Annotated in this window: 56 protein-coding genes (2 of these 56 cut by a window edge); 31 read left to right on the top strand and 25 right to left on the bottom strand. The window is 37.0% G+C overall.

Translation table 11 applies throughout. The annotated features are described in order from the left end of the window. A protein-coding gene (locus tag OGI71_RS19940; RefSeq protein WP_282251399.1) for a DUF4861 family protein crosses the window boundary here: on the top strand, window positions 1-287 show its 3' end. 841 nt of this gene lie to the left of the window's left edge; 287 of the gene's 1128 nt are visible here — the last part of the coding sequence; the start codon falls outside the window, past its left edge; its stop codon occupies window positions 285-287. Between the two features lie 5 nt (window positions 288-292). Further along, window positions 293-1057, top strand: coding sequence for an SDR family NAD(P)-dependent oxidoreductase (locus OGI71_RS19945; protein ID WP_282256151.1), 765 nt, complete (start codon window positions 293-295; stop codon window positions 1055-1057). Window positions 1058-1084: 27 nt separating this feature from the next. Here OGI71_RS19945 and OGI71_RS19950 read toward each other — a convergent pair whose 3' ends face one another. From OGI71_RS19950 to dnaN, 10 genes are all read right to left on the bottom strand, one after another. Continuing rightward, window positions 1085-1927 (bottom strand): SUMF1/EgtB/PvdO family nonheme iron enzyme, encoded by an 843-nt coding sequence (locus OGI71_RS19950; protein WP_282251401.1) that lies wholly within the window; start codon window positions 1925-1927, stop codon window positions 1085-1087. Then, entirely contained in the window at window positions 1924-2703 is a 780-nt protein-coding gene (locus tag OGI71_RS19955) for a hypothetical protein (protein ID WP_282251402.1), read from the bottom strand. Before OGI71_RS19955 ends, OGI71_RS19950 begins: the two co-directional genes overlap by 4 nt. After that, entirely contained in the window at window positions 2684-3439 is a 756-nt protein-coding gene (locus OGI71_RS19960; RefSeq protein ID WP_282251403.1) for a hypothetical protein, read from the bottom strand. Before OGI71_RS19960 ends, OGI71_RS19955 begins: the two co-directional genes overlap by 20 nt. Window positions 3440-3675: 236 nt before the next feature. Then, the gene (nadD, locus tag OGI71_RS19965) at window positions 3676-4251 is read right to left on the bottom strand and encodes a nicotinate (nicotinamide) nucleotide adenylyltransferase (protein WP_282251405.1); all 576 of its coding nucleotides are present in this window, start codon (window positions 4249-4251) and stop codon (window positions 3676-3678) included. A gap of 8 nt (window positions 4252-4259) precedes the next feature. Then, complete coding sequence (gene gmk / locus OGI71_RS19970; protein WP_120261277.1) at window positions 4260-4829, bottom strand: guanylate kinase; 570 nt, start codon at window positions 4827-4829, stop codon at window positions 4260-4262. Window positions 4830-4831: 2 nt separating this feature from the next. After that, on the bottom strand, window positions 4832-5707 hold the full coding sequence (locus tag OGI71_RS19975; protein ID WP_282251406.1) for a YicC/YloC family endoribonuclease: 876 nt from the start codon (window positions 5705-5707) through the stop codon (window positions 4832-4834). Window positions 5708-5800: 93 nt separating this feature from the next. Beyond that, window positions 5801-6373: a CAP domain-containing protein gene (locus tag OGI71_RS19980; RefSeq protein WP_282251408.1), complete on the bottom strand. Its 573-nt coding sequence runs from the start codon at window positions 6371-6373 to the stop codon at window positions 5801-5803. Window positions 6374-6416: 43 nt separating this feature from the next. Continuing rightward, the gene (locus OGI71_RS19985) at window positions 6417-7064 is read right to left on the bottom strand and encodes a DedA family protein (protein WP_282251409.1); all 648 of its coding nucleotides are present in this window, start codon (window positions 7062-7064) and stop codon (window positions 6417-6419) included. 111 nt (window positions 7065-7175) lie between these two features. After that, window positions 7176-7838 (bottom strand): DedA family protein, encoded by a 663-nt coding sequence (locus tag OGI71_RS19990; RefSeq protein WP_282251410.1) that lies wholly within the window; start codon window positions 7836-7838, stop codon window positions 7176-7178. Between the two features lie 14 nt (window positions 7839-7852). Beyond that, window positions 7853-8974: a DNA polymerase III subunit beta gene (gene dnaN, locus OGI71_RS19995; RefSeq protein WP_104384747.1), complete on the bottom strand. Its 1122-nt coding sequence runs from the start codon at window positions 8972-8974 to the stop codon at window positions 7853-7855. A gap of 209 nt (window positions 8975-9183) precedes the next feature. Between dnaN and OGI71_RS20000 the strand changes: the two genes are divergently transcribed. The 7 genes from OGI71_RS20000 to OGI71_RS20030 all read left to right on the top strand — a co-directional run bounded on the left by OGI71_RS20000 (window position 9184) and on the right by OGI71_RS20030 (window position 14986). Next, window positions 9184-10326: a hypothetical protein gene (locus OGI71_RS20000; RefSeq protein ID WP_282251411.1), complete on the top strand. Its 1143-nt coding sequence runs from the start codon at window positions 9184-9186 to the stop codon at window positions 10324-10326. Window positions 10327-10336: 10 nt separating this feature from the next. Then, window positions 10337-11719 (top strand): regulatory iron-sulfur-containing complex subunit RicT, encoded by a 1383-nt coding sequence (gene ricT, locus OGI71_RS20005; protein ID WP_282251412.1) that lies wholly within the window; start codon window positions 10337-10339, stop codon window positions 11717-11719. Window positions 11720-11774: 55 nt separating this feature from the next. After that, window positions 11775-12239, top strand: coding sequence for a gliding motility lipoprotein GldH (locus OGI71_RS20010; protein ID WP_282251413.1), 465 nt, complete (start codon window positions 11775-11777; stop codon window positions 12237-12239). After that, window positions 12239-13288, top strand: coding sequence for a tetraacyldisaccharide 4'-kinase (gene lpxK / locus OGI71_RS20015; protein ID WP_282251414.1), 1050 nt, complete (start codon window positions 12239-12241; stop codon window positions 13286-13288). The genes OGI71_RS20010 and lpxK overlap by 1 nt, the downstream gene beginning before the upstream one ends. 81 nt (window positions 13289-13369) lie before the next feature. After that, window positions 13370-13738 (top strand): hypothetical protein, encoded by a 369-nt coding sequence (locus OGI71_RS20020; RefSeq protein ID WP_259185188.1) that lies wholly within the window; start codon window positions 13370-13372, stop codon window positions 13736-13738. 384 nt (window positions 13739-14122) lie between these two features. Beyond that, window positions 14123-14509 (top strand): hypothetical protein, encoded by a 387-nt coding sequence (locus OGI71_RS20025; protein WP_282251421.1) that lies wholly within the window; start codon window positions 14123-14125, stop codon window positions 14507-14509. A gap of 69 nt (window positions 14510-14578) precedes the next feature. Further along, window positions 14579-14986, top strand: a complete 408-nt coding sequence (locus OGI71_RS20030; RefSeq protein ID WP_282251422.1) for a hypothetical protein — start codon at window positions 14579-14581, stop codon at window positions 14984-14986. Between the two features lie 153 nt (window positions 14987-15139). Here the strand turns inward: OGI71_RS20030 and dnaA are convergent, their stop codons facing one another. Beyond that, the gene (gene dnaA / locus OGI71_RS20035; RefSeq protein ID WP_077436883.1) at window positions 15140-16564 is read right to left on the bottom strand and encodes a chromosomal replication initiator protein DnaA; all 1425 of its coding nucleotides are present in this window, start codon (window positions 16562-16564) and stop codon (window positions 15140-15142) included. A 552-nt stretch (window positions 16565-17116) separates the two neighbouring features. After that, the gene (gene dxs / locus OGI71_RS20040) at window positions 17117-19045 is read right to left on the bottom strand and encodes a 1-deoxy-D-xylulose-5-phosphate synthase (RefSeq protein WP_282251425.1); all 1929 of its coding nucleotides are present in this window, start codon (window positions 19043-19045) and stop codon (window positions 17117-17119) included. 161 nt (window positions 19046-19206) lie between these two features. Between dxs and OGI71_RS20045 the strand changes: the two genes are divergently transcribed. Next, window positions 19207-19995, top strand: a complete 789-nt coding sequence (locus OGI71_RS20045) for a segregation/condensation protein A (RefSeq protein ID WP_282251427.1) — start codon at window positions 19207-19209, stop codon at window positions 19993-19995. 121 nt (window positions 19996-20116) lie between these two features. On the opposite strand, the gene thiL is transcribed toward OGI71_RS20045, so the two are convergent. Together thiL and nadA are read right to left on the bottom strand one after the other, a co-directional pair. Beyond that, window positions 20117-21169 carry a thiamine-phosphate kinase gene (gene thiL, locus OGI71_RS20050; RefSeq protein WP_282251428.1) on the bottom strand — a complete coding sequence of 351 codons (1053 nt, stop codon included), beginning with the start codon at window positions 21167-21169 and terminating at the stop codon, window positions 20117-20119. 159 nt (window positions 21170-21328) lie between these two features. After that, entirely contained in the window at window positions 21329-22324 is a 996-nt protein-coding gene (gene nadA, locus OGI71_RS20055) for a quinolinate synthase NadA (RefSeq protein WP_282251430.1), read from the bottom strand. Window positions 22325-25759: 3435 nt separating this feature from the next. Here nadA and nadB point away from each other — a divergent pair. Next, window positions 25760-27352 (top strand): L-aspartate oxidase, encoded by a 1593-nt coding sequence (gene nadB, locus OGI71_RS20060; RefSeq protein ID WP_282251431.1) that lies wholly within the window; start codon window positions 25760-25762, stop codon window positions 27350-27352. A gap of 5 nt (window positions 27353-27357) precedes the next feature. Further along, entirely contained in the window at window positions 27358-27864 is a 507-nt protein-coding gene (locus OGI71_RS20065; RefSeq protein WP_282251432.1) for a gamma carbonic anhydrase family protein, read from the top strand. A 55-nt stretch (window positions 27865-27919) separates the two neighbouring features. Here OGI71_RS20065 and OGI71_RS20070 read toward each other — a convergent pair whose 3' ends face one another. The 4 genes from OGI71_RS20070 to apaG form a co-directional block, all read right to left on the bottom strand. Further along, complete coding sequence (locus OGI71_RS20070; protein WP_282251435.1) at window positions 27920-29518, bottom strand: Ig-like domain-containing protein; 1599 nt, start codon at window positions 29516-29518, stop codon at window positions 27920-27922. 158 nt (window positions 29519-29676) lie between these two features. Next, window positions 29677-31536, bottom strand: a complete 1860-nt coding sequence (mnmG, locus tag OGI71_RS20075) for a tRNA uridine-5-carboxymethylaminomethyl(34) synthesis enzyme MnmG (protein WP_282251436.1) — start codon at window positions 31534-31536, stop codon at window positions 29677-29679. Window positions 31537-31629: 93 nt separating this feature from the next. Continuing rightward, the gene (locus tag OGI71_RS20080) at window positions 31630-33495 is read right to left on the bottom strand and encodes an ABC-F family ATP-binding cassette domain-containing protein (RefSeq protein WP_282251437.1); all 1866 of its coding nucleotides are present in this window, start codon (window positions 33493-33495) and stop codon (window positions 31630-31632) included. 363 nt (window positions 33496-33858) lie between these two features. After that, window positions 33859-34245, bottom strand: coding sequence for a Co2+/Mg2+ efflux protein ApaG (apaG, locus tag OGI71_RS20085; RefSeq protein WP_223584040.1), 387 nt, complete (start codon window positions 34243-34245; stop codon window positions 33859-33861). A 148-nt stretch (window positions 34246-34393) separates the two neighbouring features. Here apaG and OGI71_RS20090 point away from each other — a divergent pair, with 148 nt between their 5' ends. The 10 genes from OGI71_RS20090 to OGI71_RS20135 all read left to right on the top strand — a co-directional run bounded on the left by OGI71_RS20090 (window position 34394) and on the right by OGI71_RS20135 (window position 44695). Then, window positions 34394-35104: an SAM-dependent methyltransferase gene (locus OGI71_RS20090; protein ID WP_282251442.1), complete on the top strand. Its 711-nt coding sequence runs from the start codon at window positions 34394-34396 to the stop codon at window positions 35102-35104. 217 nt (window positions 35105-35321) lie between these two features. Beyond that, window positions 35322-36077, top strand: coding sequence for an alpha/beta hydrolase (locus OGI71_RS20095; RefSeq protein WP_282251444.1), 756 nt, complete (start codon window positions 35322-35324; stop codon window positions 36075-36077). A 19-nt stretch (window positions 36078-36096) separates the two neighbouring features. Next, complete coding sequence (locus tag OGI71_RS20100; RefSeq protein WP_282251446.1) at window positions 36097-36582, top strand: hypothetical protein; 486 nt, start codon at window positions 36097-36099, stop codon at window positions 36580-36582. Then, the gene (locus OGI71_RS20105) at window positions 36572-37672 is read left to right on the top strand and encodes a Nif3-like dinuclear metal center hexameric protein (protein ID WP_282251447.1); all 1101 of its coding nucleotides are present in this window, start codon (window positions 36572-36574) and stop codon (window positions 37670-37672) included. The genes OGI71_RS20100 and OGI71_RS20105 overlap by 11 nt, the downstream gene beginning before the upstream one ends. Continuing rightward, complete coding sequence (locus tag OGI71_RS20110; protein ID WP_282251448.1) at window positions 37672-38424, top strand: C4-type zinc ribbon domain-containing protein; 753 nt, start codon at window positions 37672-37674, stop codon at window positions 38422-38424. Before OGI71_RS20105 ends, OGI71_RS20110 begins: the two co-directional genes overlap by 1 nt. Window positions 38425-38565: 141 nt before the next feature. After that, window positions 38566-41883, top strand: coding sequence for a S41 family peptidase (locus tag OGI71_RS20115; protein WP_282251449.1), 3318 nt, complete (start codon window positions 38566-38568; stop codon window positions 41881-41883). A 223-nt stretch (window positions 41884-42106) separates the two neighbouring features. Further along, the gene (locus OGI71_RS20120; RefSeq protein ID WP_282251450.1) at window positions 42107-43030 is read left to right on the top strand and encodes a CPBP family intramembrane glutamic endopeptidase; all 924 of its coding nucleotides are present in this window, start codon (window positions 42107-42109) and stop codon (window positions 43028-43030) included. Further along, window positions 43005-43214 carry a DUF2007 domain-containing protein gene (locus OGI71_RS20125; protein ID WP_282251451.1) on the top strand — a complete coding sequence of 70 codons (210 nt, stop codon included), beginning with the start codon at window positions 43005-43007 and terminating at the stop codon, window positions 43212-43214. Before OGI71_RS20120 ends, OGI71_RS20125 begins: the two co-directional genes overlap by 26 nt. Before the next feature lies 1 nt (window position 43215). Further along, the gene (locus tag OGI71_RS20130; RefSeq protein ID WP_282251452.1) at window positions 43216-44016 is read left to right on the top strand and encodes a phosphatidate cytidylyltransferase; all 801 of its coding nucleotides are present in this window, start codon (window positions 43216-43218) and stop codon (window positions 44014-44016) included. Between the two features lie 7 nt (window positions 44017-44023). Next, a complete protein-coding gene (locus OGI71_RS20135) occupies window positions 44024-44695 on the top strand; it encodes a DUF2461 domain-containing protein (protein WP_282251455.1) in 672 nt (223 codons plus the stop codon). A gap of 1 nt (window position 44696) precedes the next feature. Here OGI71_RS20135 and OGI71_RS20140 read toward each other — a convergent pair whose 3' ends face one another. After that, the gene (locus tag OGI71_RS20140) at window positions 44697-45893 is read right to left on the bottom strand and encodes an anhydro-N-acetylmuramic acid kinase (protein WP_282251457.1); all 1197 of its coding nucleotides are present in this window, start codon (window positions 45891-45893) and stop codon (window positions 44697-44699) included. A gap of 100 nt (window positions 45894-45993) precedes the next feature. Between OGI71_RS20140 and gcvH the strand changes: the two genes are divergently transcribed. Then, window positions 45994-46374: a glycine cleavage system protein GcvH gene (gcvH, locus tag OGI71_RS20145; protein WP_120261313.1), complete on the top strand. Its 381-nt coding sequence runs from the start codon at window positions 45994-45996 to the stop codon at window positions 46372-46374. Window positions 46375-46437: 63 nt separating this feature from the next. Here the strand turns inward: gcvH and OGI71_RS20150 are convergent, their stop codons facing one another. The 3 genes from OGI71_RS20150 to mqnB all read right to left on the bottom strand — a co-directional run bounded on the left by OGI71_RS20150 (window position 46438) and on the right by mqnB (window position 49048). Next, window positions 46438-47193, bottom strand: a complete 756-nt coding sequence (locus tag OGI71_RS20150; RefSeq protein WP_282251458.1) for a DUF6263 family protein — start codon at window positions 47191-47193, stop codon at window positions 46438-46440. A 103-nt stretch (window positions 47194-47296) separates the two neighbouring features. Further along, window positions 47297-48283, bottom strand: coding sequence for a pyruvate dehydrogenase complex E1 component subunit beta (locus OGI71_RS20155; protein ID WP_120261315.1), 987 nt, complete (start codon window positions 48281-48283; stop codon window positions 47297-47299). 123 nt (window positions 48284-48406) lie between these two features. Further along, complete coding sequence (mqnB, locus tag OGI71_RS20160; RefSeq protein WP_282251460.1) at window positions 48407-49048, bottom strand: futalosine hydrolase; 642 nt, start codon at window positions 49046-49048, stop codon at window positions 48407-48409. A gap of 173 nt (window positions 49049-49221) precedes the next feature. Here mqnB and OGI71_RS20165 point away from each other — a divergent pair, with 173 nt between their 5' ends. From OGI71_RS20165 to OGI71_RS20200, 8 genes are all read left to right on the top strand, one after another. Further along, entirely contained in the window at window positions 49222-49635 is a 414-nt protein-coding gene (locus OGI71_RS20165; protein WP_282251461.1) for a 6-carboxytetrahydropterin synthase, read from the top strand. 28 nt (window positions 49636-49663) lie between these two features. Continuing rightward, the gene (gene folE / locus OGI71_RS20170; RefSeq protein ID WP_104384782.1) at window positions 49664-50293 is read left to right on the top strand and encodes a GTP cyclohydrolase I FolE; all 630 of its coding nucleotides are present in this window, start codon (window positions 49664-49666) and stop codon (window positions 50291-50293) included. A 241-nt stretch (window positions 50294-50534) separates the two neighbouring features. Further along, window positions 50535-51170 (top strand): O-methyltransferase, encoded by a 636-nt coding sequence (locus OGI71_RS20175; RefSeq protein WP_282256152.1) that lies wholly within the window; start codon window positions 50535-50537, stop codon window positions 51168-51170. A 22-nt stretch (window positions 51171-51192) separates the two neighbouring features. Next, window positions 51193-51714, top strand: coding sequence for a glucosaminidase domain-containing protein (locus tag OGI71_RS20180; RefSeq protein WP_282251463.1), 522 nt, complete (start codon window positions 51193-51195; stop codon window positions 51712-51714). 15 nt (window positions 51715-51729) lie between these two features. Next, window positions 51730-52563 (top strand): glucosaminidase domain-containing protein, encoded by an 834-nt coding sequence (locus OGI71_RS20185; protein WP_282251464.1) that lies wholly within the window; start codon window positions 51730-51732, stop codon window positions 52561-52563. Between the two features lie 61 nt (window positions 52564-52624). Then, window positions 52625-53386, top strand: a complete 762-nt coding sequence (locus tag OGI71_RS20190) for a hypothetical protein (protein WP_282251466.1) — start codon at window positions 52625-52627, stop codon at window positions 53384-53386. 22 nt (window positions 53387-53408) lie between these two features. Continuing rightward, window positions 53409-54470: a DUF3078 domain-containing protein gene (locus OGI71_RS20195; RefSeq protein ID WP_282251468.1), complete on the top strand. Its 1062-nt coding sequence runs from the start codon at window positions 53409-53411 to the stop codon at window positions 54468-54470. Next, window positions 54470-55336 carry an N-acetylmuramoyl-L-alanine amidase gene (locus OGI71_RS20200; RefSeq protein ID WP_282251471.1) on the top strand — a complete coding sequence of 289 codons (867 nt, stop codon included), beginning with the start codon at window positions 54470-54472 and terminating at the stop codon, window positions 55334-55336. The genes OGI71_RS20195 and OGI71_RS20200 overlap by 1 nt, the downstream gene beginning before the upstream one ends. Window positions 55337-55537: 201 nt before the next feature. Here OGI71_RS20200 and OGI71_RS20205 read toward each other — a convergent pair whose 3' ends face one another. The 3 genes from OGI71_RS20205 to OGI71_RS20215 all read right to left on the bottom strand — a co-directional run. Continuing rightward, on the bottom strand, window positions 55538-57253 hold the full coding sequence (locus OGI71_RS20205) for a sodium:solute symporter (protein ID WP_282251474.1): 1716 nt from the start codon (window positions 57251-57253) through the stop codon (window positions 55538-55540). 97 nt (window positions 57254-57350) lie between these two features. Next, the gene (locus tag OGI71_RS20210; protein WP_259184981.1) at window positions 57351-57560 is read right to left on the bottom strand and encodes a hypothetical protein; all 210 of its coding nucleotides are present in this window, start codon (window positions 57558-57560) and stop codon (window positions 57351-57353) included. Between the two features lie 9 nt (window positions 57561-57569). After that, on the bottom strand, window positions 57570-57671 hold the final stretch of the coding sequence (locus OGI71_RS20215) for a PIG-L family deacetylase (protein WP_282251479.1). 2373 nt of this gene lie beyond the right edge of the window; only the last 102 of its 2475 coding nucleotides appear in the window; its start codon lies beyond the right edge, outside the window — the gene reads right to left on this strand; the stop codon is at window positions 57570-57572.

The raw sequence follows: 57671 nt of genomic DNA on the forward strand, positions 1-57671 counted from the left end.
TAAACGACACCAAAAATGGTATTTTGGCTTATTGGGAGCCTGCTGAGGGAGATAAAATCACTGGGACCGCCGTGATCTTGCCTAATAAAGTAAAATATGTATTTAAGGATAATCCAAAACAGTTTTTATTGGTAACTTCGGTCAAAAACAACAGCCCTTTGATCTATTTTACCGGAGCTGCATTCAATAAAGCGGGAAAAATAACCAGTTTTGATCAATGGCAATCCTATATCAAAGAATTTAGAAATAACTTAAATCAACCATTAACGATAAAATACTCAAAATAATGTCCATACTGCAATCTTTTGATTTGACCGGGAAGGTCGCTTTGGTAACTGGCTGTAAAAGAGGAATAGGTAAAGCTATAGCCGAAGCATTAGCGGAAGCTGGGGCAGATATCATTGGTGTTTCGGCATCGCTGGAGACAACAGGGTCGGCAGTAGAAAAATCCATCCAAGCATTAGGAAGGAATTTTTATGCTTACAAATGTGATTTTTCAAAAAGAACCGCACTCTATCAGTTTATTGAAAAAGTAAAATCGGAGCATCCAACCATAGACATCCTGTTCAACAATGCTGGAAATATTCTGCGTAAACCAGCAGCTGAACATCCCGATGAGTACTGGGATGAAATTATCGAAATCAATCAAAATGCGCAATTCATCCTGACAAGGGAAATTGGAAAAGATATGATTTCACGTGGAACTGGAAAAATTGTATTCACGGCATCGTTATTGACTTTTCAAGGCGGTATCAATGTTCCTGGATATGCAGCCTCCAAAGGTGCAATAGGGTCATTGGTAAAGGCTTTTGCAAATGAATGGGCCTCCAAGGGAGTGAATGTAAATGGTTTTGCTCCAGGTTATATAGCAACGGATAATACGGAAGCATTGAGAGACGATCCAGAACGTTCTAAATCTATCTTGGATCGTATACCTGCTGGACGCTGGGGTACGCCAGAAGACTTTAAAGGACCAGCGGTATTCCTTGCTTCAAAAGCAGCAGATTACGTACATGGCACCATCCTTACTGTCGATGGTGGCTGGATGGGACGATAAAAAATCAACATTTTAAGATTTTTTGTTTTAAAAGTCTTTATCCTTCGGGGTAAAGGCTTTTTTTACGATCCTAAATCCGAGATTACTGAATGAGGCATTCGGGCTAACAGAGCCAATATAGACCGTATTGAAGGCCGAACAGCTATTTCTACTGCACCACCATGACCCTCCTCTTGCATGTGCTACATGACGCTCTCCATCTCTATTTAGCTTGCCCGAACAAAACTCAAATACATTACCGAACACATCATAAAGTCCCCATGGATTCGGTTTGAATGCCCCTACAGGGGAAGTATACATATAACCATCCGAATAGTCTGCTTTAAGGTGATCTCTGCTATGCCATATATTAGCATATTGACCTATATTTTCTTTATTCACCCCTTCAAAATAACGTCCATCATTGCCAGCTCTCGCAGCGATCTCCCACTCCTCAAAAGTGGGTAACCTGCAATCAGCCCAAGCGCAATAAACCAATACGTCTTTAAAAGATATACAGGTAACAGGATGATCCATTTTGTCTACTATACCTCCACGGCTTATCCCATTTGGAAAACGCCAATAAGCAGTGCTGTCTTGCAGCCACCTGAATTCGGCAAGTCCAGGCTCAAATACCATTGCATTATGATATCGTTCTGCCAAAGTCTGATAGCCCGTCGCCTGTACAAATTTTTCAAATTCGGCATTGGTCAGTTCGTATAGAGCAATCCAAAAAGATTCTATTTGTACTGTTCTTTTCGGATTATCCATACTCATCGTATCCCCCAATTGATAATCTCCCCTGGGAATTAAAACATACCCTTTCTCCTGCCCTATTAATGATATATAGCTCAAGAGAAACAAGATCAATATGAAAAGTGCCTGTTTCACTGGTTTTTACGTTTTTTATATAGCGCTTGAGCGGATTCAATAATATACTCTTCGTTGGCTCTTGAAAAATTCACCCAGCTATCAGAATGCGTATTTTCTCCGTATAACTTGTTGTATATTTTAGACTGTTCAAATGCTCCAAAATTTGACGTTTTCAATAATTGAAGCAAAGTAGTCAATATATCTTTGTCCTTTGGATTCTTTTGATAGAAACTGACCAAAAAGGGAATACTTTCCCAAGCATCAATTTCTATTAACGCTGTTTTATAATTTAATCCAAGTGTATTGCTACGTGTTGCTTGGTCAGTAATCAGGTCCATTACTCTTTTTCTATTTTTCTTCATAAAATGAAGTTGACGATCACTCCAAAAGACGCCATTATAAACAAAAAGCAAATGCCCGAATATTTTGCTTTGGGGGTCAAATACAAACATGCGCTCTGCGCAAGCCTGACTGTAAATTTCAGGATAGATCATTGTATAGGTAAACATCTCTTCAAAGCTCAACTTATCAAAGTCAGCTCTCGAAATTCCAGCATCATAGTCTACCAATGCTTCATCCGGAAGGTTTTTCAGTCGCTGTTCAACTAAGCCTTGGACCTTTTTGAGACCAAAAGGTGGTGTACTTGCTCTTTCCCGCATGGCATAATAAGCCGAATCTTTTGACCGAGGTTCATCCCAGGCAATATCTTTATATTCTTGGCCAAAACTCGGATTACTGATAAAGCCCAGCAAGATCAGGCAGCAAGCCCATATTTTATTTACCTTTTTTTTCATTGTAATACCCCATTGCTCTACGATATATTAGTGCTTCGTTTTCTTGATTATAATCTAAGTAGGAATAGTAATTACTTGTCTCGCCATATAACTTTTTGAAGGATGTAGACTTCATAAATTCGCTATATTCGCCACGTTTCATCAGTAACAACAGCAAAGTTAATGCATCCTTATCTTTAGGAGTTTTCTTTGCATATTCAATAACAAATGGAATCATTTGCCAGCCATTGATCTGTTCAATCGTCTCTTTGTAATTCACCCCCATTCGTTTGCTTCTCAAGACAGACTCTTGAATCAGTTTCATAACCGAATCTCTGTTTTCTTGCAAAAAATCGATCTGTCTTTCTGACCACCAAGCTTCATTAAAACCACCGAGCAACTTACCAAATATTTTCTTGTCAATAGCTTTCTGATTTTCTGGTATATCGCAATTCTGGGCATATACCTCAGCATGAATCATGGTATACGTAAATTTTTCGCGTAAACTTAAATTCTTAAAATCCGTTGCAGAAAGAGCAAGCACACCAGTATCTGTCCCATCTTTATCCGCTACAGGAGATAATTTAGCAATCAAAGCTTTCACCTTTGCCAAACCATAAGGTGGTATTGTCATCTTTGTCCTAAGTTCAATAGCAGCGGGGTCCATGATATAATTACTTCCCTCCTCATTTTCTGTCTGTGCAAAAGCCCAATTCCAACTACTTAGGCAAATAAATAATAAAATTAAACTTCTCATAAAGTATACATAATGCTATTTAAAAGTAAGGAAATTATTTCTACCAAAAACAATTCCATTTTTTAAATCTAATACCATAAATTTTATTTATTTCTGATCTATAAGGGTACCACTTTCGATATATCTACATGTTCCAAAGCTATGGGCTGCAAGATTAGCTTTCTAACTACGTAGAAAACAAAAATCCCTGGACTTCCTAAGAGATCCAGGGATTCACTTTGTATATTTTGCAGTCCTTATGAATAAAGCCCCTTTTTATCTATAAAATCAATTACTTTTTGCGGTGTAAAAAACTGAATATTCTTATTCTCTTTGATCGCTTTTCGCAGAAAAGTAGAAGAGAGTTCCATTAATGGTGTATCTGTCATGGTTATGGAAGGATGATCCTTAAGTTTTCCCCCATCATAACCTGGACGAGGGTACACATAAATATGAAAATCGCGCAAAATAATCTCCGCATTCTTCCATTTCTCCAATGACTCTAAGATATCCTCGCCCATCAAAAGCACAAATTCTCTAGTTGGATATTTTTCTTTTAGAAATGTTAAAGTATCTATTGTATAAGACGGTACCGGTAAATGAAATTCAATATCACTCACGCGCAAATGTTCACAATCTTCCACTGCAAGATTTAGCATCTCTAAACGATCGTAGGGATCCGCTAAGGTAGATTTTTTCTTAAATGGATTCTGTGGAGAGACCACAAACCAAACTTCATCCAGTCCAGTAAAATTGGCCATGTAATTTGCTATAATCAAATGCCCAACATGCACCGGATTAAAGGAGCCAAAAAACAAACCAATTTTTTTCATTTAACCCTTTATTTATTGATGAAGCCCATTACAATTTCTTCTGCGTCGGCACAAGCAGTCGCGAGGTCAAAATTTTTCAAGATCACATCAAACTTATTCGCATAGGTAAGTTCCAATTCCGCTTTGGCAAATCTTTCTTGTAGTTTTTCCTCCGAATCTGTGCCACGTCCGGTTAGACGTTCTTTAAGGACCTCTAAAGATGGTGGCTGCACAAATATAGAGATTGCCTGTTCTGGAAATTTAGATTTCAGGCGTAATCCCCCGACGACATCAATATCGAAAATAACATTTTTACCCTCTTTCCAAATACGTTCAATTTCGGAACGCAAAGTACCATAAAATGTGCCAGAATAAACCTCTTCAAATTCGATAAACTCTTGTTTGGCCACTTTATGCAAAAATTCTTCTTTGGACATAAAGTAGTAGTCTTTTCCATCGACTTCCTGTCCCCTTGGATCACGAGTGCTCGCAGAAATAGAAAATTCTATTTTATCTCCATGTTTACTTAAAAGGTCTCTTACTATAGTTGTTTTTCCCGCACCCGACGGTGCTGAGAAAATAATTAATTTACCGCTCATCCTTATAATACGTTGAGCAACTGCTCTTTTATTTTTTCTAATTCTTCTTTCATTCTAACCACAATCTGCTGTATACCGGCGTGATTAGCTTTAGATCCCAAGGTATTGATTTCACGGCCCATTTCTTGAGAGATAAAGCCTAATTTCTTACCATTTGAATCGGCCGAATCAAAGGCTTTTAGAAAGTAGTTACAGTGTGAACGGAGTCTAACTTTCTCTTCAGTGACATCTAATTTATCGATATAATAAACAAGCTCTTGTTCAAAACGATTCTGATCTACATTCTCTTTACCCACGCTATCATTGAGAAATTGCTCTATACGTTGTCTGATCAAAGGAATACGCTCAACTTCCAGTGCTTCCACTTCGCCCAAATAGATCAAAATCATTTCAGCTCTCTTTTTTAGATCTTGAGCCAATACATTTCCTTCATCTTCACGGAATGTATTGAAATGTCTTACCGCATCATAAAAAGCATCCATCAATACGCTAGATTCTTCATCATCTACGGTATCGTCATTGTTGGTGACAACTTCAGGCATATTTAACGCCAATTCAAATAGATTGACATGCGTATCATTTAGCTCATTTGCGATCTGCTGCAATTGACCATAATATTTTTTCAGTAAATCAGCATTGATAGATGAGGCCTTCGCTGTTTGATCAGCATATTCTACGGTCACGTTCAGATTAACTTTTCCGCGCTCAATAAGCTTACTGCACTCGGTGCGCAAGGTCAATTCTTTGTCCGATACTACTTTAGGTAGACGAAGATTTAATTCAAGGAATTTTGAATTTAAGGACTTTATTTCGACACTATATTTGACTTTACCGTTCTCTTTGGAAGCCGTGCCATATCCTGTCATGGATTTTATCATATGCAAAGGTATGACTTTTCGAATAAAAGTTGAAGACGCAACATAGATTAATTGCTGATACTCCTCAAATTACCTCCAAATAGGACTGTTTATTTACCAATCATGCTTTGCAATAATAACAACAAGATAGCTTTCATAAGGACTAGCTCCCTTGCACTTCACATAACCAATCCCGATATCATATAATGATCCGTTCCATTGATCCATACCCAATAAATGTGTACGATGGTGGTAACCTGGCGCTTCTCTTCCGATAATCAATGCTTTAATAGCATCGGTTGCACTAGCACGATTAGCAGCAATGGATTCAAAGTTATTGGCGCTCCTTTTTTTTAGCCAAGACTGATTTAACTCGTATCCGGCTTCTTCTATAAAATAATTGGGTCCATAGCCCTCAGGAGAGACATGATCAAAATAAGACCGTTTGGCCATATCTTTAGCGCGATATTCTGCAACTTCGGCAAGTTGCTTGTTCCAATTAAGCTTTGTTCGGGTAATCTTTTGTAGATTGAAAAGTTTTAATTCCTTTTTATATTTCTCAGGATTTGTTCGAATTTTATTCAATAGATCGTAAGCCTCTTTTGCTTGACGCCGATCGACAGAGACACGCTGCCCCAAAGCAAGCTGTGTGACAAATAAGGTAAATGCTAAAATGAAATATTTCATATCAATCCTTTAACCTTAAAAGACTGACTTTAGTATTTAACGTTTAATCTTTTTTTGACCTTTTAACAGCTAAAAACTGTATCAACATGGGTATTAGGCTAATAAATATGACAGCTAATACAACTAGGGAAAAATTCTGCTTGAAAAAAGGAATCTGCCCAAAAAAGTAACCCGCTAGAATAAATAACGATACCCATAATATACCACCTACTATATTGTATTTACCGAAAATGTGGTATGGCATCCTGCCAATACCCGCTACAAAAGGGGCAAAGGTTCGGACAATAGGTACAAAACGAGCATAAACAATGGTTCTAGTACCATATTTAGCATAGAAATCTTGTGTTTTTTGAAGATAGGATGGTTTAAAAATTTTTGAGTCTGGTTTAAAAACGCGAATTCCAAAATATTTACCTATCTCATAATTCACAAAATCGCCAGAAATAGCAGCACATATTAGAATAAATAGGAAAAGTAACAGTGAAAGATTGCTTTCTGGTCTGGCAATAATGGCACCCAATGCAAATAATACTGAATCCCCCGGAAGGAATGGTGTAACTACAAATCCTGTTTCAGCAAAGATAATCAAGAATAGAAGGAAATAAGTCCATCCAGCATAGGTATTGACAATCTGCAGCAAGTGTTGATCAATATGTAAGATAAAATCGACCAGTTGAGAAACAAACTCCATATTCGATAAATAAAACCTTCATGCTCTTTATAAGCTCCAACAGCTATGAAAATTAACTGAAGGTTCTTTCTGACTAATAGAAAACACACACTTTCAGAAAAAAAAGGAGTCCTATTGAACTCCCTTTTTAGTTTTTATTTTTTCTTTTACCAATTCAAATATAATAGGCAGTACTGAAATAAAAATGATCAGTAGTACCACTTTCGAAAAATTATCTCGAATAATTGGAATATTACCCAAAAAATAGCCAGCTAATGTTATGCCACCCACCCACAACACAGCTCCTACTATATTGTAAGTAATGAAAGTACCATAATTCATCTTGCCAATACCTCCAACAAATGGTGCTAAAGTACGGACAATAGGTACGAAACGAGCTATGACAATCGTTTTACTACCATACTTTTCATAGAAAACATGTGTTTTGGCAATCTGTTCATCCTTGACAACCTGTTTCCCAAAAAGTTTGAATTTTGTCAATCGCATCCCAAAATGCTTTCCGATGGAGTAGTTAAGAGAGTCTCCTGATATTGCAGCAATCAGCAGGATCAATATCATCAACCAAACATTCAGTTCATTCGGTTGTGCAGCAAGCATTCCGCCAGCAAACAGCAAAGAGTCTCCAGGTAAAAAAGGCATTACGACCACACCTGTTTCCACAAAAATGATAAGAAACAAAATAAGGTATGTCCATAATTGATAATCATTGACAATTTCAACCAAATGTTTATCAATATGGAGAATAAAGTCAATAAGATGTGTAATTATTTCCAAAACCGATAAGAAGATTAAGCGTTATTTAACATCACAGGCATAACCAACATCAAAATGTCCTCATGATCTTCAGACGTCGCAGGAATCAATAAACCGGCACGATTTGGTGTACTCATTTCGATAACAACCTCTTCGCTTTCAAGGTTATTTAACATTTCAACCAAAAATTTAGCGTTAAATCCGATCTCCATATCATCCCCCTCAAATTGACAAGACAAGCGTTCGTGTGCTTCGTTGGAGAAATCCAGATCTTCAGCAGAGATATTCAATTCGCTACCAGATATCTTCAAACGTACTTGATGTGTTGTTTTATTTGCGAAAATAACAACTCTTCTCAAAGTGTTTAAGAAAAGTAACCGATCAACTGTCAGCTTATTTGGATTGACTTGAGGAATTACCGCAGCATAGTCAGGGTAACGCTCATCGATCAAACGACAGATAAGATTGATATTACCAAAACTAAAAAATGCGTTGGTCTGATTATATTCGATAGATACTTTTGTATCATCTGATGGTAAGGACGATTTTAATAAAGAAAGTGCCTTCTTAGGTAGGATAAGTGAAGCAGGTTTTTCAGCACTGATATCTGATCTGGTGTAACGTACCAATTTATGTGCGTCTGTAGAAACAAAAGTCACATTTTTCTCAGCCAATTGCACTAAAACCCCAGACATAGCTGGTCTCAATTCATCATTACTTACCGCAAAGATCGTCTTACTGATAGCTTCCGAAAGAACCGGAGCTGGCATTTCTATAATAGATCCGTTATCAATAGAAGGAATTTTAGGAAAATCATCTGCATTTTCTCCGCTCAATTTATATTTACCATCACCTGCACTGATTTCAATAGCCAATGTATTCATGTCTACTGAAAAAGCAACGGGCTGATCAGGGAGAGTTTTTAATGTTTCTATCAAAATCTTAGAAGGCATTGCTACTCTTCCTTCTTCTTTTGCTTCAATCTGCAAAGAAGTAACCATACTCGTCTGCAAATCCGTAGCAGAAATAGTCAAGTTATTGTCTTTTATTTCAAAAAGAAAGTTTTCCAATATTGGTAAAACAGTACTTGTACTAGATGCTCCATTGATAGCTTGTAACTGCTTTAATAAAATTGATGTTGATACAATGAATCTCATTTCCTAATTACTAATTATTATGTGCAATAATACACAAATTAATCAATATTTTTCAGATTTGTAAATGCCTTTCTTTCCACATACGAAGATTTATTGCACTTAAATAAGCGATTGTATTTCAATTAATAAGCACGCTTTCAAAAGTATAGAAAGCAAATTCACCCTGATAAATCACAATATTTATTACATTTGTATAATAGCAATAGTGTATGCAGTTTAAAGATATCATTGGGCATAAAGACATCAAAGAACATCTTGTTCGTACGGTTCATGAAAACCGTGTGAGCCATGCGCAATTATTTCTAGGCCCGGAGGGCTCCGGAAGTCTTGCGCTAGCCTATGCATATGCTCAGTTTTTAAACTGTGAAAATAAACAAACTACGGATAGTTGTGGCGAATGTGCTTCTTGCCGAAAATATGGCAAGCTGATTCATCCAGATTTGCACATGTCCTATCCTTTTATTGCCAAACACAAAGAAGATACAGCGACAGATTATGCTGAAAACTGGCGAAAGTCCTTTTTAACCAATCCCTATATGGGTCTGGAATACTGGCGAAATCAGTTGGATGCAGATAATAAACAGGTCAATATTAATATTGCTGAAGCACATGGTATCATCAAGAAATTGAGTCTTAAAGCTTTTGAGGCTGAATATAAAGTTTTGATCATGTGGTTGCCCGAATACTTGGATACCCAAGGCAATGCCTTATTAAAATTGATTGAAGAACCGCCCGAAAAAACGTTATTTATTTTGGTTGCAGAGAATCAAGATAAAATTTTAAATACCATTATTTCTCGGACGCAGTTGGTCAAAATTAAGAAACTAGATCATACCGAAGTCTCACAGTATTTGAAGACTGCGCAACATCTTTCTGATCAGGAAGCATCTGAAATAGCTTTTATAGCTGATGGAAACTTACAGGAAGCGCTTAATCAACTCAATACACAGAGCAATAATCATTTTGGCATTTTGGTAAACTGGCTGCGATTTATCGTATCGGACGCAGGAACAAACATGATCTCTTTAGTTGAAGAGGATTTGTCCAAAATGGGTCGCGAAAATCAAAAGAGCTTTCTTTTTTATGCGATCAACATGATGCGGCAGATTATTTTGATTAAGGAAGGACTCTCCAGTCTCGTATTTTTACCTGCCAAAGAATTGGATTTTGTCCAAAAATTTGCAGTACATTATAGCATAGAACAAATTGAAGAAACAATAAATCTATTTGAGGAAACGCATTATTTTGTAGAAAGAAATGCAAACCCTAAAATATTATTTTTAGATTTATCTTTGCAATTAACATTAATATACAAATACAAAACGTTTCCGAAAGGAACTCAATATATATAAATAGAAAACTATGGGATGTGGCAGTTGCTCATCCGGCGGAGGTTGCGGTACTACCACAGCAAATGGTATACCATCAGGATGTCAGAATAATGGATCCTGCATGACTAGCGGATGTAATAAATTAGATGTATATGACTGGCTTTCCGATATGGATATGCCATCAAACTATAAACCATTCAATATCGTAGAAGTACGATTCAAAGGATCTCGAAAAGATTTCTTTATTAATGTAGACAACCTATACCTTGAAATGGGAGAAATGGTCGTTGTAGAGCCCTCAACAGGGGGATATGACGTTGGCCACGTTTCTTTGACAGGTGAGTTAGTTCGATTACAATTAAAAAAGAACAATGTTACCCCTGAATTGGTAACAAAAAAGATCTATCGGAAGCCAAATGAAGTGGATGTAGAAAAGTATAATGCAGCGAAAGATCTTGAATGGGAAACCATGCATAAAGCACGTAAACTTGCTTTAGATCTAGGCTTGTCAATGAAAATTTCTGATGTCGACTATCAGGGGGATAAAACGAAAGCAACGTTCTATTATACAGCAGAAGGTCGTGTGGATTTTCGTGAATTGATCAAGAAAATGGCTGAAGCATTCCGTATACGGATTGAAATGCGCCAGATCGGTATGCGTCAGGAAGCAAGCCGCCTTGGCGGTATTGGATCATGTGGACGCGAACTATGTTGTTCTACTTGGTTAACGGATTTTAAAACCGTTTCCACCTCTGCTGCCCGCTATCAAAACTTATCATTGAATACCTTAAAGCTAGCTGGACAATGTGGTAAGTTAAAATGCTGTCTCAATTATGAATTGGATAGTTATATGGACGCATTGAAAGACATTCCTAACAATATTGACCGTATTGAAACACTAAAAGGTGTGGCTTATCTTCAGAAAACCGATATCTTCAAAAAAATGATGTGGTTTTCTTTCCCAGGAGCAGAAAACTGGATTGCAATGCCAGTTCAACAAGTCAAAGAACTTGTCGAAATGAATAAGCAGGGTATTAAACCAGAGGCCATATCAAGTGCAATAGAAACCGAAGATATCCGAGAGGAAAAAATTATCAACTACGATTACGAAAATGTAGTTGGTCAAGATAGTTTAACACGTTTGGATGACCGCAACAAAAGAAAGAAAAAACGGAAAACCAAAAGCAATAATGCTAAACCGGAAAATAAAAGCGGTCAGAAAAATGATAAGGCTGAACAAAATCCACCAAAACAGGTAGTGGCCAAACAGCAAAGCAATCCGGATAGTACAAATCCTGCAACGGCGAGCAAAGAAAATAAAGAGGGGCAAAATAATAAACCTAAAAAACGCTTTAATCGCCATAGAAATAAAAACAAAGGCAACAATAACAATCCTGCCTCAAAAACAGAATAAAACGAATATGCCTAATTTTAAAATGTTAGGCATATTCTATTTATATAGATTTAAAATGAAACTAAAGACTTTTCTTTTTGGAGTTTTATGTATTGGTTTATGGGCATCTTGTGACCAAACTGCTATTATCAATGAAAATAAACCTATCGAAAATAAGACGTGGTTATATACCTCACATCCTAGTTTTCAATTCCATATTAGCGACAAGACAAAAAAATACGATGTACTTATAGATGTACGCCATACACCTGAATATGCTTTTTCAAATCTCTTTGTTTTGATTTACCAGCAAGGTCCCGATAAAAAAACAAATACCTTCCGTAAAGAAATTAAATTGGCAAAATCAGATGGAAAGTGGATTGGAAAATCATCAGGTAGTCTTTACAATCAGCAATCTATCATTCATCAAGATTACATATTTCCAGACACAGGATTATATACGATATCCATTGAACAGAATATGCGAGATAATCCTTTGCAGGAAATTACAGATATTGGATTGACAGTAATACCAAAATAATGTGGACTTTCTTACGATATCTGCTTCTTCCCCTCTCCATTATTTTTGGATTAATCGTATGGTTAAGAAATCGCCTATATGATTTCCATGTGCTACCAGCTCGATCTTTCCAGATTCCTACTATCGTTATTGGTAATTTAGCAGTTGGTGGTACCGGTAAGAGTCCCATGACCGAATTTGTTGTCTCATACCTTAGTCGTTACTACAAGGTAGCTATTCTCAGCAGAGGTTATGGTCGAAAAACAAAAGGATTCCGGACTGTGCAAACAGATTCTCTAGCAATAGATGTAGGTGATGAGCCATTGCAATTCAAAAACAAGCTTCCAAATGTCACAGTAGCGGTATGTGAAGATCGTTGTACTGGAATAGAAAAACTTCAGACAGATCATCAGCTTATTATCTTGGATGATGCCTATCAACATCGAAAATTATCTCCTTTATTTAATATTCTTTTATTCGATTTCCGATCCTTTTCGCAACCTATGTTTGTATTTCCCACTGGAAATTTCAGAGACCTACTCACTGAATCTAAACGAGCACAAATCATAGTCATTACAAAATGTCCGCCTAATATTTCTAGTGAGGAAAAAATACGTATAGAAGAAAAGCTCCGTCGTTATAACAGAGAGGCCTTGATCGCGTTTAGCCATATAGACTATTTTGAACCTGTTAGTAGTGATGGGAAACCTATTGATATAGAAAATAAGGATATAATATTAGTGACAGGAATTGCCAGACCACAGCCATTACTAGATCATGTCAATAAAAAAGCAAACTCTGTCAATCATATCTCTTTTGGAGATCACCATACATTTAACGACTCCGATATTGACCAAATCATAAAAGCATTCCAAACTCTAAATAGTAGCAATAAAATAGTATTAACCACTGAAAAGGATTATCAACGGCTAAAACCATATAAAGATCGTTTCGATACTATAGAACTCGTCTATTTACCGATAGGACTTAAATTTAATGATCCAGAACAAAGAGATCAATTTTGTAATATTATAAGTGATACAGTCGCATTAAGTGTTAATCAACCTTAAATTTTGTTAAGGGCTAATATTTTAGTAAACTTTTTCGTCAAATTTATATTCAAAAGGAAAGCAAACTTAAAATATAAAGCGATGAAAAAGAAAACTTTAATGGTAATAAGTGGTCTGCTTTTGGCGACAACAGTAGCTTTTGCGCAACAGCGCCAACAACGTAGTCCCGAAGAACAGGCGAAGATGCGTGTGGAACATCTAGACAAACTACTTACACTTAATCAAGTGCAAAAAGATTCCATTTATAATCTTACATTAAGCCAAGCCCAACAGCGAGCGGCAATAAAAAGTGATGGTGGAGACCGCAAAGCCAATATGGAAAAGTTTAAACAGCTCCAAGAAGCTCAGGCAACTAAAATAAAATCTTGGCTCACTCCAGATCAAGTAAAACTATTCGATGAACAGCAAGAAAAAATGAAGGATAGAATGAAAAAACGTTCTGAAAACTAATTTTAATGAAAAAGGTCGATAAATAATCGACCTTTTTTATGAATTATTCTATGGTTAGCCAAAATAGTAGAGCGTATACTTCTCTATAGCATATTAGACCTATAAAGCCTTATAATAGCATTATTAGGCCTTTTAAGGCCATTTATCCTTCCAAGCAAGCATATTCTTTCTTCTATATCAAAAGCGATTCTCCGCCCTTTATTTAAAACAATCATTATCTATTATATATTGCACCTAAAACACATATACAACTGATAATAAACAAGATACGTAAACATGTAGCGTTAAAACTTTGTTAAAGTAACATACTTGATACAATATAAATCAGCTTTATTAGTTTTTATATCAAGACATCATAGTTGTAACTTTTTAAATACAATAGATATGAAAAAGCTAATTTTAACAGGTATAGGATTGTGTTTGGCACTTAGCCTAACATTCGCCCAACAGGCTACACCTGAGGAAACCGCTGCGAAAGCTACTACCGAACTGGTACAAAAGCTGAATCTGAATGATGAACAGAAAACTGCTGTATCCTCCATTCTATTGGATCAAGCAAAAGCAGAAGAAACAATTCTAAAAGACAGCACTTCCACTGCTGCTGCGAAAGGCGAAACCCTCAATAAACTTCAAACAGAAGTAGACAGCAAAGTGAGTCAATTACTTACAGAAGATCAAAAAACTATTTATCAGAAGGTAATTGCCGAACGGCCAGCAAAAGCTGTCCCTACGCGTACAGAACCTACTAAAACAGATTCCAGTGCTAATTAACAGCTTAATGGAATAATTAAAACAGACGTTAATAAATTTATTAAATAATTTAATTTAAAATTAAACATCATGAAAAAGTTATTTTTAACCGGTATAGGTTTTTTCCTAGCGATGAGCCTAATATTTGCACAGCAAACCACCCCAGAAGAAAATGCAACTAAAGTTGTAACTGAATTGGTAACAAAGCTTACACTGAATGACGAACAAAAAACCGCGGTATCACCAATTGTATTGGATCAAGAAAAAGCGATAGCAGCTGTTATACAAGATACCACAACAACAGCAGATGTAAAAAAAGAGAGCATTACGAAGCTTCAAAGTGAATCAGATAGCAAGATCGCTCTACTATTGACAGACGAGCAGAAAGTGGCCTTTAAAAAATACATTGAGGAGCGACCTGCAGTAAGTATTCCTGCCACTCCTGCACCAACAGAACAAAAGGAAAATAACAACGAAAACAGCAATCAACAACAATAATCATTCTATTCAAATTAAGAGGAATGTATTAAACCTCTGGATATGCTTAGGCATATTCAGAGGTTTTTTTTATTCCACTACCATATAGAGTACAAAAAAAGGGTTGTCTAGATAGACAACCCTTTTTTTACTTTAACTCGATACCAATCGACATTAAGATTTCAATTTCTTCATAATGTCGCTGACATAAGTTTTAAATTTCTTGTCAGTTTCAATTAAATCCTCAACGGTTTGACATGCATAGATGACGGTTGAATGATCTCTTCCTCCGAAGAATGCGCCAATCGATTTGAGCGAAGATTTTGTGTGGCTTTTTGCTAAATACATCGAAATTTGCCTGGCCTGCACGATTTCACGTTTTCTGACCTTTGACTTTACCATATCCACAGGAACCTCAAAGTATTCGCAAACTAATTTTTGAATAAAATCCATTGAAATTTCCTTATGTGTATTCTTCACAAAATTCTTCAACATCGATTTCGCCAGCCCCAAATCAATTTCTTTTTTGTTCAATGTAGATTGAGCCAATAAAGAAACCATTGCTCCTTCTAATTCACGAACACTGTTATCGATTTGTGTTGCTACATATTCCACGACATTTTCAGGTAATTCAATGCCGTCAGAATACATCTTCTTCTTCAAAATCGCCATTCTTGTTTCAAGATCCGGAATTTGAATATCTGCAGATAATCCCCACTTGAAACGACTAAGCAAACGTTCTTCTAAACCAGCTAGATCTTTAGGTGCTTTGTCAGAAGTCAGAATGATTTGTTTTCCAGATTGGTGCAAATGATTGAATATATGGAAGAAAATATCCTGTGTTTTCTCTTTACCAGCAAAATTGTGTACATCATCCATGATGATCACGTCCATTGCCTGATAGAAATTAACAAAGTCATTGATTGTGTTATTTTTCAATGAATCCACAAACTGCTGACAGAATTTTTCACAGGACACATAAATGACCAACTTATCGGGAAGATTTCTTTTGATTTCATTACCGATAGCTTGGGCAAGGTGTGTCTTTCCCAAACCTACATCACCATAAATCATTAAAGGGTTGAATGAAGTACCTCCCGGTTTGTTTGCTACAGCATAGCCCGCAGAACGAGCAAGACGATTACATTCACCTTCAATAAAATTCTCAAATGTGTAGTTTTGATTCAATTGCGGGTCAACCTGCAATTTCTTTAATCCAGGAATAACAAATGGATTTTTGATATCTCTATTCAAAGATACCGGCACAGGAATAGATTGTCTCTTACCCTCTGCCCCATTGCCATTCGATGGAAGATTAGTCGTATAGGGATGAGAAGCTGATGACTTCTCAACTACAATATTGTATTCCAATCTACCTTGTTCTCCTAGAAATTTCTTTACGGTCTTTCGAAGAATACCCACATAGTGTTCTTCCAACCACTCGTAAAAAAATAAACTAGGTACTTGAATAGTCAAAACGTCACCCTCCAAACGGACTGCTTTCACAGGTTCAAACCAGGTCTTGAAACTTTGTGCTGGGATATTATCTTTGATAATCGAAAGACAATTATTCCAGACACTTGAATACGTTTTTTCCATTCTAAAATTGTTAATAAGTTGATTTACAATACGCGACAAAAAATATGTTGATAACTTTCTCTGAGAACGAAGATGACAAAAAAAAATCAGCTAAAAAACTAAAATATAAAATAATTAATAAAAATCTATATATCAGCTGTTTACCTTGTAAAATTGTGGAAAACTCGCGCTAAAATTGATCTCTAAAAATAATTATTAACATTCCAAATTTATTTCAAAAAAAAGAACAAAAAAAGTAGTAAACATACTACAGCTCAGTCTTAAAGGTATAGAACTAAATTAACCAAAATAAAAGCGAAATACAACCTTTAGTTCATATATTTTTAATATTAAATTTATAAGAATTTAAACTCTACTTAACAACATTACTCAACATCTTTCTACTCTATTCTGAAGCCCTTGTGAAATAAAAAAGTATAATAATTATAGGTTATTGAACAATCGTTTTTGTAACATGACAGGAAGGAAGATTCCAAAAAAACTTTTTTCAGCAAAAAAAAGGAAATCCCTTTAGAGGATTTCCTTTTTATGGTAAATTATAAGTGGCTGGATCTATCCAACCATTGTATGGGTAAATTTTCCATCACACATCTTTTTTCCCTCTTCCACAATTGCAGCAGCATCGTAATGAGAATTTCGCCATTGTGCATTCTGTTCAGCATGTTCTACAATTCGGTCAGGAATACCTAATCGTATAATCTGACTATTGTAACCATGGTCGGCCATAAATTCCAATACAGCGGAGCCTATGCCTCCCTGCAGACAGCCATCTTCAACTGTTATTATCTTCTTGAATTTTTTAAAGACTTGATGCAATAAGGCTTCATCCAAAGGCTTAGCAAATCGCAGATCATAATGCGCAGGATGTATTCCCAATTCATTCAATTGCTGTACCGCCTTGACGGCTTCATTTCCAATAGCGCCGAAGCTTAAAATAGCGAGTTCCTCGCCTTCAGTAATCACCCGTCCTTTCCCTATTTCTATTTCCGTAAATGGACGGCGCCAATCTGGCATCACCCCATTTCCTCTCGGATACCGAATGACAAAAGGTCCTTTATTAGGTAACTGTGCCGTATACATCAAGTTTCTAAGCTCTTCTTCATTCATCGGAGCAGAAACAGTCATATTCGGGACACAACGCATAAATGCAATATCATAAGCTCCATGATGTGTTGCACCATCCGCTCCCACTACCCCAGCACGATCTAAACAAAACACAACATTCAAATTTTGTAGGGCGACGTCATGGACAACCTGATCATAGGCACGTTGCATAAAGGATGAATAAATATTACAAAAGGGTAATAAACCCTGAGTCGCTAAGCCAGCACTAAATGTAACAGCATGTTGTTCGGCAATGCCAACATCAAATGCTCGGTCAGGCATTGCTTTCATCATGATATTCATCGAGGAGCCAGAAGGCATTGCAGGCGTGATACCAACAATTTTTTCATTTGCTTCAGCGAGTTCCACCATAGTATGTCCAAAAACATCCTGGTATTTTGGTGCTACAGGTTTTTCACTTGAAGATTTCTTTATCTCGCCAGTAATTTTATCAAATAAGCCTGGCGCATGCCACTTCGTCTGATCTTTTTCAGCAAGCGCAAATCCCTTTCCTTTCATTGTTACAACATGTAGCAACTTAGGACCAGGTATATGTTTAAGATCTTCAAGCGTCTTGGCCAACTTCTTTACATCATGTCCATCAACTGGACCAAAATATCTAAAGTTCAATGACTCAAAAAGATTAGCATTCTTCAATAAAGTACCTTTGATGCTTTTCTCCAGTTTTTTTACTATGCCGAGAGCATTTGGTCCCACTTCAGAGATTTTGGTCAACACAGCAGCTATATCATCCCGAAATCTATTATATCGTTTTGATGTAGTAATACTTGTTAAATATTCTTTCAGCGCTCCAACATTTGGATCTATGGACATACAATTGTCATTCAAAATCACCAATAGGTTAGATTTAGAAATACCGGCATGGTTCAAGGCTTCAAATGACATACCGCCAGTTAAAGCTCCGTCTCCAATAACCGCAATATGTTGACGATCTTTTTCTCCTTTTATTTGGGAAGCTACAGCCATGCCTAAAGCCGCTGAAATTGATGTAGAAGAATGCCCGACGCCAAAAGCGTCGTATTCGGACTCAAAACGATTGGGAAAACCCGAAATTCCGTTTTCTATGCGATTCGTATGAAATATCTCACGACGTCCGGTCAGAATTTTATGACCATAAGCCTGATGACCTACATCCCAGATCAATTGATCATAAGGTGTATTCATTACATAGTGTAACGCCACGGTTAACTCAACGACTCCCAAACTTGCTGCAAAGTGACCACCATTCACCGAAACTTGATCAATAATAAATTGACGTAATTCCTGGCTTAGTTGTTCTAATTGGTCTTCCTTTAGCTTTTTAAGATCAGAGGGATCGTTTATTTTACTTAATAGTTCTCCAGCCTCAAATTGCATAGTACTGCTATTTTACATTAAATGTTTACACAAAGTAACGACAATTTTATTTAATCTTTAAAATAAATCGCATTTCCATATTGAGCTACAACAAATAAAAGCACCAATAGTTTCTATATGAACAATTCCAAAAGATTTTATTATGTAAATTTGTATTAGATATGCAAGTAGAAGAAGGTTACGAAATCAAGCTTCCCCAATTTGAGGGACCTTTTGATTTATTACTATTTTTTATCGAGCGGGATGAATTGAACATTCATGATATCCCTATTTCGAAAATTACTGATGATTTTTTGTCTTACGTGAGTCAAATGCAGGCACTCAATATGGAGATGGCCAGCGAATTTATTTTTGTAGCCTCTACATTGATGCGTATTAAGGCGAAGATGCTACTACCTAGACCAGATCTGGATGAAAATGAAAACGAAATAGATCTTAGAGAAGACCTCGTTCAGAAACTTATCCTCTATAAGCAATTTAAAGAGGTCTGTGAAGGCTTAAAGGTAATGGAAGAAAATCGTCTCCAGTTATTTAGTAGAGGCAACATCCAATATGATATACGACAACGACTACAATTGGATGCAACAGGTGAAAACCTAGACAGCTTTGACCTCTATGGACTAATGATGATCTATGAACAAATAATGTATCAATTTCGCAATAGACCACCCGAGGTAACACATACTGTTGTGAAGTATCCCTATACGATTGAACAACAGAAAAAGGCGATAGCTGAACTTATTGAAATCAATAAGAAATTGGATTTTCAGGAGATATTGAAAAACTCAGAAAACAAGATTCAGTTTGTATATAATTTCTTGGCCATTCTAGAGATGCTCCAACAGCGTTTATTGCAGATAGAAGTAGGTCTTGGATACAATAATTTCAATGTCGAAGAGCGAGATCCGCAACAAGAAGATCTGATACTCGAAGAGGAACTAGAGCAATAAAAAATGGCTGTCAAATTAGTTTGGCAGCCATTTTTTATTGTTTCAACTAAACATTCCACTTATAACTTTTTCAAGATCTATTCGCGGAAAACTCGTTTTTTACTTTTTGGATATCTTCTTTTTAATCCTTTTTTTTGAAAGCATTCCAGCCCTGCGCTGTAATTGGATATAGATTTCCAGATTTCGAAATCATTTCACAGCCTTCTGAAGCAGCTGTCATATAGCCTATGATACTGATATCAGGCAAATTCTTAATCTTATCGTGATCTGACTGTGCTATTGTAAACAGCAGTTCATAATCCTCTCCACCATTAAGTGCTGCAACGGTTGGATCAATACCAAATTCACGTCCAGTATCATAAGTCATCTGATCCAATGGAATTTTTTCCTCATACAATCTACAACCTTTGTCAGATTGGCGACAGATATGTAGTATTTCCGAAGCCAAACCGTCCGAAATATCCATCATCGACGTAGGTATAATGCCCAATTCTGCAAATAATTCAACAATATCTTTCCGCGCTTCTGGTTTTAACTGACGTTCAACAATATAGTCTTTACCCTCCAGATCCGGCTGCACGTTAGGATTTTCTAAGTAAATATCTTTTTCTCTCTCCAGTAGCTGTAATCCCATGTATGCTGCTCCTAAATCTCCGGATACACACAATAGATCACCTTCTTTTGCTCCGCTACGATAGACGATCTTTTCTGCATCGGCATAGCCTATACTTGTTACTGATATAACGAGACCTTGTGCTGAAGCCGAGGTGTCCCCACCCACCAAATCAACATTATACTTTTTACAGGCAATCAAAGCCCCCCGATAGATCTCCTCCACCGCCTCCAATGGAAATTTGGAAGATAGACCAATAGAAAATGTAATTTGGGAGGCAATACCATTCATAGCATAAATATCACTCAAATTTACCTGTACAGCCTTATAACCTAAATGTTTTAATGGAACATATCTCAGATCAAAATGGATTCCTTCTAGGAGCAAATCAGTAGAAATTAAAGTCTTCTTTCCTTCAAAATCCAATACCGCTGCATCATCACCAATTCCTTTAATAGTAGATTTCTCGGTCAGCTCTACTGCTTTACTTATATAGTCAATTAGACCAAACTCTCCCATTTCTTCCAAATTGGTACGTTCAGTATTATCAAAATCAAACATGTTTAAAAATTTAAAAATTCAAAATATTATATTATGCATAATCAGGGCATTTCTCTCGATCCTTATCAAGATAGCTTGATTAATAGCATTATAAAATAATAATCGATATGAAAACCAATTTGTTATCATATCGATTATCATCAAAAATTATGCAAATTACTACAGTCCCAAACTTGCCGATATCTCTAACATCCGTTCAATAGGCTTTTGTGCGCGAAGTATGACATCTTCAGGAAGTAAAATTTCAGGCGATTCATATTTCAAACAATTATAAAGCTTCTCAAGCGTATTAAGCTTCATGTGAGGACAATCATTACATGCACAGGCGTTGTTCGGTGGAGCAGGAATAAAAGTCTTCTCAGGGCTTGCTTTCTGCATCTGATAAAGAATTCCAGATTCCGTGGCAACAATATAAGACTGGGCACTATCTGTCTGTGTAAACTTAAGCATTCCGGCGGTGGAACCAACATAATCTGCTTTAGCTAAAATATGGTCTTCACATTCAGGATGGGCAATAAACTTAGCTTCAGGATATTCGCTCTTGAGACGATCTATTTTATCCTGAGAAAAAATTTCATGTACCATACACGCTCCATTCCACAACACTAGATCACGTCCAGTTTTTTTCTTCACATATGCCCCAAGGTTACGATCTGGCCCAAATATGATCTTTTGGTCTATCGGAAGACTCTCGACAATTTGAACCGCATTGCTTGAGGTACATACGATATCTGAAAGCGCTTTTAATTCAGCTGTACAATTTACATAAGTAATCACCAAATGATCAGGGTATTGCTCTTTAAATTTAGCAAACAAATATGGTGGACATGAATCCGACAACGAACAACCAGCTTTAGCGTCTGGCAAAATAACTTTTTTTGTTGGTGAAAGTATCTTAGCTGTCTCAGCCATAAAATGTACTCCAGCAAACACGATCAAGTCTGCATCCGTTTTTGCTGCTTCTTGCGACAAGCCCAAACTATCCCCAATATAATCTGCAATATCTTGAATTTCAGACTCTTGATAATAGTGTGCTAAAATTACAGCATTCTTTTCTTTCTTTAATCGTTGGATTTCGGCTACCAAATCCAATGAGGGGTCAATCGGAGCATCATTATATCCTTTTGCCTGAAGCTCATAATTTACAATTTCCATGCGAGTACTTTCAACAGTTTATGAACAACAAAAATAAGCATTGTTACATATATAAAAGTCAGCAAAAAGCAAATTAATCAAATATGTAGATAGAGGAAATTAAAAATAATATAAAAATTAAAGTTAAATAATTATCGTAAAAAAACATACACCAAGAAATAACTAATTTTAAACCCTCTTAGAGTTGTATATCTAATAAATAACCAACCTATATATCCGATATCAAAAGCTCAGGGGGTTTGTTTCAGAATCTTTCCAATACAGAAAACGAATTTCTATGAATTTCTAGCCTTTTGAACGTTCTTCGGCATGTTACAAAACAAGGAAAAATATAGCAAAAACGGAAGCTTTATTTATTAACATTTTCTATTTGATCGAAATTTGCAGCCATTAGAACCCGCTATTCAAAAACGAATTTATGAAGGAAAAAAATATTGATGTCTAGGGAAATTTTGGAAGAAACTTCAAGAACCATCCCCCCTTCTAATAACTACCATATCGAGCCGCTATAGACGGTAAAAATATGTCGATTTCAAAGAGAATAGCATCCGCAAATATAAAGTCGTTTAGAATTGATTATTCCCGTGTAGGAAGTCAGCCGCGATTTTTAAAAAAATCTAAAAGACTATATTTTTAAATCAACCAGTTTTTGAGAAAATAAAAATCTAAAAAAATAGGGAAAGGATTTTCTATACACAATCCATTGTCAAATAAGGCCGCTGAGAATTGGATATTCACATACTAGCAGCTAGCGGTGAAGTTTTAAGAATACCTGAAAGACTTTATTTTAAATCAATCAGTTTTTGAAAAAATAAAAATCTAAAAAATAGGGAAAGGATTGTCTATACACAATCCATTGTCAAATAAAGCCACTGAGAATCGAATATTCACATACTAACAGCTAACGATGAAGTTTTAAGAAAACCTGAAAGACTTTATTTTTAAAAAGAGCATTTTTTAAATGCACGAATCCAAAGGGTAAAACAAGCGTAATCTAAACGCTATCCATTCTCAAATAAAGTCGCTGAGAATTGAATATCTGTCTCTATTATCAACATAATGTGCTGCAGCAAAATCTCAAAGACTTTAAATTCTCGGATAAAGTGTTTTATACCGCAGATTTCGAAAATAAAAACTTGTATTATGAATAGATCAAGACAGTCAAAAGTAGTTAATTAAATAATCCAGATCGATTTTAAAAGTTAATCGATTCCGAAAGACAAATATTGGCTATTTAGATAAAAAGTCTTTTATAATCCCGTTTTCTAATAAAATAAGAAAGTAAAAATTATATATAGAAAGCTAGGAGGTTTGTTCTATTTATAAGGTAAAAATTCAACTAAATAAAGGCCGTAGGAATAGAATATTCATAGGAAAAATCAATAAATTGGATTTTATTCAAGCCTAGCAGGCTTTGCCTATTAAACAAACCCCTTATGGATAAACTATTCGATATAATAAATAGAAAATAGGCTTATACCGGAATCTAGAACGCTCAAAAAAACTATTCCTCACATAGAAATGAATTAAGAGTTTAGAATAATGTATTCCTACTAAAGCGTCTACTAATACATTCCAATTAACTCAGAAATATATAGAAAAGATAGCCATTTCTATGCTTTCTATCAATGTAAAGGAATATCATTTAAAAAATTTCTATATAATTAAATATAAATAATATATAAAATTATATTACAATAACAATACCAATATAATTTAAAATAGTATAAAATATCATTATAATTAACTATTGTAACTTCTAAAGTCTCTTATAGGTTCTAAGAATTTAATAATCTATAGCCATCAATCCTACAATAAAAATAATCCAATCATAAAGCCTTTAGAACCCATTTTTTGGCACAAATAAACTCTTTTAGAATTGACCAAATTTAATACTTTAGAAAGTATATAACTCTATTGCATTCATAGAGACTTTATTTTAAAAATAAACTCCTTGAGATTGCCATAAAAAATATACAATATTTAATAGTGGCATTCATTAAAAGCTAAAGCACTTAAATTTTCCATTTCCAAAAATGCCCAATCGATACTGGGTCGCAAATATAGTAAGAATGTTCATTTCTCAATAAATTTTTTTAAAATAACACAATCGCACTCAATTTCATTCTTCTACTATGAAATTATGCTCGGATCATCAAATACGCGGGGTTATACAATTCGATTAGCATATTTCAAATACCATTTAGAATCTATTAGCAATTTTTAAAAAAAATCCAATGGAAAATATTCAATTCTAATCGCTTCTATTTTACAAAAATTTATAATAAAGCCGCTGAGAATAGCATAAATACCAATAAATACTCCAAAAATTTGAATATCTCAAAGAAATCGCTAGTAGATCGCCATTAAATAGGTTTTTTCAAAATTTTCAATCCTATAAAACTACTTTTTTGAAAATAGTCGATCTCAAAATAAATTCTGCTTGTCTTAAAGCCAGTAGGAATCCAATAAAACGTCAAAAGTATACTAACGAATCCTTTATTTGATTCTGAGACTGTGCAAAATTTCAAATTTCAAAATATAGAAATCTCCCAAAATTACGTTCGAAAATTCGATAAAAAGTCCTAGCCTAAACTATTTTAAACTTAGTAAACCAAGAATATTCCAGAAAAAAATAAAATATTAAAGCGAAAACGACCTAAATAAACAAATTTTTCCATTTAAAATGAATTTAAACGCATTAAGGCTCAGATGGAATACGAATAAAGTTATCGGAAGTGAAATATACAAGTCTAATAGGCTCAAAAACGAAATTCCAAAATAAAAAGCATAAAAATGCCAACACAAACTCTTTTATAATCTCATAAAATCTTGTTTTTAAAATTTTTAAAAAAATATTCAATTCTAAAGAGCTCAAAAATCCCTCAAGAATTTAATTTCCGAAAATAAAGCCGTTTAGAATTCGATATTTCAATAGGGGAGTTAATCACTTCCAAATATCGTAACCTAAAAAGGTTTGATTCGATATTGACAAAACTAAACAAAGATTTTCGAACGTATTCCACAATCTTCTTTTTCAATAAATACTAATATTTTAAATTAAAGAATCTCTTATTGTTTATTAGGGTGTGGAAAAGTGGTATAAATTGATTTGAATCTATTTTGAATTTAGGTTTTTATAGAGTTTTCAACAATTTTTCAACAGAAATTTGCTATTAAAGAGCTGATTTTTAAAATTCTAATTTTTCTTGTTTTTTATTTTCCATACTTTTTTGTTGAATAGTTAGTGTTCGTAAAATGTGGAAATCTATCAATTTTTGTGCGGAAAAATAATTGGAATTCGTAGTGAAAGTAGGGGATTTGTGGAATGTTAAATACTTTTCATTTTTATTTAACCTTTTATTTACACGTTTTCCACATTTTTCGTTAATTTGAACCATCACTTTTGGGGATAGTTTGTGAATTTTAAAATATATGGCAGATAGAAAGGTAGATTTTTTGGTCATTGGATCAGGTATTGCCGGATTGAGCTTTGCATTAAAAGCTTCTAAATTTGGTAAAGTGTTGATAGTCACTAAGTCCAATGAGGATGAGTCTAATACAAAATATGCGCAGGGGGGAGTGGCTGCCGTTGTGGATAAGTCAGACAGCTTCGAGAAGCATATCATTGATACTCAGATAGCTGGTGATGGTTTATGTGATGTGGAAATTGTGGAAAACGTAGTTAGAGAGGCGCCGGATCGGATTGCCGAACTTATTTCGTATGGCACCTCATTTGACAAGGAGGAATCTGGGGTATATGACCTAGCTAAAGAAGGGGGGCACTCAGCTCATCGTATTCTCCATTATAAAGATATAACAGGTTACGAAATAGAAAGAGCGTTGTTGGTACAAGCACACAACGATCCTAATATTGAAATGGTTACTCATTATTTTGCTATCGATTTGATTACCCAGCATCATATGGGGGAGTATGTTGATAAGAATAGGGAAGATATTACCTGTTATGGTATCTATGCATTTGATACCTCATCGCATCTTGTAGACAAGATTTTGAGTAAGGTGACTGTCATGGCATCTGGTGGTGCGGGGCACGTGTACTCAAGTACAACTAATCCGACTATCGCTACTGGGGATGGAATAGCAATGGTTTACCGAGCGAAGGGAAAGGTGCGTAACATGGAATTTTTGCAATTTCATCCTACCTCATTATATAATCCGAAAGATTCACCTGCTTTTTTGGTTTCGGAAGCCGTTCGTGGTTTCGGAGGGATCCTTAGAAGGATAAATGGTGAGTCTTTTATGGAGGAATATGACGAAAGGGCATCTTTGGCTCCAAGGGATATTGTTGCGCGTGCTATAGATGCTGAAATGAAGAGGTCAGGTATAGATTATGTGTATTTGGATATTACACATAGAGATAAGAAGGATATTATTAAACACTTTCCAAATATTTATGAGAAATGTCTTTCTATAGGATTGGACATGGCTACAGACTTTATACCGGTCACTCCGGCTGCCCATTATTTATGTGGTGGAATTTATGTGGATGATTTTGGACGAAGTAGCATACGTAATCTGTATGCCTGTGGAGAGTGTTCATCGACTGGATTGCATGGGGCAAATCGATTGGCTTCTAATTCTTTGCTTGAAGCGCTTGTATATGCTCATCGGATCTTTTTGGATGCTACAAAATCCATTGGAGCTATAAGCCATGTTTCCGATGTCCCCGAGTGGGATGACTCTAAGACCTCCCTTTCTAATGAGGATATTTTAGTTAGTCATAATCTGCGTGAATGCCAAAAAATCATGAGTGATTATGTTGGTATTGTTCGGTCAGACTTTAGATTAGAAAGGGCACTCAAACGCCTACATTTGTTATATGAGGAAACAGAGGAATTTTATCGCAATACTCGGCTTTCTGTGAAGCTTTGTGAACTACGGAATGTGATCCAGGTCGCTTATATCCTAACCAAGTCGGCTATGCTTAGAAAAGAAAGCAGGGGCTTGCATTATACAACAGATTATCCACAGCATTCAGATATATTACAGGACACGATATTTTAGTAGATATGGCTCTTATTTTACCTGTTTTAGATAAGTCTCCAATGATAGCAGAGGAGTGCTTTTTGGCCCCCAATTCGACCATTGTTGGTGATGTAGAGATTGGACACCATTGTTCGGTTTGGTTCAATGCGGTAATTCGCGGGGATGTTAATTATATTCGTATAGGTCATTATACCAATATCCAAGACGGCGCTATTATCCACTGTACTTATAAAAAATGCGGAACTACCATTGGTAATTATGTTAATATTGGCCACCAGGCTATGGTGCACGGATGTGTCGTAGAAGATCATGTTCTGATCGGGATGGGCGCTATAGTAATGGATAATGCGGTGGTAGAGTCCAATGTAATTATTGCTGCTGGCGCTGTTGTTTTAGAAAATGCCCGTTGTGAATCGGGGTATTTATATGCTGGAGTTCCTGCAAAAAAAATAAAAGCGCTGACTGATGAACAGAAAGCGCTTTTACAGCAGCTACCACATAACTATGTATTATATAGTTCTTGGTTTTAGCTTAAATGTATTAGCAATAGTTTTTTTTCTTGTTTTTTTACAATTAGTCTCAATTTTATTCCTTTTTGAGTCCAGTTAATGAAAAGCTATCTTTTTGTTCCCAGTTTGCACGTATCGTGAAAACCTTATTTAGGTAGACAACAGGCTCTGGGAAAGTCTTCTTCTCAACATCTCCGGTATCCCATATTCCATTATTATTGTCATCGCGAATGACACGTATTGTATATTTTCCTCCCGGAAACTGTTTGTAAGCTACTGATGGATTAAAACTATTGATCTTATCTATTCTATATATCTTATCTTTTTTCTCATTGATCAGTTCGACCAAGTAGGTTGTATTGCTATCCAGATCCGTAAAATCAAATATTAGATCCCCATAGTTTTCACTATCATCGTAAGTCAGATCGAATTTCTTCTCTTTATTTTGTTCCCCAAAATATCCTGTTATGGCACCTTCTGTAAATTCTATCTGATATTTTTTCTCTTTTCTCCAATTATAACGGATATGGTAAATATTGGAGTCATTTGTATCCACTGCCAATTGATAGTTTGTTCTTATAAGAGAATCTTCTTTGAACTTCAACTTCGCTTTATCTATATTTTTTATCGGGGTAAAAGCTGATACCTGAAGGTGATTGATCCTATCCACTTTACCATTATTTGGTGTAAATTGTGGGTCTATAACTTGTTCTATTTTCACATTTCCTCTTCTGACAAGAATAGTATCCAAAGGTTTCTCATCTTCTGTTAGAACGAGTTTGAGTGAGTCTATTTTTAAGTTGGGAAGAAACAACGTCGCAGAATCGGAACTCTTCGAGAATCGTACTATTTTATCCTTGTTATTGACTTCATCGTTCAGAATCTTAAGCTTTGGTTTATCCACTCTTCTATTGAAAATGAGGAGCACACTTCCATTTTTCTCAAATTTCTTTTCTTGCGTGCGGAATTTTTTTGGAACAGCTTTGAATACTTCTAGATTGACATTGGTAAGGTCCCGTTCTAATACGATGGAATCTTTTAGAAAGCCTATTTCTTCATCGGGTGCATTATAGATCCGATCATTGTTTTTTTCCTGGAGAGCATATATACGATATGTTCCCTCACGAAGGTTATTTAGTTTGTAGTTTCCAGCAGTATCTGTTATTGTGAAGATATTGGCTTTCTTTTTTCCAAAAATAGAATCCTGGCTTGTAGGTATTAGAAGAACTTTAACTTCTTTTAATACTTCTTTTGTCGTTGCACTTTTTACATTGCCCGATATACTGAGCGAGTCAATTTTGTCACCAGTTGCAAATACATAAGCATAATTTACTAAGGCATTCCCTGCATTATAATCTACAAGGCCCTTACCGAAATATATGCTATAGGTTGTATTTTTTTCCAGTGAATCTGGTAAGGTGATTTCCAGATTTTTTTTCTTGACTTTGAATTGGGGATTACTTCCCATATCCGGTGTGATACTAAATTCCTTTTGCTGATTGGCCAACTTGACATATTCATCAAAGGTTATAACGATTTTTTTTTCGGTAAAATTCTTCGAAAAGTTCGTAGGACTTTCCTGCAGAATTTTTGGAGGAATAGAGTCTTTTGGTCCTCCTGTTGGCTGCTGTATACTTGCACATTGTATTGATAAGCCAATGAGCATTATAAACATGCTTAAAATAAGTAATCTCGTTTTTAAGCTACTTTTTAGCCTTTCTGAACTACTTTTATTACTTTTTAAAGAAGTTGTCATAAAAAATAGAATATTGTCTTAAATCGCTTATTTTAAGCTTGTTTATTTTTATTTATAATCACCTGTAAATCAATTAATTAACTCATATGTACCATCAAAACGCTGATATCTGATGGTGATACACCCGAAATTCGGGAAGCTTGGCCTAATGTTCTAGGTTTTACCTTCGCCAATTTTTGTCTTGCTTCAATTGACAGTGAAGTTAGTAAACTATAATCGAAATCAGGATTAATTTCTCTATCTTCCATCTTCTTCATGCGATTTACTATTTCTATTTCTTTTTCAAAATAGCTCTCGTATTTCATGTTAATTTCCGCCTGTTCTATTGTTTCATTATCAAATTGAGAAACATATTGAGCAAAGGCTTCATCGCCTCTGACGATATCTTGTATGCTAACCTGTGGTCGGGCCAGTACATTACTTAAACGTGTTTTTTGAGCAAGTGCACTGGATCCAACTTCTGCCAATACCGTATTCATCTTTTCAAGATTCGTTGAGTTCTGTTTTAGGTATTCAATGATGTTATTGGAGTTATCTATTTTATCTTGCACTTTCTTTAGCCTCTCCTCTCCCACTAATCCTAGTTTGTAGGCTAATGGTGTAAGACGAATATCGGCGTTATCCTGACGCAGCAGTAAACGGTGCTCTGCTCTAGAGGTAAACATGCGGTACGGTTCCTCGGTTCCTTTTGTGACAAGGTCATCTACTAATACACCAATATAAGATTCGGATCTTTTTAGAATAAGTTCTTTGTCATCATTGATACGTTGATGAGCGTTTATACCAGCAAGGAATCCTTGTGCTGCAGCTTCTTCATAACCCGTGGTACCATTGATCTGCCCAGCAAAAAATAGATGTTTTACCAATTGGGTTTCTAATGTCAGATCGAGCTGCATTGGTGGAAAATAGTCATATTCTATTGCATATCCCGGACGATACATCTTTGCATTTTCAAATCCAGGTATAAGTTGTAGCGCTTTTAGCTGTACATCCTCTGGAAGTGATGTGGAAAATCCGTTTACATAAATTTCCACTGTTTTGAATCCCTCTGGTTCCACAAAAATTTGGTGTCGCTCACGCTCCGCAAAACGGTTGATCTTGTCCTCTATTGAGGGACAATAGCGGGGACCTAAACCTTTAATTCGCCCAGTAAACATTGGCGATTTTTCGAACCCCGTACGAAGCATTTCATGTACCTTATCGTTGGTATATGTAATCCAGCAACAGCGTTGTTCTGTCGGCATCTCTACATCTGTATAGGAGAATCTTCCTTTCTTTTCATCACCCCATTGTTCTTCCATGAGACCATAGTTAAGACTACGGCCATCAATTCTTGGTGGAGTGCCGGTTTTCATTCTACCTGATTCGAAGCCCAGTGAAACGAGCTGTTCGGTTAATCCTGTAGCAGCCTTCTCTCCTGTTCTACCGCCACCAAATTTTTTATCACCGATATGGATTACGCCATTTAAGAATGTCCCATTTGTTAGGACAACAGCATCCGATTCAATTTCTATTCCCATAGAAGTGATGACTCCACATGCCTTTCCGTTTTTAACAATTACCTCTTTGACTGTATCTTGCCACATATCTAGATTTGGCAGAGATTCTAATTGTAATCTCCACTCCTCTGCAAATCGCATCCGATCATTTTGTGTACGTGGACTCCACATCGCTGGACCTTTTGAAAGATTAAGCATGCGGAATTGAATCGTTGATTTATCTGCAATGATACCTGTGTATCCTCCCATTGCATCTATTTCTCTCACGATTTGTCCTTTTGCTACACCACCTATAGCGGGGTTGCAACTCATTTGAGCTATCACACCCATATTCATTGTAATAAGCAAAGTGGAAGAACCCAGATTGGCTGCTGCTGCTGCTGCTTCACATCCCGCATGTCCTGCACCTACTACAATTACATTGTATTTTTTAAACATCTCTATATACCTGTTCCACGTGAAACGTGGTTTTTTATTTGTTTACAAATTTACTCTTTTCTCTACGTTCCACGTGAAACCCGATTGAAAATTTTACATAAAATCTGCAAGATATAACCATCGTTCAGATTTTTGGTCTATGTGTTCTTGCATAGTTTTGATCTCCTCTACTAATGTTGAAAGCTTGACATGATCTGTTAATTGATTTAATTCTTCAGTCTTTGCCTTTACCTGTAGTTCGAGATTTTCTATTTCTGTTTCCAGTTTATTGTATTCAAGTTGATCTTTGTAAGAGAGCTTTTTCTTTTCCTCTTTTACCTCGGGTTTAGCTTTGTCTTGACTATTTTTCTTTTGTTTTTCCTTTTCTATTTTTTGGATTTCGTCTTGTTCTGATTTAAAGTCGGCATAGTTTCCATTATAGATACGGATCTTACCTGTTCCCTCAAATATGAAAAGTTGATCTGTCAACTTATCCAATAGATATCTATCATGGGATACCAATATAAGTACGCCTTTATAGTTGTCAAGAAAATCTTCAAGTACATTTAAAGTGTCAATATCTAGGTCATTGGAAGGCTCATCTAGTATAAGAAAATTAGGATTCTTCATTAATACCCGCATCAATTGAAGACGCTTTCTTTCCCCGCCACTAAGTTTGTTTACAAAACCAAATTGCTTCTCTGGAGGAAACAAAAAGTGTGTGAGTAATTGAGAAGCTGTAATCACTTCTCCATTTGCCATCTCAATATAATCAGCAACATTTTTTACAACATCAAGTACACGATCATTTTCATTTACTTCAAGTCCTCCTTGTTTATAGTATCCATATACAGTAGTCTCTCCTACTGCTATGATTCCGGCATCTGGAGTTTCTTCTTTTGTGATAAGATTTAAAAAGGTTGATTTACCAGTTCCGTTTTTTCCCGCTAGACCTATACGGTCACCTTTTTTGAATGTGTAAGAAAAATCTGTTATGATTTCTTTCGCTCCATAATGCTTGGATACATGTTCTAGTTCAAGAATTTTAGAGCCCTGTCTGCTTACTTTTACACTAAGCTGAACAGAATCATTTCCTTTTATTGATTTGGATTTTTCTTCTAGATCATAGAAAGCTTCGATGCGGGATTTTGATTTCGTACCTCGTGCCTGAGGTTGACGCCGCATCCATTCCAATTCTTTACGAAGTAGATTTCTGCTCTTCTCGACCATGACTGCATCGATAGTCTCTCTATCTGACTTCTTCTCCAGAAAATAGGAATAGTTCCCTTTATAAATGTAAAGATTACCCCTATCCAGTTCTCTGATTTCTGTACATATATTATCCAGAAAGTAGCGGTCGTGTGTGACTAAAAGGACTGTCTTGCTACCAGTGGTCAGCAACTTTTCTAACCATTCAATGGTTTCTATATCCAAGTGATTGGTTGGCTCGTCTAGGATATATACATCCGGCTCGTCTATCAAAAGTTTGGCCAGTGCGAGTCTTTTACGTTGTCCTCCGGAGAGACTTTTTATGTCCTGCTGAAAGTCCATAATATTTAAACGATTTAAAATCGTCTTTATATTATGCTCATATTCCCAAGCATTCAATGAACTTATTTTTTCAGTAAGATCTTCTAATTTTTTTTGATCAATATCAGTACTTTCAAGAAGTTCTTCATATTCCCTGATTAGACGTTGCTGATCGTTGTCTGCACTATATATAAAATCATTGATTGATTTTAATCCTGTGAAATCAGGATCTTGTTCGAGAAAGCCTATTTTTATACCCTTTTCTTTGACAACTTTTCCTGATGTTGGCAAGGTACGATCCGCTAAAATAGAAAGCAATGTTGATTTGCCTGTACCATTTATTCCGACCAAAGCCACCCGCTCTCCTTTTTGGAGTCCGAAGTGTAAATCTCTAAAAAGCCACCTATCATGGAAGGAATGGCTTACTTGTTCTGTAGCTAAAATACTCACGTTATATCACCCTAAAATTAATTTTAGTCATTTTAATACAATAAAATTCCATTCAAGAATTTATTACCCCTGATGGTTTTTTTAATGTGTTGAAAATCAATCAATTGTATTATTGTATTTGATTTTCAATTATTTATATATTGAATCAATAATCTTTTTTGATTGCTGACTAATTAAATCTATTGGATGGCTTTCTATGCTATGTTTAACTAGGGGCTGAGGAACAAAATTATCCTGTTCAGCATAATCTCAGTAACAAGTTGATTTAGAATGCATGCAAAAATAAAGAAATAGTTTCTTATTCGATGCGAAAAAAGCTTCGTTGTGTGATAAATCGGCAATAATGATATTACCTTGATAAACTTAATTCAATGCATAATCCGCAATCAGATTGAAACGTGGTATTTCAACCTGGAAACTGCTATTATCCAAAGAACGGATCATATTGTAATGACCTTCCATGAAACCAAATTCACTGTTGAGATTACATCCCGAAGTATATTGATGTACTTGGCCCGGTTCGATAACAGGCTGCTCGCCTACAACACCTTCTCCCGACACTTCCCTATAGTCGCCTTTTGCATCAAATATTTTCCAGTAACGACTGATCAATTGTACCGTGTAATCGCTCAAATTTTCTATGCTAATGTGATAAGCAAACATAAAATGTTCACGGTCGGGATTAGAATACTCCGATTGATAGATGGTTTCAACCGAGATTTTTACGCCTTCTGTAATTTGTGTGATCATTTGGATGATGTTTATTGTTGCAACAAATACTTATGCTAAAATACTAATAATGAGTTTAAAATTCGCAAACTTAATCAATTTTAACGGTTAAATTATGCTAAGTTTAAAATTACTATAGCCAAATGGTCGTTAATTAGTAGGTTTGTATATGGCAAAAGGTATATTATATTTAATTCCCGTTCCTTTGAGCGATGATGCTGCATTCCAATCTTTTACTCCTTATTTGGTTGAGACAATCAATACATTGGACGAATATATCGTGGAAAATGAAAAGACGGCGAGAAAGTTTCTCAAACTGGCCGGATTAAAAATTCCTCAAAGTGAATTGACGATACATGATTATGGTAAACATGCGCGGGACAAAGGAAATATCAATGATTTTTTCGAGGGATTGAAGCAAGGAAAAAATGTAGGATTGATGTCGGAGGCCGGCTGTCCGGGAGTAGCGGATCCTGGTGCTTCTGTGGTTGCTCGTGCTCATCAGCTTGGGATAAAAGTGGTACCGTTGGTTGGTCCCAGTTCCATCCTATTAGCACTTATGGCTTCCGGATTTAGTGGACAGAAGTTTGCTTTCCATGGCTATTTGCCGATTGATAAAAATGAGCGTGCGAAGAAAATAAAAGATCTAGAGCTACAATCTATGCGCGAGAAGCAAACTCAGATATTTATTGAAACACCTTTTCGAAACAACCATCTTCTCGAAGATATTCTAAAAAACTGTAAATCCAATACCCAGCTTTGCGTAGCCTGTAATGTGACTTCCACTGACGAGTCTATAAAGAGTCTAACCATTGCCGATTGGAAAAAACAGAAAGAAGATTACCATAAAAAACCAACAATATTTTTGCTTTATGTCTAATAAATTGTGTTGAGTTCTCCCCTACCCTGCTTTATCTGTTAGGGCAGTTTTAATATGAAATCTAGCTTTAAACAAGTATAAAGCTAGATGTAGTTTTATGAGTAATTACTCACATACATCGTTTTCGACTGCAAAATGGAAAACGCTTATTGGAACATAGCAAATTGTTGAGTAGATTTAGGAGGAGTGACGTGTTAATTTGACTAAACATAATGTAATGAAATTTAATAAATTAGGTTATTTTATATTGTTTTTTTCATTAGTTGTAGGCTTAAAATCTGTTTATGCACAGCAAACTACTTATGTTATTGTTCATGGTGCTTGGGGTGGCGCCTGGCAATTTAAAAAGACAGCAAATGAATTAGAAAAAGAAGGACATAAAGTATACCGTCCTACACTAACCGGTTTGGGAGAGCGTTATCATTTAGCGGATACTTCTATTCGTTTACAGACCCACATCAACGATGTTGTCAATACGATATTATTTGAAGATCTTCGAGATATTGTATTGGTTGGACACAGCTATGGTGGAATGATAATAACGGGTGTAGCAGACAGTCTTCCGGATAGAATAAAAAAATTGGTATATTTAGACGCCATCCTTCCTGATTATCAGGAATCGGTCTTGAGTTTGATGGTAAAGCCAGGGGACAATGGTCTTTTGAAATTTGAGAAGGAAGGTTTTATTATTCCATTTTGGGTAAAAGACGAAAGTAAGTTTCCGCGGGACGTCCCCCACCCTTTGAAAACGATGACTGATAAAATCAGTTTAAGAAACCCAGAAAGGGAGAGAATTCCTGCTACTTATATCTTGACCTACGAAGAAGGTAAGGCAATGGACAAAGATGACTTTTATCCATTTTACGCGAAAGCTAAACAACGTCATTTTAAAATCGTTGAATTGGTCGGAGATCATAATCCGCAAATAAAAAAGCTGAAAGAATTAGTAGATTTGTTATCACAGGAAAAATAAATAAGAGCAAGATATTTCAATGACGCAGGAAGAATTAGTAAAAGAATTAAATAAGCCCGAAGTATTCTATACAATCTTAGGTCTAGTAGCGATACGGATTATTATTTGGTTGTTATTTGCGAATACTATTCGCAGAACTTTAAGCTTGATCGCAGCGGAAAATAGATTGATGACACCCAATCAATCTTGGTTGGTCGCGATTCCATTAATCAATATTTATTGGAATTTTCAGGTCGCCTCTCGACTGAGAGATTCCCTCATTAATGAGTTCTATGATCGTAAGATAGCTGTAGAGGAAAACCCAACCTTTCGGAAAGGATCGTTATATGCGTGGATTTATTTGGCGACAAATATCCCGCTACCTATTTCTATTTCAGGGGTACTGGTCATCTTGCACTTTGTCACATTGGCCAACTATTGGTTCAACATCAGTGCGAACCGTAGAATTTTAGAAGAACACGATAAATTTAGAGAAAAGGAGGTGATTATAAACGATGAAAATTAAAGCAGTTATTCAATACCTGGAGCAGCTGGCTCCATTGGATTTGCAGGAATCTTATGATAATGCCGGACTTATCGTAGGCGATGCAAATCAGGAGATTACCAAAGTATTAATTTCGTTGGATTGTACGGAGGATGTTGTACAGGAAGCTATCGAAAAAGGATGTAATTTAATTATTTCACATCATCCCATTGTTTTCAAAGGCTTAAAAAAGTTCAATGGCAAGAATTATGTGGAACGCACTGTCATAAAAGCTATTGAGAATAAAATTGCGCTATATGCGATACATACCAATCTGGATAACGTCACTGGCGGGGTCAACTCAAAGATAGCAGATAAACTTGGATTGGTTAATCAGGCTATATTGGAATCGAAACCCAATGTATTGCGCAAGATGGTTGTGTTTGTGCCAAGGAGCCATGTAGAAGAAGTCAGGACAGCATTATTTGATGCTGGAGCTGGTCACATTGGGAAACATTATGATCAATGTAGTTTTAATACTGCAGGTTATGGAAGTTTCAGACCTTTGGCGGGATCTGAACCTACTATTGGCGAAATAGGAACACAGGAACGTGTTGAAGAAACACGGATCGAGGTGATCTATAGACGTTCAATTGAAAGAAAGCTGCTTTTGGCGCTTTATGAAGCGCATCCTTACGAGGAGGTGGCTTATGATCTTTTCGATTTGCAGAATACGACAGTGGAAATTGGAGCTGGGATGATAGGTAATTTACCCGAACCCATGGATGAACGGGATTTTTTAGCTTATTTGAAGGAAAATCTTAAACTAAACGTTATTCGCCATACAGCACTTCTTGGTAGAAAAGTCAGCAGAGTAGCTGTTTGTGGTGGCGCAGGAGGTTTTTTATTAGGTGCAGCAAAACGATCTGGAGCGGATTTTTTTGTGACAGCTGATTATAAATACCATGAATTTTTTGATGCCGAGGGTGAAATTATCATCGCGGATACGGGACATTTTGAGAGCGAACAATTTACGCAAGAATTATTGTACGACATTATTACGAAAAAATTTCCTAACTTTGCAACCTTAACAACAGAAATAGATACAAATCCTATAAAATACTTCAGTTGATGGAACAAACCGTAGAACAAAAATTGAAAGCACTATGGCTTTTACAAGCCGTACATACTAAAATAGACAAAATTCGCCAGGTTCGTGGGGAATTGCCTATGGAAGTTGCGGATCTTGAAGATGAGATTGCGGGTTTAGAAACTCGTATTGAGAAGATCAGAACAGACTTAGACGATTTAGAAGATTCGATCGTTAAGCGTAAAAACATGATTAAGGATGCCCAGGCTGCTATCAAAAAATATGAGTCGCAGTTAAATGAGGTAAAGAATAATCGTGAATATGACGCTATTTCGAAAGAAATTGAAATTCAAGGTCTTGAGATTCAGGTTTGTGAAAAGAGAATCAAAGAAGCTGAGTTCGAGATTCGTAACAAAACAGAAAACTACGATGCTACAGTAGGTAACCTGGAGTATAGCAAAAGCGAACTTGAGGGGAAAAAGAAAGAATTGGAAACAATTACTTCTGAAACCCAAAAAGAGGAAGATGCTTTATTAGCTAAAGCTGCTGAAGCGGAAGCTAATATTGAGGAGCGTTTGGTAAAAGTTTACTACCGCTTACGTAATTCTTTCAAAAATGGTTTGGCGGTCGTTTCTATCGATCGTGATAGCTGCTCAGGATGTCACAATAAAATTCCGGCTCAGATGCAATCTGAGATTCGTCAACGTAAAAAAATCATTATCTGCGAACATTGCGGTCGTGTTTTGGTAGACGAAGGTATTGTATTGGAAATCGAACAAGAATACGGTTTTTAATCTTCGATAATAGAATATAAGCCCTGCTCAACAGCAGGGCTTTTTTTTTATGTCATTTTTTATGCAACTTTGTTGATATACGAGGCAAGGTACTAGACAAAATAGTAGCTTTGCGTAATAAATTTTAACCACTAAACATTTATGAATAAAACTCATTTTAAGTTTATTGCTGCATTTTTAGTAGGAACATCTTTTCTACAGGCCAAAGCACAGGAAACTTTATTGCTCCGAAATCCAAGTATTAGTGCCAATAATATTGCTTTTGTATACGGAGGAGATATTTGGATAGCAGACAAGAATGGCGCAAATCCAAAACGTCTAACGACAAATCCTGGTGTCGAACAAAACCCAATGTTCTCTCCTGATGGAAAAAAAGTAGCATTTACAGGCAATTACGATGGTAATACAGATGTATATGTTCTTCCTATTGAAGGAGGTGAACCCAAGCGTATTACATATCATCCATCTTCAGATGTATTACGTGGCTGGTTGAATAATGATGAGGTATTTTATACCACATCTCGTGATTTTACCTATGCGCTGAGTCCACGATTATATAGTTCTAATATCCAAAGATTGGGTATGGACAAAGCTTTATTGATGCCAGAAGCTAACCAAGGCAGCCCCTCTGCAGATGGACGTTATTGGGCTTATATCAAAAATACTGATCCTACGGAGCGCGATCGTGTAGCTTTCAAGCGTTACCGAGGTGGTGGTACACCTACTATTTGGATTTTTGATACAAAAACCAAGGAAATTGAAGCAATTCCACAGGTAAAAAGCAACGATGTTAAACCCCTTTGGTTAGGTAGTAAGGTCTATTTTCTATCGGATCGCGATAAAATAGTAAACATCTTCAGTTACGATACCAAATCAAAGAAAGTTGAGAAGCTAACGGATTTCAAAGACTACGATGTGCGATCGCTCAATGGAAATGGCAATGAACTTATTTTTGAGTATGCAGGCGTATTAAATACATTAAGCTTAAACAATAATAAGGTAACCGCCCTACATATTAATGTAAATACAGACGCCATGTTTAAGCGTCCTTTCTACAAAAATATTAAAGAGGACATTCGTTATGCGGCCCTCTCTCCTACAGGCCAACGTGCGCTATTCGAATCACGGGGGGAGATCTTTACCGTGCCAAAAGAAAAAGGTGAGGCACGTAATTTATCGAATTCACCAGGTTCTCATGAACGTTTTCCAGATTGGTCTCCCAACGGAAAATGGGTTTCTTATATCTCAGATAAGAAAGGCTCCTATCAATTGGTTTTAGTAGACCAGTTTGGAAAGGATCAGTTTTTATATTTCAATCTGGGCGAGACCAATTTTTATTTTGAGCCAACGTGGTCTCCGGATTCGAAGAAGTTATTTTATAACGACGCTCACCTCAATCTGTACTATATTGATATAGCGTCTAAGGCTATTGTAAAAGTTGCAGACGATAAGTTGAGTGGACAAACCGGTAGAGTATCCAATCATTTTCAACCGAGCTGGTCTCCAGATTCAAAATGGATTTCGTTTACACGTACTTTGGAAAATGGCGTACCGGCTGTATTTATGTACAATCTGGATACAAAGAAAACGCAACAGATTACTGACGGTATGAGTTCTGTTCGTAGTACTGCCTTTTCACAGGATGGTAAATATCTTTTCTTCACAGCAAGTACCAATACCGGATTGACCAATTCTGGACTGCACATGTCTGCTACACAACGTAATGTTGATTATGCCGTATATGCTTTTATTTTGTCAAGTAAAACCCCTTCGTTCTTTAAGAATGAAAGTGATGAAGAGCAGATTCGTGAAGATAAAGCGGACAAACCAGCTGAAAAAGAGGACAACAAGCCAGCTCGCGTAAAAGAAAACGATAAAAAAGCACCGAAAAAGGATAAAAAGCAAGAAGCTCCGGCTAATAAACCTGAAGACAAATCCATTCAGGTCGATTTTGACCGTATCGAAAACCGCATTGTTGCTTTACCGTTGCCAGTAGGTACCTATTGGAATCTGAATGGTTTAGTCCCAAATCAGTTGACCTATCAGCGCGGAGGTACAATCGGGGCCTACGATTTTAAAGATCTGGAAAATAAGACATTGGTCGAGAATGCCCGTAGTTTTGTGATCAGCGCCGATGGTAAGAAAATGCTATATCAGACAGGGAATGGTTATAATATTGTGACGGCCGGACAGAAAGTTGCGTCTCCGACCGCAGGTGCAATAAAATTGGATGGTATCCAACAATTGGTAGATCCTGTTGCAGAATGGAAACAAGTCTTTAATGAAGTTTGGGCAATGCAGAAAGACTATTTCTATGTAGAGAATATGCACGGTGCGGATTGGAAAGCCATGAAAACCAAATATGAGAAGTTTCTCCCCTTTGTTAACCATCGTTCTGATTTGGGTTATTTATTGAACGAAATGATGGGCGAAATGGTTGTTGGACACAATTATATTTATCCGGGTGATCAACCTTCTACCCCATCTGTGTCAGTAGGTGTATTAGGGGCTGACTATACGATCAAAAATGGATATTACCAGATAGCGAAGTTATTTACACGTTTAGAATGGAATCCTTCTTTTAAGGCACCGTTGGCAGAACCGGGATTGAATATCAAAGAAGGCGATTACATTGTCGCTGTAAATGGTGTTGAATTAACAGAAGATAAGGATATCTATAGTCTATTTGATAATACCATAGACAAACAGGTCGCGTTAAAAATTAATTCTAAGCCATCGCTAGTTGGTGCTCGGGAAGTCATTGTAAAACCGATTTCTTTTGCAGACGAAATGAGCTTGCGTAGCATGGAGTGGGTGGAGCGCAACCGTAAGAAAGTAGATCAGTTAAGCAATGGACAAATCGCTTACGTATATATGCCAAATACAGGCCCTGAGGGGTATACCTACTTCAATCGTTATTATTTCTCCCAGATGGATAAAAAGGCTCTTCTGATGGATGAAAGAAACAATGGTGGAGGTTGGGTAGCCGATTATGTCATTGACTTACTATCCCGTGAATTAATATCCGGCTGGGGTATTCGTGATGGCAAGGGATTTACGACTCCAGGTAATGGTATTTATGGACCGAAGGCGATGATCATAAATGAAAATGCCGGTTCTGGAGGTGATATGATGCCGTATATGTTCCGTTTCAAAGGCCTAGGTAAACTGGTTGGTCGTACAACAATGGGAATTTTGGTCGGTATCAGTGGATATCCTCCGTTGTTGGATGGTGGACGTATTACCTCACCAAACTTTGGTGTATATGACCTGAAAGGCAACTGGATTATTGAAAATGAAGGCGTTGCTCCGGATATCTTTGTTGAGCAATTACCAAAAGATTTGTTGGAAGGACGTGATCCACAACTGGAAAGAACGGTGAAGATTTTATTGGAGGAAATGAAAACCTATCCATACAAAAATCTACAAAAACCTGCAGATCCAATACGGGTTAACTAATAAAGGAATAACTATAAAAAAGGGCTTTGGAAATAACTTCCAAAGCCCTTTTTGCATTTGTAGAGCTCGTTATCTTGCTTTGATAATTATTTTAAATCATCTGGGATAGGCTTTTACTAAATGGTCTTTTTCCGCTACTTTAATGAGGTAAAGGTTATTGAAATGTAGTGATTTTATAAAGTAACATGCTTTTATTGTTATCTTTAAAGCATATTTTAAATTTATGTACCCCGAGCAAACTACTTCCCCTTTTCAATCGTTATTGCGTTTGGTCCTGTTGGTCATCGGATTTACCTTCCTCTCACAGGTCATCGGTATCCTTATTCTCTTTTTCTACTACAAATTTACAGGACAGGCATTTTCAATGGCTACCCTAATGCAAGGATCAGCGAATGAAATGCGTTTTCTACTGCTGTTGAGTAGCTTGGGATCCTTTGTTGTACCGGCCTATCTGATGAATACCCGAGAGGGATATGGAATCAATTATTTTAAACAAGAATATGCGCCACAGGCAAAGCAGTTTGCATATATCTTTTTCGCAATGCTTGCTTTTATGCCATTGATGAGCTTAATAGGGCATTGGAACGAGTCGTTACAGTTGCCTGATAATATGAGATCCGTGCAGGTTTGGATGGAACGTAGTGAGCGAGAATCAGGAGATCTGATTGAGGGGATTATCGTAGAAACAAGTTTTATCGGATTCCTATTTAACTTGATGGTTCTGGCATTGATACCAGCTGTAGGTGAAGAACTATTATTTCGAGGTGTACTTCAAAATATTGTCGGAAGATGGATTTCCAACCCCCACGTTGTTATTTGGATTGTCGCTATTGTTTTCAGTGCCATACATCTGCAGTTTTTTGGATTTATACCACGGATGTTGTTGGGCGCATTTTTTGGTTATCTCTATTTATGGAGCAGAAATATTTGGTTGCCTATTTTTGGTCATTTTGTCAACAATGCAGGTGCTACGATCATGGCATTTTATTATACAAGAAATGGTAAAAGTTACGCTGAAATCAATGCATTTGAAGTGCAATCTTGGTGGATATATGTTGTAGGCTTCATTTTTACTGCTATTTTTGTATTCTTATTTTATCTGTCAACACAAAAAGGAAACCATGGAGAACGATTGGAAGAAAATTAAAACATATACAAATGCTATTCAGGCTGAAATAGTAAAACAAATGCTGGAAGAGAATGGTATTCCCGCTGTTGTATTAAATAAGCAGGATTCTTCTTATCTGTTTGGAAAAATAGAACTATATGTTAGTGAAAATTCGTTTAAAACTGCCGAAAGATTGATTGAAGAAGTAGAGGGAGAAAACTAAAATGAAGACAAGAGCGATAACCGGTGCTATTTTTGTAGCTGTCATGGTGGCATCCACCTTATTCGGACCATACCTATACAGTATCTTTTTTACACTGTTGAGTGCATGGTGTTTGTACGAATTTTATGGTATTGTGTCGTCTGAAGAACGTGCGCCTAATAAGGCCCTGGGGATCATTTTAGCGGTGACAGGATTCGCCGTAGGGTCTATGGTGGCTATGAACTTGCTGCAACCTAAATTTCTATGGCTTATTACACCACTGGTCAGTTTGACCTATATTATCTCACTTTTTCAAAAGCGAAGTTTTCCCTTTAATGATATTGCTTATACTTTTTTGGGGATCTGTTATGTCACATTTCCCTTCTTTCTTTTTGCGAAACTGGGATTTATCCATGGTGTATATAATCATTATATTCCCCTCGGGTTTTTAATATTGCTCTGGACCAACGATACCGGAGCATATCTGGCGGGTAGAAGCTTTGGTAAACATAAATTATTTGAGCGGATCTCTCCGAAAAAGACGTGGGAGGGATTTTTCGGAGGTTTTATTTTAGCTATTGTGGTGGCTATAAATCTTGAAAAATATTTTGGGAGTTTGCCATTGTGGCAATGGATTATTGTTGCCATGATCATCAGTATTATTGGAACGTTGGGAGATCTGGTTGAATCGATGTTAAAGCGGAGCTTACACGTCAAGGATTCGGGCAGTATCTTACCAGGACACGGAGGTTTTCTGGACCGTTTTGACGGCTTATTATTAGCAGCACCAATGGTTTACGTATTCTTAATTTTAATCAGTTAAAATAATTATGAGTCACATTCAAAAATCTACCTTTGATTTTTTGACCGAATTAAAGGAAAATAATACAAGAGAATGGTTTGCAGATAACCGGGAGAAATATGAGTCAGCATTGGCTGATGTACGGAGTTTTCTAACGGATTTAATAGCCGCGCTGAGTGAATTTGATCCTAAAATAAATACCTCCATACAAGCCAATAAATGTCTGTTCCGTATCTATAGAGATACCCGTTTTTCAAATGACAAGACGCCCTATAAGACCTGGTTTGGAGCCGGAATATCTGTTGATGGAAGAAAATTGCGTGGACCTGAATATTATATTCATATCGGTGCTGAAAATTCATTTATTGCCTGTGGCTACTGGAGACCGGAGAAGCCGCACCTGGAGGCTATAAGACAAGAGATAGACTACAGTGGCGAACAATTGGCTATGACGCTAAATGGATTGTTGGATGATGGGAAAATAAATCTTTTCAAGGAGGATCTGTTAAAACGTGCTCCTGCCGGTTATGGCGAAGATAATCCCTATATTGATTTTATCAAGTTAAAAAGCTTTGTTCTGGATCAACCCTTGACGATCAAAGACCTGTCAAACAAAAATGCATTGGATAATATTATCGCCTCTTATAAAAAGATGCTACCATTCAAGGAGTTTTTACAAGAAGCGATCGACAGCGAATAGTCTATTCTGGTAAACTAATTTTGCCCATACAGACTGCCGGGGAATCTTTTATATGTTCGACATTAGATTTGTTTCCTGTGAGAGTCTCATTGGCTAGCAAGGCGAATAATACCGCTTCCTTCGCATCAGGATCAACTCCTAATGTAGCGAAGCTCTCCACCTTGATGCCCGGCAGATTTGCTTTGATGTACCCAAAAAGTAACGGATTATGTAATCCACCACCACTGATATATACCGAGAAATTCGCTAGCCCAAGGGCTTGCCGACGTATGCCGTTGATCATTGCTTGAGCCGAAAAGCGGTTGAGTGTTGCCATGACATCTTCTGCTGAGAGATCTAACGTCTCTGAACGTTTTTGAGCCTCTTTCAGGTAGTCAAGATTGAATAATTCCGGACCTGTTGTTTTTGGGAACTCCAAAGTTAGGAATTCTTCCGCCAGGAGCTGCTTCAATAACGACTCATTAACTGTCCCCTTTTTTGCAATCATGGCATCTCTGTCCATCTCTTGGTCAAAATGAGCTTTCATATACTGGTTCATCATTGTATTTCCTGGTCCTAGATCTGTCGCATAGGCTTCCAGATTACTTTGATGACTCGGTATAAAGGTAAAATTAGAAATGCCACCTATATTCAGTAAAAATCGGTTTTCAGTAGGATGGGAAAAAAGAAGATAGTCTCCATAAGCTGCTAATGGTGCCCCCTCTCCTCCTGCGGCAATGTGTTTTTGTCTAAAATCTGACAGTGTAATTATGCCCGTATGTATGGCAATATGATCTCCATCTCCGATTTGTAGTGTGCTATTTGGCCAATTGAGGTCCTTCGTCAACGATTGCGGCGCGTGGTATACCGTCTGTCCATGACTAGCGATGCAGTCTATCTCGTTAGCTGAAATATTCCAGCTTTCAAGAGCTTGGTTGATCAGGTTAGCATGGGTGATACCTACGTATGCATTGAGGCCCGAAAGTAACTGTTGGTCGATGGTTCTTTTTGCGAATATTTCACGGACTTTGGCTCTAAATGTATCCTCATAGTCCATTGTGATGAATTTTTCTAAACTTATTTTTGTGGTCTTTCCGGAGTTTTCAATACGGCACAATGCAATATCAAGACCGTCTAAAGATGTTCCAGACATTAAACCAATAATAAAACGCTCTTTTTTTAGCGCGATCTGATAAAGTTTTTCGATTTGAGGATTCATAATCTAAAAATAAACACAAAAATCTTATAATGAATATCATTTTTGACAATTGAAGATATTTTGTAACTTCACGGCATTAAAAATCAAAAAATTAGATACAATGAATTTTCCAGCAGAATTGAAATACACCAAAGATCACGAATGGATTCGTGTTGAAGGTGATGAAGCAGTTGTAGGGATTACCGATTTCGCTCAACGTGAATTGGGTGACATCGTTTTTGTTGACATTAACACTGTAGGTGAAGAAGTTGCCGCAAATGAAGTTTTCGGTACAATCGAAGCTGTAAAAACAGTTTCTGATTTGTTTTTGCCTGTAGCAGCTACAATTTTATCAGTTAATGATGCAATTGATGCTTCTCCTGAATTGGTGAATTCTGACCCATATGGTGAGGGCTGGATTGTTCGTATTAAATTGAATAATGTAGCAGACGTAGACGCATTATTATCTGCAGATCAATACAAAGAAGAAATTAACGCTTAATATCGTTGTGGTAACAAAAAAAGGGGCTTAGTTTTAAAATTAAGCCCCTTTTTTTGTTACCATCTATTGGCATTTTATGACTGTTTTGATCTTTGCTTCAGGCATATCTACATCACTGGTCATCTCTGTTATTTTAGTCAAGCAAGTCTTTTTATCCAATACATAGAATCCTTGGATACTGCCGACCTGTTTTGCGTCGGATCCAAACATTTTTCCTTCCACATTTACCTTATAACCCTGCTCATTTACTTCGGCGAGAGTCATTTTGTTTTCGACCAGTAGACCCGATTCTTCGGATTCTGATTTTGAGCTCCATGATTCTCCAATACCAATGGCATGCTCAGGCAATACAGTGCTAATATTTTCAAACATACTGCGATCAAAGGGAAGGTTGACACCTTCCGGCAATTTTATATCAGAAGATTTTCCCAAATGATCTATTGAAAAGCTGATCTTACTATTTACTAGCTTGCCTACTGTAGCATGCATCTGTTTTGAAAATTCATTTGCTTCTGGATTTTTGGAGTCATAGGTCATTTCCATGGCTTCTCCGCTCATTTTCATGTTGATATCAGTGTATTTAAGCTCAAATAGAAAGGAATTGTCTTTCTTGGCAGTATTTGTAATATCAAAGCCCATTGTTAAGTCTGTCACAATCTTCTGTTCGCCAGTTTCGATATCCATTGCCATGATAACATTTTGCGCTATTTTCTTTCCCTCGTCGGGATTCACCCGTAGGGAATACTTCTTTTGGGCTGATACAGATAGGACTACAAATGCGAATACAGTCGTCAAAGCTATTGTTTTTAGTGTTTTCATCTATTGGAATTTTTGTTAGTAATAACAGGACAGATAAATATATAAAAAAATCCCTTTTACAATCAGTAAAAGGGATTTTTATTTGATTCAAAAAAGAATCCAATTATTTTTTGATGTAAGATACTTCTTTTACAGCTTTAACTACTTTTTCTACATTAGGTAAAGCCGCTTCAATCAATGTTGGCGCATAAGGAAGAGGTACGTCAGCACAATTCACACGAATTACAGGAGCGTCCAAATAATCAAATGCATTGCGTTGTACATTAAATGCTAAATCAGTAGAGATTGACGCCAAAGGCCATGCTTCCTCTACGATAACCAGACGGTTTGTTTTCTTTACAGATTCAATAAGCGTAGGGTAATCAATAGGACGTACAGAACGCAAATCGATCAATTCTACACTGATACCTTCTTTTTTCAATTCTTCAACTGCAGGAATTACAACACGAGGAAGCATTTTACCGAAAGAAACAACAGTAACATCAGTACCTTCTTGAATGATATTTGCTTTTCCGATTTCCAGGTAGTACTCTTCTTCAGGAACTTCGCCTTTATCACCGTACATGACCTCAGATTCCATGAAAATAACTGGATCTGGATCAATAATAGAAGATTTCAATAAACCTTTAGCTTCGTAAGGGTTTGAAGGAACAACCACTTTCAAACCGGGTGTATTTGCAAACCAGTTTTCAAAGTTTTGAGAGTGTTGTGCTGCTAGCTGACCTGCATTTCCTGTCGGGCCACGGAAGACCATAGGGATAGAAAATTGTCCACCACTCATGGAGTGGATTTTTGCAGCAGCATTGATAACTTGGTCAATCGCAACAAGTGAAAAGTTGAACGTCATAAATTCAACGATTGGTTTTAGACCGTTCATTGCTGCACCAACAGCAATACCAGCAAAACCAAGTTCAGCAATAGGTGTATCAATGATACGTTTTGCACCGAATTCATCAAGCATACCTTGGCTTACCTTATAAGCTCCGTTATACTCTGCAACTTCTTCACCTAATAAAAATATTTTGTCGTCTTTACGCATTTCTTCGTTCATTGCTTCACGAAGTGCTTCTCTGAATTGTATTTCTCTCATCAGTTGTAAAATAGTGTCAATTTTTAGATTACAAATCTACTATTTAAAATTGATATTTTGAAGATTTGAATAGCCTAATTGTATAGTTTTATGTCATTTTTTAATAAGTAAATGACTTTTGTATTAAATTTTGGAAAATAAGTCCGACAAGAAATCCAATGTTTGTAAAAGTGCCTTATTACTATTCATTATTGCTAGTGGAATGTTCCACGTGGCACGGTTTCTTTTTTCTACATAGTTGGAGATCCCACGGAGCTCAATCACCGGAAGTTCCATTTTATCCGCGGCAAAAAAAACGGCTGCACCTTCCATGCTCTCGATACAACTGTTGGGGTTGATCCGTAGAACTTTTGCAATACTATCGGCATTCCCATGTACCTTATTCACTGTAATGCCATGTCTTTGGGCTAAAAAGGGAAGTGCTACATTTTTGCCTTGAAGCAAAGAAGACTCGAATTTGGATTTTCCGAAACCCAACTGTTCGATCGGGATAAACAGTAGGTCATCTTCTGCACCCAATTCTACTAAAGATTCTGAGGTGACCTGCACGACCTCTCCAATTTTCAGGTTGCGGTCAAAGCATCCCGCAATACCTATATTTATAAGGAGATCATATTCGTTTTCATGTAGTATCCGTCCTAATTCAAATGCTGTTGCAACCATCCCTACACCTGTGATTACCGTATCACAATTGGGGTAGTTGGCTGCAACCTCAAGAAAAGGCTGAATTTCGAATTGCGTGGCGGCTACGATTAATATCTTCATGATAGACTCCATTTAATAGTATGCGAAAATTACGAATTATTGTGGAGCTCTTTAGCACATTAAAATAAAAATCAGCAGATGATCTTTGCTGGTTAATTATATTACCATATTCTGACGGCATTCCTAAAATAGAAATGTTAAAATTGGGCCTAAAGCCGTATCTTTGTATCATTATGATATTTATAACTCGTCGTGAACGTTTTTGTGCAGCACATAAGCTGTATCGTGAAGATTGGAGCAATGAACAAAATGAACAAGTGTTTGGACTCTGTTCTAATCCAAATTGGCATGGGCACAATTATGACCTTTTTGTCACAGTGAAGGGGGAAGTAAATCCCGAAACTGGTTTTTTGATTGATTTAAAGATCATGAAGGAAATTATCAATCGCAGCATCATTGATAAAGTGGATCATCGTAATTTCAACCTGGATGTTGATTTTATGAAAGGTGTCATGGCTTCTACAGAAAATATTGCTATTGAGATATTCAAGATCCTGAAACCACTTTTTGAAGAACAAGGAGTGGCACTGCATAGTGTTCGTTTGCACGAAACCGAAAATAACTACGTCGAATATTTTGGCGATTAATCTTTAATACATTTAAATAGTAGAAACTATGAGTCAACACTCATTTGACAACGAAGAGTTGGATGGATATATTAAGATCGACAAATACAATACTGAAAAAGTAGATCGCATCGCTTCTCATTATACAGATATATTGGAATGCCTGGGAGAGGATCCTAAGCGTGAAGGTCTGGTAAAGACTCCTGAGCGTGTCGCTAAAGCCCTGCAGTTCTTGACACATGGATATGATATCGATGCTGCTGAAGTGCTGAGAGGAGCCATGTTTGAGGAAGATTATAGCCAGATGGTGGTTGTAAAGGATATCGAAGTGTACTCTTTGTGTGAGCATCACATGTTACCTTTCTTTGGAAAGGCGCATATCGCTTATATTCCAAACGGACATATTGTGGGTTTGAGTAAAATTCCTCGTGTCGTAGATATCTTCGCTCGCCGTCTGCAAGTACAAGAGCGTCTGACTAACGAAATCAGAGACTGTATCCAGGAGACACTAGGTGCGCGTGGAGTTGCTGTTGTGATGGAGTGCAAACACATGTGTATGGCCATGCGTGGTGTACAAAAACAGAATTCTGTTACAACAACCTCGGCATTTACAGGAGCATTTCAGAATGACGTGACACGATCAGAATTTTTACGTTTGATCACAGCGGATCTTGCTTAATATTTTTATCGTTAAATAATAAAAACAAGCCCTCGAAAAGCACGTCTTCTCGAGGGCTTGTTTTTTGATGAAATTTGGAAATAAATACAAAAATCAAAAAAAGAGGATATTGCGTTTTTGGGCTTTTAAGGCAAGTCACTAAAAAATTTCTTTACAAACCGATAATTATATCTTTCTGTTTTTCAGTTGTTTATAAAAAAATATTTTTATCATAAAAATGTTTTTTGGTACCTTTGTGGTTATGGAAATTGTTGCCGACGATTTGGAGTCCTATTTGGAACATACTACAGACGATGAAAATTCGTTATTGAAAAGGGTAAATCGGGAGACATATTTGAAGGAAACAATGCCCCATATGTTATCTGGTCATTACCAGGGAAGAGTTCTTTCTTTATTGAGTAAATTGGTTGCTCCAAAACGTATTTTGGAGATCGGAACTTTTACGGGATATGCAACATTATGTCTCGTAGAGGGTCTTCAGCAAGATGGTGTTTTACATACCATCGATATCAATGAAGAGCAACAGGAAAGAGTCCAAGGTTATTTTAATGCGTCTGAATTCGCAGATAAAATTAGATATCATATTGGCGATGCAGCGGAGATTATCCCCACGTTGAATGAGAGATTTGATCTGGTATTTATTGACGCTGATAAAAAGAGAAATTTATATTATTTCGAAACGATAATAAATCAAGTTCCGTCTGGGGGACTTATTTTGATTGACAATGTCTTATGGAAAGGTAAGGTGTTAGATTCAAAACCAGACAACCAAACAAAGCAGATCATTGATTTGAATGCACGTTTAGCTCAGGACAAGCGCGTAGAAAAGGTAATATTACCGATTCGAGACGGACTTTTTGCGTTGCGCAAGAAGTAATTTGAGAACTAAAACATTCTTCATGAATTTAAAACAATTAAAAAGCTTTGTACTGGTACTGGCTTTGGCAACTTTTGGAATAACAAAAGTTTCAGCTCAAAGTGCGGCATATGTCGATAAGTACAGTCCAATAGCAAAAGAAATGATGGAGGAACACGGAGTTCCGGCATCGGTTATCTTAGCCATCGCTATGCATGAAAGCGGAAATGGTGGTAGCAGGATAGCAAAGAATTTGAATAACCATTTTGGTGTCAAAGGAAAGAACAGAAGTACCGTTATTCGGTCAGCTTACAAGGGTTATAGGTCTGTATTAGACTCATATGATGACTTTGTAGGAATAGTAAAAAGAAAGAAGACTACTCAAAGCCTTTTTGAAAAACATCCAGGAGAAAAATATGAAGCTTGGGTAAAGGCGATAGCTCGTTCGGGATACTCTACGAGTAGAGACTGGACAGCGAAAGTACTTAAAACGATCAAACTATATCATCTTGATATGTTTGATAACGATTCCAAGCAAAATAAATTCTCGTCAACAAAAAAATAAGCACGATATTATTGCATGAAGAAGTTTTTTTATGGCATGTTTGTATTCATGATGTTGATTACATCATGTTCAAGCCGGAGAGGCACCTTATCGTCCTCTAAATCCGGATCCAATTCAAAAACTTCTTCATCTTCTTCCGTAGGCCGACCCACCATGGCTGGGAATGACTACATTGCTCAATATAAAGATATTGCAATTGCAGAAATGAACAAGTATGGTATTCCGGCCAGCATTAAGCTCGCTCAGGCTCTGCTGGAGTCTGGCAACGGAAATAGCTACCTAGCACGTGAAGCAAATAATCATTTTGGTATTAAGTGTGGCGGCGTATGGAAAGGTAAATCCGTAACCCGTCCCGACGATAATATTAATGATTGTTTTCGTGTATATGACAATCCTCAACAATCGTTTAGGGATCACTCCGAGTTTCTGCTACGCCCCCGTTATTCGGCTTTGTTTAAGCTGGATAAGGATGATTACAAGAGCTGGGCTAAGGGACTGAAGGCTGCAGGATATGCAACCAACCCCCGCTATCCGGATCTATTGATAGAAATGATAGAACGATATCATCTTGATCAATATGACCGAAGAGAGACACCTAAGGAGAAAGTCGTGCGTGAAGAGGTTGTAAAAGAAGAAATTGTCCAGAATGTTCAGGAGACCCCTCCTGCTACCGTGAAGACTGAGGAGATCAAAAGCCCTTTAGCGATGCGTATTCACGAGGTGAAAGCGCAAGAAACGCTTTATTCGCTTAGCAAGCTCTATAATGTATCTGTCGAACAGATCAAATCATTAAATGGCCTTACAGATGAAGTATTGTCCCTAGGACAGCTATTGGTTATATCTAAATAGTTACGCTTTAAAAGATGTTAAATATTTCAGTTTTGTATGGCGATATAGTAGTTTTACGAAAGTGAAACTAATACGTTATATTTTTCTGTTTGTCGCCATACTAGGCCTTCCCTCCCTACTTTTTTGTCAAGAAAAGAAAGTCGAGGGCATCGTATTTGACAAAAAAACCAAACAACGTATCGGAAATGTGAAACTTGCCAATCTAAGGACGGGAGAGGTATTCTATAATAATATTAAAGGTGAATTTGACTTTTCTGCCCGGATAGGTGATCAGATTGTTGCAATGAGCAAGGAATATTTTTCAGACACCCTTGCTGTTGACAATAAGGGATTATTGTTGTTTCATTTAATCCGAGAGTCGATCTATATTGATGAGGTGCAGGTATTGGCACGAAAGAGCCCTGAGGAAATTCTGAAAAAAGCAAAAGAAGATTATGAGAAGGCCTACCGGCTGGCCGGATATGGTGATGTATTTTCGGTGGGGCCTACTGGGGCAGGACTGAGCATCAACTCTATTTATAGCCTATTTAGTAAAGAGGCCAAAAGGGCGCGCAGACTGACTAAAACCATAGAAAACGATTATAAGGAAAATGTAATTGATTATAAATTTACGAAGGCACTTATTAGTAAGGTCACAGGCCTCAATTTTGAGGAGTCAGAACGATTTAGGAGAATATTTAGACCATCCTATTTTTTCATTCTGGCAGCGAGCGATTACGAGGTAACAAATTACATCAAAGATTGCTACTCCCGCTATCGAATGAACCCTTCTCAATATTTTATTGAGCCTTTTCCAACAATTAATTATAAATTAGTACCGTAAACAAAAAATAGACGTTTTCAGAATGAAGTTTTTCAATTTTGTCGGCATGGCTTTGCTTTGCCTTTCTTTTACAAGCATAAAGGCACAGGATCTGAAAGATCTTAGAGCAAAACCAGATACCGTAATTTCTGTCCAAAAAGAGCAACCTTTAAATATCAAAACCATTCGTCCGGTGGTTCCCAAGCTCAATCTTGAGGTTGATTACTGGAAGCATTGGACAAAGTTTGGGATTAATTTAAACCAGGCATCCTTTAACGATAACTGGAAAGGTGGAGGTGTGGGTTCCATTGCTATTGGTCTCAATGCCAATCACAAATCAGACTATACCCGGGACAATTTTAATTTCGTGACAGAAGTCGACCTCCGGTATGGTAAGATCAAGAATACGAATAATATCGCTAAAAAGAATAATGACCGTATATTTTGGGATAACAAGTTATCCTATAAACTCTCCGCTAATTGGGCGCTATTTACATCGATTACCTTTGAGTCACAATTTGATGCGGGATACAAGTACACAAGCAGAAATGGTAAGGATACAATAGACTATATTGAAAACGCGTTTATGGCGCCAGCTTATTTGACCGAGTCTTTCGGTCTTGAGTATAAGCCGAGCAATGAGTTTTCATTGCGTTTTGGTACGGGTACCGCACGGCAGACCTTTATTTTGGATGAGCGTGTAAAACCTCGTTCGGTAGACGGCTTTTATGATAAATATGGATATTATCTGTTACCGGACATGAACAAGCCAGAAGGCGAAGGTAATCTCCGTAAAGGAACGGGAGAACGATTTGGTGTCAAGGAAGACCGTTCTTTCTCCAATGCATTGGCATTTCAGATAACGGGTAACCTAGACAAGAACTTTACAGATAAATTGAACGTAAAGGCGCGTTATAATCTATTTGCTAATTATGAGAAAATTTCAGACCCAACCCATCGTCTTGATGTTACCATAACAGCTAAAGTAACCCGTGTAATCAACGTCAATCTAAACGGGATTATGATCTATGATCCGGATGTTATTTCAAGAGTTCAATTGAGCCAGTCATTGGCTATGGGAATAGTTTATAGTTTACCAAAATAATGTTTAAACCAGTGTCAATTGGGATCATACTTGCTGTGTTGATGTCTTTGGCGAGCTGTAAGTCCAAGGGACATGCCGCTGTGTCCAGACCATTGGTCGCTTCTTTTGCGCCCGCAGTTGTATTGGAACAAAAGGTTGTTGTCAAACCCGATACGAATCAATTGACACCCCAGGAGAGAAAGGTAATCTTCCTGCAGAAAACAGGGGTTCACTCCGAATGGCGTCAAGCAGAAGCTATTCACTATGATGTTCGCAAGCCAAACTTTGTGATCATCCACCATACGGCACAAGATAGCGTCGGTCAGACCATCAAGACGTTCCAGATTCCACGGACCAAGGTGAGTTCACATTATGTGATCGGCCGCAACGGTGAGATTATCCAGATGCTGAATGACTATGTCCGCTCGTGGCATGCCGGTGTGGCTAAGTGGGGATCCATTGTGGACATGAATTCCTGCTCTATCGGAATAGAATTGGACAATAATGGCAGGGAGCCTTTTCCAGATGCCCAGATCAATTCGCTGATGACTGTGTTGGATACTTTAAAATCACGATACCTAATACCTGACAATAATTTTATCGGTCATGCAGACATCGCCCCGGCGCGTAAAAATGACCCCAGTGTTTTCTTCCCCTGGAAGAAGCTTGCGAACAGAGGATTTGGTATCTGGTATGATGAAGGCCAACTGATTACTCCTCCTGATAGTTTTAATGCCATTGATGCGCTTAAAATAATCGGGTATGATACCTCTAACCTAAAGGCTGCTATCGTCGCATTTAAACGTAAATTTATTGTACGGGATACAACACCCGAGCTGACCTTATATGATAAGAGCATACTTTACAATATTTATAAGAAATACTAGTAAGCTGTCAAAATACGAATTTTGATAGATGATGCTAAATAGGATATTGATCTAAGTCTATTAAAAACGAAAAGTCCGGATTCGAAGCGAATCCGGACTTTTTTTATATTGGGGGGATTAAGAAGACCATTCCAAATTAAATACAACCTCGTAATCAGGCATCTATTTGCGAGTAAGCCACTTTATTTTTCCAGATTGTTTCTATTGCGTATTGCTTCTATTTGGTATAGCAGAATTATTTCTGAGCGAAAGCTGTATAAAATATGCAATTATCATGACGGCCAGACAGCCAATGAGATTCAGCCAGAGAAAAGGAATTTTGTCTAGGTACCAGATGCCGACGACAAAGATTTCAGAGAGGATCGCAGCGATAAAAACAGCCTTTCCCTGAATTTTTTTTAGATAGAAAGCAACAATAAATATGCCTAGTATCGTACCATAGAATAAGGAACCCAAGATATTCACGGCCTCTAACAGATTGCCCAGCTTGTTAGCATATAGCGCAATAACCACGGTGAAAATACCCCAAATTAAGGTAAATATACGAGACCAGAGGAGATCCTGCTTTTCGGTCGCGTTGCGGTTTATAAAACGTTTGTAAATATCTATGGTCGTCGTTGATGCAAGTGAGTTAATAGCACTGGCTGTAGAGCCCATAGATGCCAGAAAAATAACAGCGATCAACAAACCGATCAGACCTTTCGGAAAGGCTTTGGTTACAAACGAAAGGAAAACATAATTATTGTCGTTAGTCTCGGCTGCAGGATTGTTTTTTTTGATAAGTGTCAGTGTACTGTCTTTTACTTGCTGCATCTGTGCATTCAATCGATGCAACGCTGAGCGGGAGGACTCGATGTCCCCCTCATCATCCTGATCCAGCGCTGTACTGAGGCCATTGACGAGAAATTCACGTTGTTGGAATAGCTGAGTGTGTTTTTGTTCAAGTTCTTGGTAGGAAGCCGCATATGGGCTTTCTTTCAACTTCTGTACTTCGACCTGGTTAAAGAAGATCGGAGGTTGGTGGTATTGATAATAGGTAAATACTAGAACACCAATCAGCAGGATGGCAAATTGCATCGGGATCTTTAAAAGGCCATTCATAATTAGCCCCATTCTGCTTTCCCTTATGGAAGATCCGGTTAGATAACGTCCTACTTGGCTCTGGTCTGTGCCAAAATAAGAGAGTTGTAGGAAAAATCCTCCGATCAGGCCAGTCCACAAGGTATAATTGTTATTCAGATCAAACGTGAAGTCCAGTGCATTGGTTTTACCTGATTTACCGGCGATATGAAGCGCTTTCGAAAGACCGATGTCTGCTGGAAGAAGATGAATGACAAGCATTCCTGCAATAAGCAGAGATCCAAATATTACGCTCATCTGGAGCAATTGTGTATGGGATACCGCTTTTGTACCGCCGTAGGTGGTGTAGATAACCACAAAGCTTCCGATGACCAATGTTGTTAGGGTCAGATCAATATGGAGAATAGTTGAGATGATGAGCGATGGTGCAAAAATAGTAATACCAGTGGAAATACCCCGTTGGATCAAAAAAAGTAATGCTGTGAGCCCCCGGGTCTTGACATCGAAACGTTTCTCAAGAAATTCGTAGGCTGTGAAAACCTTAAGTCTGTGAAATATTGGGATAAAGGTAATACAGAGTACAATCATGGCCAATGGGAGACCAAAATAAAACTGTACAAAACTCATTCCCGAAGAATACGCTAATCCGGGAGCAGACAAAAAAGTAATGGCGCTCGCTTGAGTAGCCATTACCGAAAGTCCGACATGGTACCATGGCAAAGAACGATTGCCCAAAAGATAACCATCAATATTTTTGATCCCTCTACTTTTATAGATGCCGTAAGCGACAATCGACAAAAGTGTTAGCAATAGAACAGCCCAATCTACTGTACTCATGAATAATGGTTGGTAAAAAAGTACAGAAAAAGGATAAATATAAATAGCCAGATAACGACCATCCAATAGTAGCGTTTCCAGCTATTCATCCTGTATTTTATCTGTCTGAAGGCTTTTGAGGATAGATAACACTGTTAAAAAACGCAGCGATAATCAATCCAATAACCGCACCGCCAATGATGCTTAAAAATGTCTCATTTGCAGCGAAGCCAATTAATGCACCAAATACTACAGCGACTAAAAGGATGATCCCTTTTGCTTTGCCAGCATCTATCGTTGTGCAGTTGTTGTCAATCTGATTTTCCATTGTGATATTTTATTTTGATTTTGATAACAAATTTACAAATAATCTGTAAGCTCCGGGAATTCCTGCAGGTAATTGTCTAAAAAAAGATAGCGATGTATATACAAATTTCCC

Origin of the sequence: Sphingobacterium sp. ML3W (genome assembly GCF_029542085.1) — a bacterium.
Taxonomy (GTDB): Bacteria; Bacteroidota; Bacteroidia; order Sphingobacteriales; family Sphingobacteriaceae; genus Sphingobacterium.

What these genes read in the sequence shown, in the direction of transcription:
- OGI71_RS19955 (WP_282251402.1), bottom strand. Translation starts at nt 2,703, where the DNA reads ATGAAAAAAAAGGTAAATAAAATATGGGCTTGCTGCCTGATCTTGCTG.
- OGI71_RS19960 (WP_282251403.1), bottom strand. Translation starts at nt 3,439, where the DNA reads ATGAGAAGTTTAATTTTATTATTTATTTGCCTAAGTAGTTGGAATTGG.
- nadD (WP_282251405.1), bottom strand. Translation starts at nt 4,251, where the DNA reads ATGAAAAAAATTGGTTTGTTTTTTGGCTCCTTTAATCCGGTGCATGTT.
- gmk (WP_120261277.1), bottom strand. Translation starts at nt 4,829, where the DNA reads ATGAGCGGTAAATTAATTATTTTCTCAGCACCGTCGGGTGCGGGAAAA.
- OGI71_RS19975 (WP_282251406.1), bottom strand. Translation starts at nt 5,707, where the DNA reads ATGATAAAATCCATGACAGGATATGGCACGGCTTCCAAAGAGAACGGT.
- OGI71_RS19980 (WP_282251408.1), bottom strand. Translation starts at nt 6,373, where the DNA reads ATGAAATATTTCATTTTAGCATTTACCTTATTTGTCACACAGCTTGCT.
- OGI71_RS19985 (WP_282251409.1), bottom strand. Translation starts at nt 7,064, where the DNA reads ATGGAGTTTGTTTCTCAACTGGTCGATTTTATCTTACATATTGATCAA.
- dnaN (WP_104384747.1), bottom strand. Translation starts at nt 8,974, where the DNA reads ATGAGATTCATTGTATCAACATCAATTTTATTAAAGCAGTTACAAGCT.
- OGI71_RS20000 (WP_282251411.1), top strand. Translation starts at nt 9,184, where the DNA reads ATGCAGTTTAAAGATATCATTGGGCATAAAGACATCAAAGAACATCTT.
- ricT (WP_282251412.1), top strand. Translation starts at nt 10,337, where the DNA reads ATGGGATGTGGCAGTTGCTCATCCGGCGGAGGTTGCGGTACTACCACA.
- OGI71_RS20010 (WP_282251413.1), top strand. Translation starts at nt 11,775, where the DNA reads ATGAAACTAAAGACTTTTCTTTTTGGAGTTTTATGTATTGGTTTATGG.
- lpxK (WP_282251414.1), top strand. Translation starts at nt 12,239, where the DNA reads ATGTGGACTTTCTTACGATATCTGCTTCTTCCCCTCTCCATTATTTTT.
- OGI71_RS20020 (WP_259185188.1), top strand. Translation starts at nt 13,370, where the DNA reads ATGAAAAAGAAAACTTTAATGGTAATAAGTGGTCTGCTTTTGGCGACA.
- OGI71_RS20025 (WP_282251421.1), top strand. Translation starts at nt 14,123, where the DNA reads ATGAAAAAGCTAATTTTAACAGGTATAGGATTGTGTTTGGCACTTAGC.
- OGI71_RS20030 (WP_282251422.1), top strand. Translation starts at nt 14,579, where the DNA reads ATGAAAAAGTTATTTTTAACCGGTATAGGTTTTTTCCTAGCGATGAGC.
- dnaA (WP_077436883.1), bottom strand. Translation starts at nt 16,564, where the DNA reads ATGGAAAAAACGTATTCAAGTGTCTGGAATAATTGTCTTTCGATTATC.
- dxs (WP_282251425.1), bottom strand. Translation starts at nt 19,045, where the DNA reads ATGCAATTTGAGGCTGGAGAACTATTAAGTAAAATAAACGATCCCTCT.
- OGI71_RS20045 (WP_282251427.1), top strand. Translation starts at nt 19,207, where the DNA reads ATGCAAGTAGAAGAAGGTTACGAAATCAAGCTTCCCCAATTTGAGGGA.
- thiL (WP_282251428.1), bottom strand. Translation starts at nt 21,169, where the DNA reads ATGTTTGATTTTGATAATACTGAACGTACCAATTTGGAAGAAATGGGA.
- nadA (WP_282251430.1), bottom strand. Translation starts at nt 22,324, where the DNA reads ATGGAAATTGTAAATTATGAGCTTCAGGCAAAAGGATATAATGATGCT.
- nadB (WP_282251431.1), top strand. Translation starts at nt 25,760, where the DNA reads ATGGCAGATAGAAAGGTAGATTTTTTGGTCATTGGATCAGGTATTGCC.
- OGI71_RS20065 (WP_282251432.1), top strand. Translation starts at nt 27,358, where the DNA reads ATGGCTCTTATTTTACCTGTTTTAGATAAGTCTCCAATGATAGCAGAG.
- OGI71_RS20070 (WP_282251435.1), bottom strand. Translation starts at nt 29,518, where the DNA reads ATGTTTATAATGCTCATTGGCTTATCAATACAATGTGCAAGTATACAG.
- mnmG (WP_282251436.1), bottom strand. Translation starts at nt 31,536, where the DNA reads ATGTTTAAAAAATACAATGTAATTGTAGTAGGTGCAGGACATGCGGGA.
- apaG (WP_223584040.1), bottom strand. Translation starts at nt 34,245, where the DNA reads ATGATCACACAAATTACAGAAGGCGTAAAAATCTCGGTTGAAACCATC.
- OGI71_RS20090 (WP_282251442.1), top strand. Translation starts at nt 34,394, where the DNA reads ATGGCAAAAGGTATATTATATTTAATTCCCGTTCCTTTGAGCGATGAT.
- OGI71_RS20095 (WP_282251444.1), top strand. Translation starts at nt 35,322, where the DNA reads ATGAAATTTAATAAATTAGGTTATTTTATATTGTTTTTTTCATTAGTT.
- OGI71_RS20100 (WP_282251446.1), top strand. Translation starts at nt 36,097, where the DNA reads ATGACGCAGGAAGAATTAGTAAAAGAATTAAATAAGCCCGAAGTATTC.
- OGI71_RS20105 (WP_282251447.1), top strand. Translation starts at nt 36,572, where the DNA reads ATGAAAATTAAAGCAGTTATTCAATACCTGGAGCAGCTGGCTCCATTG.
- OGI71_RS20110 (WP_282251448.1), top strand. Translation starts at nt 37,672, where the DNA reads ATGGAACAAACCGTAGAACAAAAATTGAAAGCACTATGGCTTTTACAA.
- OGI71_RS20115 (WP_282251449.1), top strand. Translation starts at nt 38,566, where the DNA reads ATGAATAAAACTCATTTTAAGTTTATTGCTGCATTTTTAGTAGGAACA.
- OGI71_RS20120 (WP_282251450.1), top strand. Translation starts at nt 42,107, where the DNA reads ATGTACCCCGAGCAAACTACTTCCCCTTTTCAATCGTTATTGCGTTTG.
- OGI71_RS20125 (WP_282251451.1), top strand. Translation starts at nt 43,005, where the DNA reads ATGGAGAACGATTGGAAGAAAATTAAAACATATACAAATGCTATTCAG.
- OGI71_RS20130 (WP_282251452.1), top strand. Translation starts at nt 43,216, where the DNA reads ATGAAGACAAGAGCGATAACCGGTGCTATTTTTGTAGCTGTCATGGTG.
- OGI71_RS20135 (WP_282251455.1), top strand. Translation starts at nt 44,024, where the DNA reads ATGAGTCACATTCAAAAATCTACCTTTGATTTTTTGACCGAATTAAAG.
- OGI71_RS20140 (WP_282251457.1), bottom strand. Translation starts at nt 45,893, where the DNA reads ATGAATCCTCAAATCGAAAAACTTTATCAGATCGCGCTAAAAAAAGAG.
- gcvH (WP_120261313.1), top strand. Translation starts at nt 45,994, where the DNA reads ATGAATTTTCCAGCAGAATTGAAATACACCAAAGATCACGAATGGATT.
- OGI71_RS20150 (WP_282251458.1), bottom strand. Translation starts at nt 47,193, where the DNA reads ATGAAAACACTAAAAACAATAGCTTTGACGACTGTATTCGCATTTGTA.
- OGI71_RS20155 (WP_120261315.1), bottom strand. Translation starts at nt 48,283, where the DNA reads ATGAGAGAAATACAATTCAGAGAAGCACTTCGTGAAGCAATGAACGAA.
- mqnB (WP_282251460.1), bottom strand. Translation starts at nt 49,048, where the DNA reads ATGAAGATATTAATCGTAGCCGCCACGCAATTCGAAATTCAGCCTTTT.
- OGI71_RS20165 (WP_282251461.1), top strand. Translation starts at nt 49,222, where the DNA reads ATGATATTTATAACTCGTCGTGAACGTTTTTGTGCAGCACATAAGCTG.
- folE (WP_104384782.1), top strand. Translation starts at nt 49,664, where the DNA reads ATGAGTCAACACTCATTTGACAACGAAGAGTTGGATGGATATATTAAG.
- OGI71_RS20175 (WP_282256152.1), top strand. Translation starts at nt 50,535, where the DNA reads ATGGAAATTGTTGCCGACGATTTGGAGTCCTATTTGGAACATACTACA.
- OGI71_RS20180 (WP_282251463.1), top strand. Translation starts at nt 51,193, where the DNA reads ATGAATTTAAAACAATTAAAAAGCTTTGTACTGGTACTGGCTTTGGCA.
- OGI71_RS20185 (WP_282251464.1), top strand. Translation starts at nt 51,730, where the DNA reads ATGAAGAAGTTTTTTTATGGCATGTTTGTATTCATGATGTTGATTACA.
- OGI71_RS20195 (WP_282251468.1), top strand. Translation starts at nt 53,409, where the DNA reads ATGAAGTTTTTCAATTTTGTCGGCATGGCTTTGCTTTGCCTTTCTTTT.
- OGI71_RS20200 (WP_282251471.1), top strand. Translation starts at nt 54,470, where the DNA reads ATGTTTAAACCAGTGTCAATTGGGATCATACTTGCTGTGTTGATGTCT.
- OGI71_RS20205 (WP_282251474.1), bottom strand. Translation starts at nt 57,253, where the DNA reads ATGAGTACAGTAGATTGGGCTGTTCTATTGCTAACACTTTTGTCGATT.
- OGI71_RS20210 (WP_259184981.1), bottom strand. Translation starts at nt 57,560, where the DNA reads ATGGAAAATCAGATTGACAACAACTGCACAACGATAGATGCTGGCAAA.